51 protein-coding genes (1 of these 51 cut by a window edge) are annotated in these 56,177 nt (G+C 70.1%); 34 read left to right on the top strand and 17 right to left on the bottom strand.

Annotated elements, in window-relative coordinates; all coding sequences use genetic code 11:
- A protein-coding gene (locus ACYQ1K_RS09220; protein WP_459982546.1) for an Lrp/AsnC family transcriptional regulator crosses the window boundary here: on the bottom strand, positions 1 to 298 show its 5' portion. The gene continues 176 nt to the left of window position 1, outside the view; 298 of the gene's 474 nt are visible here — the first part of the coding sequence; the start codon lies at positions 296 to 298; the stop codon falls past the left edge of the window.
- A gap of 200 nt (positions 299 to 498) precedes the next feature.
- Between ACYQ1K_RS09220 and ACYQ1K_RS09215 the strand changes: the two genes are divergently transcribed.
- Genes ACYQ1K_RS09215 through ACYQ1K_RS09195 form a run of 5 tightly spaced genes read left to right on the top strand, consistent with a single transcriptional unit; the run spans position 499 to position 5,981 of the window.
- Positions 499 to 1,701, top strand: a complete 1,203-nt coding sequence (locus ACYQ1K_RS09215; protein ID WP_459982545.1) for a polyamine ABC transporter substrate-binding protein — start codon at positions 499 to 501, stop codon at positions 1,699 to 1,701.
- On the top strand, positions 1,685 to 2,839 hold the full coding sequence (locus tag ACYQ1K_RS09210; RefSeq protein ID WP_459982544.1) for an ABC transporter ATP-binding protein: 1,155 nt from the start codon (positions 1,685 to 1,687) through the stop codon (positions 2,837 to 2,839). Before ACYQ1K_RS09215 ends, ACYQ1K_RS09210 begins: the two co-directional genes overlap by 17 nt.
- Positions 2,839 to 3,744 carry an ABC transporter permease gene (locus ACYQ1K_RS09205; protein WP_459982543.1) on the top strand — a complete coding sequence of 302 codons (906 nt, stop codon included), beginning with the start codon at positions 2,839 to 2,841 and terminating at the stop codon, positions 3,742 to 3,744. The genes ACYQ1K_RS09210 and ACYQ1K_RS09205 overlap by 1 nt, the downstream gene beginning before the upstream one ends.
- Positions 3,741 to 4,565: an ABC transporter permease gene (locus ACYQ1K_RS09200; protein ID WP_459982542.1), complete on the top strand. Its 825-nt coding sequence runs from the start codon at positions 3,741 to 3,743 to the stop codon at positions 4,563 to 4,565. The genes ACYQ1K_RS09205 and ACYQ1K_RS09200 overlap by 4 nt, the downstream gene beginning before the upstream one ends.
- 12 nt (positions 4,566 to 4,577) lie before the next feature.
- Entirely contained in the window at positions 4,578 to 5,981 is a 1,404-nt protein-coding gene (locus ACYQ1K_RS09195; protein ID WP_459982541.1) for an NAD(P)/FAD-dependent oxidoreductase, read from the top strand.
- Between the two features lie 1,069 nt (positions 5,982 to 7,050).
- Here ACYQ1K_RS09195 and ACYQ1K_RS09190 read toward each other — a convergent pair.
- Complete coding sequence (locus ACYQ1K_RS09190; protein ID WP_459982540.1) at positions 7,051 to 8,451, bottom strand: aspartate aminotransferase family protein; 1,401 nt, start codon at positions 8,449 to 8,451, stop codon at positions 7,051 to 7,053.
- 135 nt (positions 8,452 to 8,586) lie between these two features.
- On the opposite strand from ACYQ1K_RS09190, the gene ACYQ1K_RS09185 reads away from it, so the two are divergent.
- Positions 8,587 to 10,032, top strand: a complete 1,446-nt coding sequence (locus ACYQ1K_RS09185) for a gamma-aminobutyraldehyde dehydrogenase (protein ID WP_459982539.1) — start codon at positions 8,587 to 8,589, stop codon at positions 10,030 to 10,032.
- Here the strand turns inward: ACYQ1K_RS09185 and ACYQ1K_RS09180 are convergent.
- Positions 10,001 to 10,621, bottom strand: a complete 621-nt coding sequence (locus tag ACYQ1K_RS09180) for a DUF6197 family protein (protein ID WP_459982538.1) — start codon at positions 10,619 to 10,621, stop codon at positions 10,001 to 10,003. The genes ACYQ1K_RS09185 and ACYQ1K_RS09180 overlap by 32 nt on opposite strands.
- A gap of 204 nt (positions 10,622 to 10,825) precedes the next feature.
- Between ACYQ1K_RS09180 and ACYQ1K_RS09175 the strand changes: the two genes are divergently transcribed.
- On the top strand, positions 10,826 to 11,464 hold the full coding sequence (locus tag ACYQ1K_RS09175; protein ID WP_459982537.1) for a hypothetical protein: 639 nt from the start codon (positions 10,826 to 10,828) through the stop codon (positions 11,462 to 11,464).
- Between the two features lie 109 nt (positions 11,465 to 11,573).
- Positions 11,574 to 12,005: an SRPBCC family protein gene (locus ACYQ1K_RS09170; RefSeq protein WP_459982536.1), complete on the top strand. Its 432-nt coding sequence runs from the start codon at positions 11,574 to 11,576 to the stop codon at positions 12,003 to 12,005.
- A gap of 20 nt (positions 12,006 to 12,025) precedes the next feature.
- On the opposite strand, the gene ACYQ1K_RS09165 is transcribed toward ACYQ1K_RS09170, so the two are convergent.
- Entirely contained in the window at positions 12,026 to 12,646 is a 621-nt protein-coding gene (locus ACYQ1K_RS09165) for a cache domain-containing protein (protein ID WP_459982535.1), read from the bottom strand.
- Positions 12,647 to 12,744: 98 nt separating this feature from the next.
- Positions 12,745 to 13,488 carry a FadR/GntR family transcriptional regulator gene (locus ACYQ1K_RS09160; RefSeq protein WP_459982534.1) on the bottom strand — a complete coding sequence of 248 codons (744 nt, stop codon included), beginning with the start codon at positions 13,486 to 13,488 and terminating at the stop codon, positions 12,745 to 12,747.
- Between the two features lie 73 nt (positions 13,489 to 13,561).
- On the opposite strand from ACYQ1K_RS09160, the gene ACYQ1K_RS09155 reads away from it, so the two are divergent.
- The 4 genes from ACYQ1K_RS09155 to ACYQ1K_RS09140 are packed head-to-tail and all read left to right on the top strand — an operon-like array spanning position 13,562 to position 17,537.
- Positions 13,562 to 14,608 carry an ABC transporter ATP-binding protein gene (locus ACYQ1K_RS09155; protein ID WP_459982533.1) on the top strand — a complete coding sequence of 349 codons (1,047 nt, stop codon included), beginning with the start codon at positions 13,562 to 13,564 and terminating at the stop codon, positions 14,606 to 14,608.
- Positions 14,608 to 15,819, top strand: coding sequence for an ABC transporter substrate-binding protein (locus tag ACYQ1K_RS09150; RefSeq protein ID WP_459982532.1), 1,212 nt, complete (start codon positions 14,608 to 14,610; stop codon positions 15,817 to 15,819). Before ACYQ1K_RS09155 ends, ACYQ1K_RS09150 begins: the two co-directional genes overlap by 1 nt.
- A gap of 43 nt (positions 15,820 to 15,862) precedes the next feature.
- Positions 15,863 to 16,693: an ABC transporter permease gene (locus ACYQ1K_RS09145; RefSeq protein ID WP_459982531.1), complete on the top strand. Its 831-nt coding sequence runs from the start codon at positions 15,863 to 15,865 to the stop codon at positions 16,691 to 16,693.
- Positions 16,694 to 16,742: 49 nt separating this feature from the next.
- A complete protein-coding gene (locus tag ACYQ1K_RS09140; RefSeq protein ID WP_459982530.1) occupies positions 16,743 to 17,537 on the top strand; it encodes an ABC transporter permease in 795 nt (264 codons plus the stop codon).
- Between the two features lie 8 nt (positions 17,538 to 17,545).
- On the opposite strand, the gene gabT is transcribed toward ACYQ1K_RS09140, so the two are convergent.
- On the bottom strand, positions 17,546 to 18,895 hold the full coding sequence (gene gabT, locus ACYQ1K_RS09135) for a 4-aminobutyrate--2-oxoglutarate transaminase (RefSeq protein WP_459982529.1): 1,350 nt from the start codon (positions 18,893 to 18,895) through the stop codon (positions 17,546 to 17,548).
- Positions 18,896 to 18,945: 50 nt separating this feature from the next.
- Here gabT and ACYQ1K_RS09130 point away from each other — a divergent pair, with 50 nt between their 5' ends.
- From ACYQ1K_RS09130 to ACYQ1K_RS09100, 7 genes are all read left to right on the top strand, one after another.
- Positions 18,946 to 20,070: a 1-deoxy-D-xylulose-5-phosphate reductoisomerase gene (locus tag ACYQ1K_RS09130; RefSeq protein ID WP_459982528.1), complete on the top strand. Its 1,125-nt coding sequence runs from the start codon at positions 18,946 to 18,948 to the stop codon at positions 20,068 to 20,070.
- Positions 20,071 to 20,080: 10 nt separating this feature from the next.
- On the top strand, positions 20,081 to 21,427 hold the full coding sequence (locus ACYQ1K_RS09125) for a M50 family metallopeptidase (protein ID WP_459982527.1): 1,347 nt from the start codon (positions 20,081 to 20,083) through the stop codon (positions 21,425 to 21,427).
- 49 nt (positions 21,428 to 21,476) lie between these two features.
- A complete protein-coding gene (gene ispG / locus ACYQ1K_RS09120; RefSeq protein WP_459982526.1) occupies positions 21,477 to 22,628 on the top strand; it encodes a flavodoxin-dependent (E)-4-hydroxy-3-methylbut-2-enyl-diphosphate synthase in 1,152 nt (383 codons plus the stop codon).
- Between the two features lie 19 nt (positions 22,629 to 22,647).
- Complete coding sequence (locus ACYQ1K_RS09115; protein WP_459982525.1) at positions 22,648 to 23,496, top strand: GNAT family N-acetyltransferase; 849 nt, start codon at positions 22,648 to 22,650, stop codon at positions 23,494 to 23,496.
- 149 nt (positions 23,497 to 23,645) lie between these two features.
- Entirely contained in the window at positions 23,646 to 25,412 is a 1,767-nt protein-coding gene (locus ACYQ1K_RS09110; protein ID WP_459982524.1) for a proline--tRNA ligase, read from the top strand.
- A 10-nt stretch (positions 25,413 to 25,422) separates the two neighbouring features.
- On the top strand, positions 25,423 to 26,931 hold the full coding sequence (gene scpC / locus ACYQ1K_RS09105; protein WP_459982523.1) for a succinyl-CoA:acetate CoA-transferase ScpC: 1,509 nt from the start codon (positions 25,423 to 25,425) through the stop codon (positions 26,929 to 26,931).
- Positions 26,928 to 27,641 (top strand): HAD family hydrolase, encoded by a 714-nt coding sequence (locus ACYQ1K_RS09100; protein WP_459982522.1) that lies wholly within the window; start codon positions 26,928 to 26,930, stop codon positions 27,639 to 27,641. The genes scpC and ACYQ1K_RS09100 overlap by 4 nt, the downstream gene beginning before the upstream one ends.
- A 159-nt stretch (positions 27,642 to 27,800) precedes the next feature.
- On the opposite strand, the gene ACYQ1K_RS09095 is transcribed toward ACYQ1K_RS09100, so the two are convergent.
- Together ACYQ1K_RS09095 and ACYQ1K_RS09090 are read right to left on the bottom strand one after the other, a co-directional pair.
- Entirely contained in the window at positions 27,801 to 28,241 is a 441-nt protein-coding gene (locus tag ACYQ1K_RS09095; RefSeq protein ID WP_459982521.1) for a ferritin-like domain-containing protein, read from the bottom strand.
- Positions 28,238 to 28,723: a hypothetical protein gene (locus ACYQ1K_RS09090; protein WP_459982520.1), complete on the bottom strand. Its 486-nt coding sequence runs from the start codon at positions 28,721 to 28,723 to the stop codon at positions 28,238 to 28,240. The genes ACYQ1K_RS09095 and ACYQ1K_RS09090 overlap by 4 nt, the downstream gene beginning before the upstream one ends.
- 107 nt (positions 28,724 to 28,830) lie before the next feature.
- Between ACYQ1K_RS09090 and rimP the strand changes: the two genes are divergently transcribed.
- The 7 genes from rimP to ACYQ1K_RS09055 all read left to right on the top strand — a co-directional run bounded on the left by rimP (position 28,831) and on the right by ACYQ1K_RS09055 (position 36,192).
- Positions 28,831 to 29,358, top strand: a complete 528-nt coding sequence (gene rimP / locus ACYQ1K_RS09085; protein ID WP_459982519.1) for a ribosome maturation factor RimP — start codon at positions 28,831 to 28,833, stop codon at positions 29,356 to 29,358.
- Positions 29,358 to 30,338, top strand: coding sequence for a transcription termination factor NusA (nusA, locus tag ACYQ1K_RS09080; protein ID WP_459982518.1), 981 nt, complete (start codon positions 29,358 to 29,360; stop codon positions 30,336 to 30,338). Before rimP ends, nusA begins: the two co-directional genes overlap by 1 nt.
- A gap of 58 nt (positions 30,339 to 30,396) precedes the next feature.
- Positions 30,397 to 30,726 carry a YlxR family protein gene (locus ACYQ1K_RS09075; protein WP_459982763.1) on the top strand — a complete coding sequence of 110 codons (330 nt, stop codon included), beginning with the start codon at positions 30,397 to 30,399 and terminating at the stop codon, positions 30,724 to 30,726.
- 112 nt (positions 30,727 to 30,838) lie between these two features.
- A complete protein-coding gene (infB, locus tag ACYQ1K_RS09070; RefSeq protein ID WP_459982517.1) occupies positions 30,839 to 33,709 on the top strand; it encodes a translation initiation factor IF-2 in 2,871 nt (956 codons plus the stop codon).
- Positions 33,710 to 33,856: 147 nt separating this feature from the next.
- Complete coding sequence (gene rbfA, locus ACYQ1K_RS09065; protein ID WP_459982516.1) at positions 33,857 to 34,318, top strand: 30S ribosome-binding factor RbfA; 462 nt, start codon at positions 33,857 to 33,859, stop codon at positions 34,316 to 34,318.
- 38 nt (positions 34,319 to 34,356) lie between these two features.
- Entirely contained in the window at positions 34,357 to 35,232 is an 876-nt protein-coding gene (truB, locus tag ACYQ1K_RS09060) for a tRNA pseudouridine(55) synthase TruB (RefSeq protein WP_459982761.1), read from the top strand.
- 21 nt (positions 35,233 to 35,253) lie between these two features.
- Positions 35,254 to 36,192, top strand: a complete 939-nt coding sequence (locus ACYQ1K_RS09055) for a bifunctional riboflavin kinase/FAD synthetase (RefSeq protein WP_459982515.1) — start codon at positions 35,254 to 35,256, stop codon at positions 36,190 to 36,192.
- Positions 36,193 to 36,288: 96 nt separating this feature from the next.
- Here ACYQ1K_RS09055 and ACYQ1K_RS09050 read toward each other — a convergent pair whose 3' ends face one another.
- The 3 genes from ACYQ1K_RS09050 to ACYQ1K_RS09040 form a co-directional block, all read right to left on the bottom strand.
- Positions 36,289 to 37,101: an ABC transporter permease gene (locus ACYQ1K_RS09050; RefSeq protein WP_459982514.1), complete on the bottom strand. Its 813-nt coding sequence runs from the start codon at positions 37,099 to 37,101 to the stop codon at positions 36,289 to 36,291.
- Complete coding sequence (locus ACYQ1K_RS09045; protein WP_459982513.1) at positions 37,098 to 38,015, bottom strand: ABC transporter ATP-binding protein; 918 nt, start codon at positions 38,013 to 38,015, stop codon at positions 37,098 to 37,100. The genes ACYQ1K_RS09050 and ACYQ1K_RS09045 overlap by 4 nt, the downstream gene beginning before the upstream one ends.
- An 87-nt stretch (positions 38,016 to 38,102) precedes the next feature.
- A complete protein-coding gene (locus ACYQ1K_RS09040) occupies positions 38,103 to 38,801 on the bottom strand; it encodes a L,D-transpeptidase family protein (RefSeq protein ID WP_459982512.1) in 699 nt (232 codons plus the stop codon).
- A 209-nt stretch (positions 38,802 to 39,010) separates the two neighbouring features.
- Between ACYQ1K_RS09040 and rpsO the strand changes: the two genes are divergently transcribed.
- The 3 genes from rpsO to ACYQ1K_RS09025 all read left to right on the top strand — a co-directional run bounded on the left by rpsO (position 39,011) and on the right by ACYQ1K_RS09025 (position 43,073).
- Positions 39,011 to 39,286, top strand: coding sequence for a 30S ribosomal protein S15 (gene rpsO / locus ACYQ1K_RS09035; RefSeq protein ID WP_279883097.1), 276 nt, complete (start codon positions 39,011 to 39,013; stop codon positions 39,284 to 39,286).
- A gap of 151 nt (positions 39,287 to 39,437) precedes the next feature.
- On the top strand, positions 39,438 to 41,684 hold the full coding sequence (locus ACYQ1K_RS09030) for a polyribonucleotide nucleotidyltransferase (protein ID WP_459982511.1): 2,247 nt from the start codon (positions 39,438 to 39,440) through the stop codon (positions 41,682 to 41,684).
- A gap of 9 nt (positions 41,685 to 41,693) precedes the next feature.
- Complete coding sequence (locus tag ACYQ1K_RS09025) at positions 41,694 to 43,073, top strand: M16 family metallopeptidase (RefSeq protein ID WP_459982510.1); 1,380 nt, start codon at positions 41,694 to 41,696, stop codon at positions 43,071 to 43,073.
- A 4-nt stretch (positions 43,074 to 43,077) separates the two neighbouring features.
- Here the strand turns inward: ACYQ1K_RS09025 and ACYQ1K_RS09020 are convergent, their stop codons facing one another.
- On the bottom strand, positions 43,078 to 43,593 hold the full coding sequence (locus ACYQ1K_RS09020) for a class I SAM-dependent methyltransferase (RefSeq protein ID WP_459982509.1): 516 nt from the start codon (positions 43,591 to 43,593) through the stop codon (positions 43,078 to 43,080).
- A gap of 102 nt (positions 43,594 to 43,695) precedes the next feature.
- Here ACYQ1K_RS09020 and dapB point away from each other — a divergent pair, with 102 nt between their 5' ends.
- A complete protein-coding gene (gene dapB / locus ACYQ1K_RS09015) occupies positions 43,696 to 44,439 on the top strand; it encodes a 4-hydroxy-tetrahydrodipicolinate reductase (RefSeq protein WP_459982759.1) in 744 nt (247 codons plus the stop codon).
- A 116-nt stretch (positions 44,440 to 44,555) separates the two neighbouring features.
- Positions 44,556 to 45,407: a hypothetical protein gene (locus ACYQ1K_RS09010; RefSeq protein ID WP_459982508.1), complete on the top strand. Its 852-nt coding sequence runs from the start codon at positions 44,556 to 44,558 to the stop codon at positions 45,405 to 45,407.
- A 37-nt stretch (positions 45,408 to 45,444) separates the two neighbouring features.
- On the opposite strand, the gene ACYQ1K_RS09005 is transcribed toward ACYQ1K_RS09010, so the two are convergent.
- Complete coding sequence (locus ACYQ1K_RS09005; protein ID WP_459982507.1) at positions 45,445 to 46,011, bottom strand: GNAT family N-acetyltransferase; 567 nt, start codon at positions 46,009 to 46,011, stop codon at positions 45,445 to 45,447.
- 42 nt (positions 46,012 to 46,053) lie between these two features.
- Between ACYQ1K_RS09005 and ACYQ1K_RS09000 the strand changes: the two genes are divergently transcribed.
- The gene (locus ACYQ1K_RS09000; RefSeq protein WP_459982506.1) at positions 46,054 to 47,055 is read left to right on the top strand and encodes an aldo/keto reductase family protein; all 1,002 of its coding nucleotides are present in this window, start codon (positions 46,054 to 46,056) and stop codon (positions 47,053 to 47,055) included.
- Between the two features lie 316 nt (positions 47,056 to 47,371).
- Entirely contained in the window at positions 47,372 to 49,213 is a 1,842-nt protein-coding gene (locus ACYQ1K_RS08995) for a 13E12 repeat family protein (RefSeq protein WP_459982505.1), read from the top strand.
- Between the two features lie 37 nt (positions 49,214 to 49,250).
- Here the strand turns inward: ACYQ1K_RS08995 and ACYQ1K_RS08990 are convergent, their stop codons facing one another.
- Complete coding sequence (locus ACYQ1K_RS08990) at positions 49,251 to 49,832, bottom strand: DUF3043 domain-containing protein (RefSeq protein ID WP_459982504.1); 582 nt, start codon at positions 49,830 to 49,832, stop codon at positions 49,251 to 49,253.
- Between the two features lie 150 nt (positions 49,833 to 49,982).
- Here ACYQ1K_RS08990 and ACYQ1K_RS08985 point away from each other — a divergent pair, with 150 nt between their 5' ends.
- Positions 49,983 to 50,786 (top strand): PspA/IM30 family protein, encoded by an 804-nt coding sequence (locus ACYQ1K_RS08985; RefSeq protein WP_459982503.1) that lies wholly within the window; start codon positions 49,983 to 49,985, stop codon positions 50,784 to 50,786.
- Positions 50,787 to 50,837: 51 nt separating this feature from the next.
- Here the strand turns inward: ACYQ1K_RS08985 and ACYQ1K_RS08980 are convergent, their stop codons facing one another.
- The 3 genes from ACYQ1K_RS08980 to ACYQ1K_RS08970 are packed head-to-tail and all read right to left on the bottom strand — an operon-like array spanning position 50,838 to position 56,036.
- The gene (locus ACYQ1K_RS08980; protein WP_459982502.1) at positions 50,838 to 53,660 is read right to left on the bottom strand and encodes a bifunctional YncE family protein/alkaline phosphatase family protein; all 2,823 of its coding nucleotides are present in this window, start codon (positions 53,658 to 53,660) and stop codon (positions 50,838 to 50,840) included.
- A 19-nt stretch (positions 53,661 to 53,679) separates the two neighbouring features.
- Positions 53,680 to 55,041 carry an ABC transporter permease gene (locus ACYQ1K_RS08975; protein WP_459982501.1) on the bottom strand — a complete coding sequence of 454 codons (1,362 nt, stop codon included), beginning with the start codon at positions 55,039 to 55,041 and terminating at the stop codon, positions 53,680 to 53,682.
- Positions 55,038 to 56,036, bottom strand: a complete 999-nt coding sequence (locus ACYQ1K_RS08970; protein ID WP_459982500.1) for an ABC transporter ATP-binding protein — start codon at positions 56,034 to 56,036, stop codon at positions 55,038 to 55,040. Before ACYQ1K_RS08970 ends, ACYQ1K_RS08975 begins: the two co-directional genes overlap by 4 nt.
- Positions 56,037 to 56,177: the final 141 nt, after the last annotated feature.

Raw genomic sequence — 56,177 nt, 5'->3', positions numbered from 1 at the left:
AGTCGACCTCGTCGAGCGCCGTGAGGGCGTCGGCGACGGGGTCGAGCGGCCCGGTGACCTTGAGGCCGACCATCGCCTGCCGGGCGAAGCCGAGCTCGAGGGGATCGGTGACCGCGACCACCTGCATCACGCCGGAGTCGACGAGGCGCTGCACGCGCTGGCGGACGGCCGCCTCTGACAGGCCGACGACCTTCCCGATGGCGGCGTAGGACCGGCGGCCGTCCTGCTGGAGCTGCTCGATGATCGCCTTGGAGACGTCGTCGAGCGTCACCGACGGCTTGGTGCGGGAGCGCGGCATGGGCGTCAGTGTCTCGGCTGGGTGGGCCGGCGTCAAAGAACCGACACGTGCTGCTGTGGATTTCGCCCGTAATAGGGGTGCTGGACGACGTAGTTCGTTGCAAACTTGTTTCGAGGCCACGGATTCCCTTGTCTCGCGGGGTGAGCTGTGTCACGATCTCGACACCCGGCGAAGCGTCCCGGGTGGAAGGAAGGTGCGCCGTGGCCGGATCTGGCCTGAGCCGCCGGGGACTGCTCCAGGGTGCCGGGTTCGCGGCGTTCGGGTTGGCGAGCCTGGCAGTGCTGCCGAAGTTCTCGACCCCCGACCGCCAGCAGGACCCGACGTCCTGCCGGGCGCGGGACTCCTCGGCGGTCGACAAGAGGCTCGTGATCTCGAACTGGCCGGAGTACATCGACGCGGACGCCGACGGCTACAAGTCGACGATGACCGTGTTCGGGGAGCAGACGGGCATCGACGTCAGCTACACGGCCGACGTCAACGACAACACCGAGTTCTTCGCCAAGGTCGTCAACCAGCTCGGCGCGTGCCAGCCGACCAAGCGCGACATGTTCATGCTCACCGACTGGATGGCGGCCCGCATGATCAACATGGGCTGGATCCAGAAGCTCGACAAGTCCAAGGTCCCCAACCTCGACAAGAACCTGATCTCCTCCCTCCGCGGTGTCGGCTGGGACCCGAAGCGGGAGTACTCCGCCCCCTGGCAGAGCGGCTTCACGGGCATCGCCTACAACAAGAAGCTGGTCAAGGAAGTCCGGACCATGGACGAGCTGCTCACGCGAGGCGACCTGAACGGCAAGGTCACGATGCTGACCGAGATGCGCGACACGATGGGCCTGATGCTGCTCTCCGACGGCAAGGATCCGGCCAAGTTCAGCGATGCCGACTGGAATGCCGCGATCGACAAGATCAGGGCCGCACGACGGCGCGGGCAGATCCGCGCGTTCACGGGCAACGAGTACGTCAACGACCTCTCGGCCGGGAACATCGCCGCGTGCGTCGCCTGGTCCGGCGACGTCGCGGCGGCGGGGGACGACAACCTCGTCTTCGTGCCGCCGGAGGAGGGCCTGATGATCTGGGCGGACAACATGCTCGTGCCCAACCTGGCCACCCACCAGGGGAACGCCGAGAAGTGGATCGACTACTACTACGAGCCGGAGGTCGCGGCGAAGCTCGCCGCCTACGTCTGGTACGTCACGCCGGTCCAGGGCGCTCAGCAGGCGATGGAGAAGGTCGGCCCCGACCTCGTGAAGGCCGGTCTCATCGACGACGTCAAGTCGATGGTCGAGAACCAGCTGATCTTCCCGACCGAGGACTACCTCAAGTCCACCCACAGCTTCATGGCCCTCGATGAGGTCAAGATCCGGCAGTACGAAGGAGATTTCGCCGATGTCACCAGTGGTTGATGCTGCCGCCAACGGCAACCGTGATCTGCGTCTGAGCGGGCTGCGCAAGGAGTATCCCAACGGCTTCGTGGCCGTGCACAACCTCGACCTGGTCATCCCGCAGGGCAGCTTCTTCGCCCTGCTCGGCCCCTCGGGCTGCGGCAAGACGACGACGCTTCGGATGGTCGCCGGCCTCGAGACGGTCACCCAGGGCTCGATCACGATCGGCGACCAGGCGATCACCCACGAGAAGCCCTACCGACGGCCGGTCAACACCGTCTTCCAGAACTACGCGCTCTTCCCGCACCTCACCATCGCGGAGAACGTCGCCTTCGGCCTCAAGCGCCGCGGCATCAAGGACGTCCGCGGGCCGGTGCACGAGATCCTCGAGCTCACGGAGCTGACCGCGCAGGCCGCGAAGAAGCCGACACAGCTCTCCGGTGGCCAGCAGCAGCGCGTCGCGCTGGCCCGAGCGCTCATCAACCGGCCGGAGGTGCTGCTGCTCGACGAGCCGCTCGGCGCCCTGGACCTGAAGCTGCGTCGGGCGATGCAGCTGGAGCTCAAGCGGATCCAGACCGAGGTCGGCCTCACCTTCGTGCACGTCACGCACGACCAGGAGGAGGCCATGACGATGGCCGACACCATCGCGGTCATGAACGGCGGCTACATCGAGCAGCTGGGCAGCCCGACCGAGCTCTACGAGAACCCCGGGACCACGTTCGTCGCCAACTTCCTCGGTCAGTCCAACCTCATCGGGGGCACCGTGGTCGGCGTGGACCACGACCACGTGAAGGTCGACATGGAGGGCACGGTCGTCTCCATCCCGATCGGCCGCGCCCACACGGCCAACACGGTCGGCACCAGGGGCTGGGTCGGCATCCGTCCGGAGAAGGTCCTCATCGCTCCCGAGGACGAGCCGATCGACGCGCCCGGCAACCACATGAAGGGCGGGGTGGTCCTCGACTCCAGCTTCATCGGCGTCTCGACGCAGTACGTCGTCAAGATGCCGTGGGGCTCGGAGCTGCTGGCCTTCGAGCAGAACACGGGCGCCCGCGGCGTCCTCGCCCCCGGCACCAAGGTCGACGTCTCCTGGCGCCCGGAGTTCGCGTTCCTCCTCGACGCCAGCCAGGACGTCGACGCGGGCATCGAGGAGGACTGATGGTCGCCGTCACCCCTGAGGCGGCGCCGAGTCCGGACACGGTCGCCGGGCCCGATCGGCCCCCCCGCAAGCTGACCGGCTACTGGCTGATCCTGCCGGCCGCCTTCTGGCTGGGCGTCTTCTTCATCGTCCCGTTCTACTCGCTGCTGGCGACCTCGCTCTTCGACCCCAGCGGGTCGGTGCTGACCGGCTACAAGGTCACCTATCACTGGGCCAACTTCCCCGCAGCGATCAAGGACTACTGGATCCCGCTGGTCCGCGCGCTGTGGTACGCCGCCTTGGCGACCTTCTTCTGCCTCGTGCTCGGCTACGTGCTCGCCTACGCCATCGCGTTCAAGGCGGGCCGGTGGAAGAACCTCATGCTCGTGCTCGTCGTGGCGCCGTTCTTCACGAGCTTCCTCATCCGCACGCTGTCGTGGAAGCTGATCCTGGGCGACAACGGCTGGGTCGTGAACACGCTGCAGACCTTCCACATCCTGGGGGCCAACGGCCGCCTCCTGGCCACGCCGGTCGCCGTGATCGCGGGCCTCACCTACAACTTCCTGCCGTTCATGGTGCTCCCGCTCTACGCGTCGCTGGAGAAGATCGACGGCCGGCTCATCGAGGCCGCGGGAGACCTCTACGCCTCGCCGATCCGCGCGTTCTTCAAGGTCACCTGGCCGCTCTCCTTGCCGGGCGTGGTGGGCGGCACGCTGCTGACGTTCATCCCGGCGGCCGGCGACTACATCAACGCCTCGCTGCTCGGCAGCCCGAACCAGCGCATGGTCGGCAACGTGATCCAGAACCTCTTCACCACGACCGGCGACTACGCAGCCGCGGGCGCACTCTCGGTGATCCTGATGCTGATCATCCTCGTGCTGGTGATCTTCTACATCCGCAAGGCCGGCACGGAGGAGCTGCTGTGAACGCCCTGTCCAGCCTCGGCCGGTGGGTCCGCCACCACCTGATCCTGATCCTGGGGATCGGTGTCCTGGTCTACATGTACATCCCGAACATGGTCGTCGCGCTCATGTCGTTCAACGACAGCAGCCACGCCCGCAACCTCTACGCGTTCCAGTCCTTCACGCTCAACAACTGGCTGCATCCCTGCGCGCCTGCGGGCATGTGCGACTCGGTCGCCAAGAGTCTTCAGATCGGCATTCTCGCGACCCTGATCTCGACGGTGATCGGCACCCTGGCAGCCTTCGCGCTCGTCCGGCACCGCTTCCACGGCCGTGGCTCGATGAACATGGTGCTGTTCCTGCCGATGGCGTCGCCTGAGATCGTGATGGGCTCCTCGCTGCTGGCGCTCTTCGTCGCGGTCGGGATGGGCGGCCACCTCGGCACGGGGACGATCCTCATCGCCCACATCATGTTCTGTCTGTCGTTCGTGGTCGTCACGGTGAAGTCCCGGCTCGCGGGACTGGACGGCAACCTCGAGCAGGCCGCGATGGACCTCTACGCGACGGAGTCCCAGACGTTCTGGAAGGTCACCTTCCCACTCGTCTTCCCCGGCATCCTCGGTGCGTCCCTGCTTGCGTTCAGCCTGTCCTTCGACGACTTCATCATCACCAACCTCAACGCGGGCCAGACGGTCACCTTCCCGATGTTCGTCTGGGGCGCGGCACAACGGGGCGTGCCGATGCAGGTCAACGTGGTCGGCACGGTCATGTTCCTGATCGCCATCGCCGTCGTGGTGACCGGTGAGGTGCTCTCGCGGCGCCGCAACCGGACCCTCGCGCACTGACGGGGCGCCCTGATGCATCCCGCGCTGGCCGACGCCGAGCCGACGGCGTACTGGCTCGACGACCCGTCGCGCCCCGTCGCCCTTGCCCCACTCCTCGCCTCGGCCTCGGCGGACCTGGTTGTCGTCGGCGGCGGTTACACCGGGCTCTGGACCGCCCTGCTCGCACGCGAGCGCTTCCCGGCGCGATCCGTCATGGTGCTCGAGGCCGGTCGTTGCGGCGACCAGGCCAGCGGGCGCAACGGCGGCTTCGCGTCGGCGAGCCTGACACACGGTTTCTGGAACGGACTGTCGCGCTGGCCCGACGAGCTCGACACGCTCGAGAAGCTCGGCGCCGAGAACCTCGCCGAGATCGGCACGACCATCGAGCGTCTCGGCATCGACTGCGACTGGCGTCTCGTCGGGGAGCTGTCGGTCGCGACGCGACCGCACCAGGCGGACGAGCTCGCCGAGCTGTCCTCGGAGATGACGGCGCGGGGCGTCGAGCACACCCTGCTCGACCAGACGGGCGTGCGTGCGTTGCTCGACTCGCCGACGTACGTCGCCGGCCTGCTCGAGCCCCATGGCACCGCGCTCGTCGAGCCGGCCAGGCTGGCCTGGGGCCTCCGACAGGCGTGCCTCGATGCTGGCGTCGTCATCCACGAGGGCACGAGGGTCACCTCGCTGGAGCGCGACGGCGCCGGGCTGCGCCTCGCCACGAACGGCGGCGGCGCGTTGGCCGGCGAGGTTCGCGCTCGGCAGGTCGCCCTCGCGACGAACGCGTTTCCCCCGCTGCTGCGGCGGCTCTCGCTGATGACAGTGCCGGTCTACGACTACGTCCTGATGACCGAACCGCTGTCGGCCGAGCAGATGGCCGCCATCGGATGGTCGGGGCGCCAAGGGGTCGGGGACTCGGCGAACCAGTTCCACTACTACCGGCTCACGCGCGACGACCGCATCCTGTGGGGCGGCTACGACGCCGTCTACCACTACGGCTCCCGCATCTCCCGTGACCTGGAGACCGCCGGCCCGACGCACGAGCGGCTGGCCGGCCACTTCTTCGACACGTTCCCGCAGCTGGAGGGACTCCGCTTCACCCACCGGTGGGCTGGCGTCATCGACACCTGCACCCGCTTCTCGGCGTTCTTCGGGACGGCGGTGGGTGGAGACGTCGCGTACGCCCTCGGCTACACCGGCCTCGGCGTCGCTGCCACCCGCTTCGGCGCGAACGTGATGCTCGACCTGCTCGGCGGCGAGGACACCGACCGGACGCGCCTGGAGATGGTCCGGTCCAAGCCGCTGCCCTTCCCGCCCGAGCCTCTGCGCTGGACCGGCATCCAGCTCACCACCCGCTCGCTCGCGAAGGCCGACGCCGACGGCGGCCGCCGCAACCTCTGGCTGCGCACCCTCGACCGGGCCGGCCTGGGCTTCGACAGCTGAGCCGCCGAGCGGTCGCAGATGCCCACCCGTGTGCCGCCGAGCGGGCGCAGATGCCCACCTCCAGCGCGCAACCACTGGCGCCGGTTCGTGTCACGCTCGATCTGCTCGTCGGTGGAGTGGAACTCCTCGCCGTCGTACTCCACGGCGAACAGCCACTCCTCGACACCCATGTCGAGGCGCGCGACCTCGACTCCGTCCTCGGTGATCGAGATCTGGAGCTGCGGCCGGGGCAGGCCGGCGTCGTACCAGCGAAGACGGGTCGCGGCCTCCCCGAAGGACTCACAGCCGAGCTGGCGAGTGGTGCGAAGACCTTGAGGCCGACGACGCCGCGCTCGCCCTTGAAGCGCGGGATCTCCGCAAGGAGCTCATCGTGGGTGAACGCCCCGGTTGCCAGAAGGTTGTCCATGCTCCACAGCCGCATGTCACGAGAGCCCTCCAGGCGGCCGAGGTCGAGCGCGGTCCGGAGCTCCGCCGTCACGCGGAGCCCGTTGACGACGCGTAGGTCGCGGTCGAGGACCGCGCGTTCGCTGCTGTTCGTCAGCTTGCCCCGCAGTGCGCGACCGCCACTCGGCCGGAAGCAGCTGATAGGCGGCACGGCCAGGTGCTCGTTGGGGCCGAGTGCTCGGGCGCCCGTGTAGATCCACGCCGCGGTCCGATCGGAGATGAAGGCGTCCTCCGGGAGAACGAGCGCCAGTGCCGTGCAGCGCAGCTCGATCGAGTCGGGCACCTCGCTCGCGACGTACACCCCCTCGACCATCCGACGGAGGACTCCGTCCGCCACGAGCCGCGCCAGCCGGTTGCTGGAGACACCGGCCTCCCTGGCCATCCGGCGGGTGAACGGCTCGGACGAGGGCAGGTCGAGTCCGAGATCGACGAAGGATGGCAGCGACAAGGTCACCGTGCGAGTTCAGTCGCATTGCCGGCTTCGCGCCCGCACGCGGCCTGGCCGATGTGGAGACTTTGCGAGCGGCGACGCCCTGTGGACACACAGCGGCCCGGGTGGACGGACGGTCATCTGCGTCCGTTCACCCGGGCCGGTGCGGTCATCTGCGCCCGCTCGGCGTGCGTGTCAGAGCAGGGTGTAGGCCTTGTCGAGGACGACGCGGAGGATGTGCTCGATCTCGTCGAACTCGGGCTGCCCGATGATGAGCGGCGGCGAGAGCTGGATGACCGGGTCGCCGCGGTCGTCGGCGCGGCAGTAGAGGCCCTCCTCGTAGAGCGCCTTGGAGACGTAGCCGTAGAGGATTCGCTCGCACTCGTCCTCGGTGAAGGACTCCTTGGTCGCGCGGTCCTTGACCAGCTCGATGCCGTAGAAGTAGCCGGACCCGCGGACGTCGCCGACGATCGGCAGGTCCTTGAGCTTCTCCAGCGTCGCCTTGAACGCCGCCTCGTTGCTCGAGACGTTCTCGAGGAGCTTCTCCTCCTCGAAGATCTCGAGGTTCTTCAGCGCGACCGCGGTCGAGACCGGGTGGCCGCCGAAGGTGTAGCCGTGGGCGAACATCTGGCCACCGGCGAGGAAGGGCTCCATGAGCCGATCCGAGGCGATCATCGCGCCGAGCGGCGCATAGCCGGAGGTCAGACCCTTCGCGGAGGTGACGATGTCGGGCTCGTAGTCGAACTTCTGGCCACCGAACCACGTGCCGAGCCGGCCGTAGGCGCAGATGACCTCGTCGGAGACGAGCAGGACGTCGTACTCGTCGCAGATCTCGCGCACGCGCTGCCAGTATCCGGGCGGCGGCGGGAAGCAGCCGCCGGCGTTCTGCACCGGCTCGAGGAAGACGGCGGCGACGGTGTCGGGGCCCTCGTTCTCGATCGCGACCGCGATCTGCTCGGCGGCCCAGCGGCCGAAGGCCTCGGGGTCGGAGCCGTCGAGGAGGCCCCCGGTGATCGAGTCGGCGCGGTAGACGTTGGTGTTCGGCACCCGGAAGGTCGAGGGCACCAGCGGTTCGAACTGCTGCTTGAGGCCCGGCAGACCGGTGATGGAGAGTGCGCCGTGGGTGGTGCCGTGATAGGCGATCGCGCGGCTGATCACCTTGTGCTTGAGCGGCTTGCCGACGAGCTTGAAGTAGTTCTTCGCGAGCTTCCAGGCGGTCTCGACGGCCTCGCCGCCCCCGGAGGTGAAGAAGACGCGGTTGAGGTTGCCGGGCGCGAGGTTGGCGAGCTTCTCGGCCAGCTCGATGGCCGCCGGGTGGGCGTAGGACCACAACGGGTGGAAGGCCAGCTGGGAGGCCTGCTTCGCCGCCGCCTCCGCCAGCTCGGTGCGGCCGTGGCCCACCTGGTTGACGAACAGGCCGGCGAGGCCGTCGAGGTACTTCTTGCCCTGGGCGTCGTAGATGTAGGCGCCCTCACCCTTCACGATGATGGGCACGTCCGCGTTCTCATACGACGAGTGGCGGGTGAAGTGCATCCAGAGGTGATCCTTGGCGGCCTGCTGCAGATGGGGCAGGTCAGCGGTGTAGTCCCGGTCCATGCCTCCATGGTTCCTGGCCGAACGGCAGGATGCAAGCGATTCCGTGGGTCAATTCCGCTCGGAGCGACGAAATCCGTTGCCGGATGGCACTCCGAGCCTACCGATTCAGTTGCAACGCCGCTACGCTCCTGCGCCATGGCTGATCTGACCTTCCGCAACGTCATCGACGGCGAGCTCGTGGACGCGCGCTCGGGAGAGACCTACGACGTCCTCGATCCCGCCTCCGGCGAGGTCTACGCGCATGCCCCTGTCTCGGGAGCGGAGGACGTCGATCAGGCGTACGCCGTCGCCGCGACCGCGTTCGAGACGTGGGGCGAGACCACGCCGCGACAGCGGTCTGAGGCGCTCCTGCGGATCGCGGACGCGCTGGAGCGGCGTGCCGAGGAGTTCGCCGCCGTCGAGGTGAAGGACACCGGCAAGCCCTACGCGCTGACGCTGTCCGAGGAGCTGCCGCCGACCATCGACCACCTGCGCTTCTTCGCCGGGGCGGCGCGGGTGCTGGAGGGCAGCAGCGCAGGGGAGTACCTGACCGACCACACCAGCTGGATCCGCCGTGAGCCGATCGGCGTGGTGGGACAGGTGACACCCTGGAACTACCCGCTCAACATGATGGCCTGGAAGATCGCCCCCGCCCTGGCGGCCGGCAACACCGTGGTGCTGAAGCCGAGCGACACCACCCCGGCGAGCAGCGTCCTCCTGGCCGAGCTGGCACAGGAGTTCCTGCCGCCGGGCGTCCTCAACGTCGTGACCGGCGACCGTGACACGGGCCGGGTGCTGATCGCCCATCCGACGCCGCAGATGGTGGCCATCACCGGCTCGGAGCGGGCTGGCATCGAGGTGGCCACGGCGGCTGCGGCCGACGTGAAGCGGGTCCACCTCGAGCTCGGCGGCAAGGCGCCGGTGCTCGTCTTCGACGACGCCGACATCGCGGCTGCGGTGGAGGGGATCGCAGCGGCGGGCTACTTCAACGCCGGCCAGGACTGCACCGCGGCCACACGGGTGCTCGTCCAGGACGGCGTCCACGACGAGTTCGTCGCCGCGCTCGCGGAGGCGGCTCGCGCGACCCGCACCGGCCTGCCGTACGACGACGGCGTCGCCTTCGGGGCGCTCAACAACCCCGCACAGCTCGCCCGCGTCGCCGGTCTGGTGGACCGGCTGCCCGACCACGCCTCTGTCGCTGCCGGCGGGGCCCCGGCCGATGTCGTGGGTGGCGAGAACGGCTGGTTCTACCAGCCGACCGTGCTCGCCGGGCTGCGCCAGGACGACGAGCAGGTGCAGGACGAGATCTTCGGCCCCGTCATCACCGTCCAGCGGTTCCGCGACGAGGCCGAGGCGCTGCGCGACGCCAACGGTGTGCGCTACGCGCTCGGCTCGAGCGTGTGGACGAAGGACCACGCGAGAGCACTCCGGGTGAGCAAGCGACTCGACTTCGGGGTCGTCTGGATCAACACCCACATCCCGTTCGTCTCCGAGATGCCGCACGGTGGCTTCAAGCACTCCGGCTACGGCAAGGACCTCTCACGCTACGGCTTCGACGACTACACGCGGATCAAGCACGTGATGAGCTACCTGGGGGAGTAGCCACCGCGACCCGCTGGCCGACGTCCTGCTGCCGGGCCCGGGAGCGCTCGACCTCGCCACCGAGCAGATCGCGGGCCCGGTCCAGCAGTCCGACGACGTCGTCACGCCGGCGATCGGTGTGGTCGTTCCAGTACACGAGGTCGATCATGTGCCCCGCACGCTCCAAGGCCGGAGGGCACCAGCGGATGTAGTCGTCGCGGGTGCGGAACAGCGCATGCCATGTGACGTCGAGCGTCCGCTGCACGAGCTGGCTGCGGGCCTGGGACGGCCCACCACCTGCGTGGACGATGGCGCCCACGAGGCACGCTCCCGTCACCTCGTGAGAGGCCAGGCGTCGGGCTGCTCGCGGCGTGCACGCGGTCACCGCCACGTGCTCGCCGGACGGTCCGACGTAGGTGAACCAGCCGTGCTGCATCCAGCCCTGCTCGACCAGCCGGCGAGCTTCGGCGAGCACCCCGTCCATCGCGAAGAGCTCGGCCAGGGTGGCGCTGACCCGGTCCTGGGCACGAAGCGCGCGTCGCAGGCGCCACCGCGCGCGCCATGTCTGCCCTGGGTCCTGCATGACCTGGAGTTCGTCCAGTGACGCCATGACGGCTCTCCTTCGCGCCGAGCCAGCGGATGCGCCGGGCGGAGATCCATCCGGCCGGAACGCCCAATCTACGCTCGGATGACGGGTCGGTCGAGGGCTCTCGGCGACGCGCGCGGAAGGAATGTCGGGGCATGAGGTTTTACTTTCGCTTCGCGTGGGCAGAACGACGGAACACCCCTTCTGCGCCCGACGAAAGGCCCCTCGATGTTTCGGATCGTCCCTCTCCTTGTCGGGCTCGTCACCGCTGCCGGTGCGACCGTCGGGATCGCGCCGGCGGCGCACGCGTCGACGTGGTACGTCGACACCGGGAAGCCGTGCAACTACCACCGGTACAAGACCCATGACACCGTCGCCATCGCGTCGCGGGGTCCGGTGCTGACCCACGTGCAGACGTTCGGGATGCCGCCGAGCGCCAGCCACACCGTGACGAAGACCGTCCAGCACGCCACAACGCTGTCGGCCACCGTCGGTTACAACGCCAAGATCTCGATCAGCAGCAGCGGCGCCGCCCGGATCCTCGGCAAGGCGTCGGCCCAGGTCGGGTTCTCGCTGAAGGCCAGCGGCTCGCACACCACACGGACCTCGACGAGGGTCACCGACACGATCAGCAACCGCACGCGGAAGAACGCGAACTTCGTCTTCTACGCGGGCTACACCCGGGTCAAGGGCAGCTTCCGTCACTACTTCTGCGAGCAGACACACCCCTACAGCTCCTGGACCGTCCGCTACTCGCCCGGCAAGTGGCACTCCTACGGCGTGTACGGCGACGGGGCGGTGCGCTGCGGCGCCGGCGGCACGCTGAACTCGTTGCAGAGGCTCGCGCTGCGGGTCGGCTGCCGCTAGGCCGGAGGCCGGGCGTCCGCCGGGCTCGAGCCATGGACGCGCGGCCGACCCGGGCGGCATCATCGGCCTCGTGAGCGCCTCGCCACGGCGCCCGGTCAGGAGCATGAGGATGCCGTCAGCACAGCGAAGCGTCGTCATCAACCGCCCGGTCGAGGAGGTCTTCGCCTTCTTCACCGACCCCTCGAACGAGCTCGCCTGGCGCAGCCATGTCAAGGAGATCGCCCCGCAGGGCCCGATCGCCGTCGGCAGCAGGGTCCACCAGGTCATCAGGGGCCCGGGGGGCCGCGGGATCCCAGCCGACATCGAGATCACGGGCTACGACCCGTCGTCGCGCTACGCCTTCGCCGTGGTCGAGGGTCCCGTTCGCCCGACGGGCGAGTTCCGCTTCACCGACGAGGGCGGCCAGACGCGGGTGACCTTCTCGCTCGCCGCGGAGCTGACCGGCCTGAAGAAGATGATGATGTCGCGCCCGGTGCAGCGCTCCATGGACAGCGAGATGGCGGCCCTCGACCGCGCGAAGGCGGTCATCGAAGGCTCGTGACCCCGCCCGTCGCCGCCCGGTCAGTGGAGGACGAGGGCGAGCGGCAGTCCAGCACAGGGCAGCGTCTCACCGCCATCGGTGACCCGGTCGCCGGGCCCGATGTGTGGGTCGGCGGAGACGACGGCTCGGCCGTGCTCGTTGACGAGTGTGGCCCCGGCAGCTCGCAGCCCGGCCAGCAGCATGTCCTCGAGGGTCTCGACGAGGGTGTCGGCGCCGACCACGCCGACCATCTGGCCGCGGACCATCACCGGCGCCGTCGCGGTGACGGTGTACTCGTCGGTGCAGACGAAGTCGACGTAGGGCCCGGTCAGGTGCGGCTGGCCGGTGAGCTGCGGGTTCGCGAACCACGGGCGGCGGGTGTAGTCGAACGTGTCCGTGGCGTTGAGGGTCGGCGTCGCCAGGAGGCGACGGTCGTCGCCCTGCCACCAGGCCAGGTACAGCGGCTTGTCCGACAGCGCGTCGCGCGCGGCGACGAACCCGGCGCCCACCAGGTGGTGCGGGCCGTCGAGGAAGGCGATGACACGCCCGGCGATCGCCGAGGTGGCCACGTCGGCGGGGACCGGCCCGTCGGCGAACACCTCGCTGAGCGTTGTCTGCCAGTCGGCCAGCTCGTCGTAGACCCGGTGGAAATGCCGCCCCACGTCGCGCAGGCACCGCGCAGCACTTGTGCGGGCTGCACTGCTGGCGCTCGCAGGCCCGGGAGCCGGGCTGGTCGGTCCGGCCAGTGTCACGTTCATCATCATCGCACCCCCGCGTGAAGCTCTGCCAGGATCTCGAGCGCGTCGCTCACCTGCGTCCGTGCAAGGACACGAGCGGTCTCGGCGTCCCCGTCGGCCAGCGCGTCGGCAAGGGAGGCCAGCCGGGCGGCGGTGGCCCTGCGGTGGCCGTCATCGGCGAGCGGGAGCCGCAGCAGGGCGCCGAAGTCGGCCTCCAGCCGGACCATCTCCCGGGTCAGCCGCGCAGACTGGGTCAGGGCGGCGACCGCGAGGTAGAACTCGGTCTCCGCCCGGCGCCATGCCCCGATGTCGCAGCTGGCGGAGGCCTCGGTGGGGACCAACCCGCGCACGAAGTCGACCTCGGCGGGGTCGACGCGAGCGGCCGCCAGCTCGGCGCAGCCCGTGACCACGACCGTGTAGAAGCTGCCCCGGTCGCGCAGCTCGAGCCGGGACATGCCGGCCAGCCGGCTGTCGAGGGGCGCGTCGCCGGCCGGTGCGGTCACGAAGCTGCCGCCCTTGCGGCCGCGAACGGTGGTCACGAGCCCGTGTCGCCGCAAGGCGACCAACGCCTCGCGGGCCGTGACGAGCGCGACGCCGAAGAGCTGGGCGAGCTCAGCCTCGGTGGGGAGTCGCTCACCGTCAGCCAGCACGCCCGACCTGATGGCCTCGGCCAGGCGGCGCTCCACCAGGAGTGCGCGGCCCTCGTCACCGATCGGCGAGAAGATCGCCGCTCGCGCTGGGCTGGAGTCCCTCCCGGGGTCGACCATCCTCCACCTCGCTCTGGCGCGATTAAGATCTGGAACCATATGATTCAGCCCCGAGACTAGCGGAGCGGAACGGATGAGTGACACAGCGATCAACACGGCGATCACGACCGCGATCAGGCTCCGCGGGCTGAGCAAGCACTACGGCGAGGTGAGGGCCGTCGACGACCTCGACCTCCAGGTCGCGGAGGGTGAGTTCTTCTCGATGCTCGGGCCATCCGGCTCGGGCAAGACCACGGTCCTGCGGCTCATCGCCGGCTTCGAGCAGCCGACGAGCGGTCGCATCGAGCTCGCCGGCGCCGACGTGACCGGGCTGCCGGCGTACTCTCGCGACGTCAACACCGTCTTCCAGGACTACGCGCTCTTCCCCCACCTCAGCGTGCGGCAGAACGTCGAGTACGGACTTCGCGTGAAGAAGGTGCCCACGAGGGAGCGTCGTGAGCGGGCGGAGCAGGCGCTCGCGACCGTCCGCCTCGACGCGTACGCCGACCGGCGACCGCATCAGCTCTCCGGTGGCCAGCGGCAACGTGTCGCGCTGGCGCGGGCGCTGGTGAACCGTCCGCAGGTCCTGCTGCTCGACGAGCCGCTCGGCGCGCTCGACCTCAAGCTGCGCCGCGAGATGCAGCTCGAGCTCAAGGAGATCCAGCGGGAGGTCGGCATCACGTTTGTCTTCGTCACCCACGACCAGGAGGAGGCGCTGACGATGAGTGACCGGATCGCCGTGTTCCGCGACGGTCGGATCGAGCAGGTCGCCTCGCCGGTGGAGCTCTACGAGCAGCCGGCCAGCCCGTTCGTCGCGGGCTTCGTCGGCACCTCCAACCTGCTCGACGCCGTCATCGTCGGCCGGCCTGGCACGTGGGCGATCCGCCCCGAGCGGCTGATGCTGGGCACCCCTGTGCCCGGTGCGCACTCCGCCGACGGCGAGATCACCGAGGTGGTCTACCTCGGCTCTGCGACCCACACGATCGTGCAGCTGGACGCCGGCCCCACCGTGACCGTCTCCCGCCCGAACGCCGGCACCGCACGCCTCGACGAGCGCGGCGCACGGACCACCGTCAGCTGGCATGCCGACGACCTTGTTTCCCTCGGGTCCGCTCCGACCCGTCCCACCGAGGAGGAATGATGAAGAGAACAGTGGCACTCAGGGTGCTCGCCGCGGCTGCGGCCGGCACCTTCGCCCTGTCGGCCTGTGGTTCGTCCGACTCGTCCGGCGGATCCACCGCCGGGTTCAAGGCCCCGGACGTCCCGATGGTGAAGTCGCTCGGGACGAAGGAGGGAGCCGTCAACATCCTGGCGTGGCCGGGATATGCCGAAGACGGCAGCAACGACCCGGCGTACGACTGGGTGACGCCGTTCGAGAAGGACACCGGCTGCAAGGCGACGGTGAAGTACTTCGGCAGCTCGGACGAGGCGCTGAACCTGATGAAGAGCGGCGACTACGACGTCGTGTCGGCGTCGGGCGACGCCACGCTGCGCCTCATCGCCGGCGGGTACGTCCAGCCGGTCAACACGGATCTGCTCAAGAACTTCGCCGACATCCGGTCGTTCCTCAAGAACACGCCCTACAACTCGGTCGACGGGCAGATGTACGGCATGCCGCAAGGCTGGGGCGCCAACCTGCTCACCTACAACCCGCAGGTCGTCAAGCCGGCCCCGACGAGCTGGGCCGACATGTTCAGCGCCTCGTCCCCTTACAAGGGCAAGATCTCGGCCTACGACTCGCCGATCTACATCGCCGACGCCGCCCTGGTCCTGATGCAGACCCAACCCGATCTCAAGATCACCAACCCCTACGCACTCGATCAGAAGCAGTTCGACGCTGCCGTGAGCCTGCTGAAGAAGCAGCGTCAGGTCGTGGGCGAGTACTGGTCCGACTACGCCGCGCAGCAGCAGTCGTTCGAGAAGGGCGACGACGTGCTCGGCACCTCCTGGCAGGTCATCGTCAACGGGGTCGAGGCCGCCAAGAAGCCGATCCAGGGCGTGGTCCCGAGCGGTGGATCGACCGGATGGTCGGACACGTGGATGATCAACTCGAAGACCAAGCACGTGAACTGCGCCTACGCGTGGCTCGACTACATCGGTGGCCCGCAGGGCAACGCCGCGTCGGCGTACTACTTCGGCGAGGCGCCGGCGAACGCGAAGGCGTGCGACACCATCGCGACCGTCGACAAGGACCCGACGTTCTGCGACACCTTCCACGCGGCCGACGAGGCCTACGCCAAGCAGATCTACTACTGGACCACGCCGATCTCGCAGTGCCTGGACGGTCGCACCGACGTCAAGTGCGTGCCGTACTCCGAGTGGTCCAAGGCCTGGACCGAGATCAAGGGCTGAGGAGGACGAGTCCGAACTGATGAGAGCCTCTCGGAGGAGCAGAGTGCAGTCAGGGCCCCGAGCCGGATGGTCGACGGGGCTCCTGCTCGCGCCGCCCATGCTCTGGCTGGGCGTCGCCTATCTCGGGGCCCTGGCCGCGCTGCTTGTGACGGCGTTCTTCTCAGTCGGGGAGTTCACCTCCGAGGTCGTCAAAGTCTTCACCCTCGACAACTTCACGACCCTGCTTCACGACCCGATCTATCGGACCGTCGCGTTCCGCACGATCAGCATCGCCGTCGTCGTCACCCTGGTCGACGCGGTGCTTGCACTGCCGATCGCCTTCTTCATGGCCAAGATCGCCAGTCCGCGCTGGCAGCGGGTGCTGGTCATCGCCGTGCTGACCCCGCTGTGGGCGTCCTACCTCGTCAAGGCCTACGCCTGGCGGGCGATGCTGTCGGCCAGCGGGCCGCTCGCGTCCATGGGCCTGCACATCGGCTACGGGCTGCCCGGTCTGGTCATCACCCTCGCCTACCTGTGGCTGCCCTACATGATCCTGCCCGTGTACGCCGGCATGCAGCGGATGCCTGGCTCCCTGCTCGAGGCCTCGGCCGACCTCGGCGCATCGGCGGGCACGACGTTCCGCCGGGTCGTGATCCCCTCGATCTTCCCCTCGCTGGTGGCCGGGTCGATCTTCACCTTCTCGCTGACCATGGGGGACTACATCGCCGTCAGGATCGTCGGGGGACCGACCCAGATGATCGGGAACGTGATCTACCAGAGCGTCGGCACCGCGAACGACCTCCCGTTCGCCGCGGCCTACGCCTTCGTCCCGATCATCGTCATGCTCGTCTACCTGTGGGCCGTGCGGCGCACCGGTGCCCTGGAGAACCTGTGAACTCCCCACCGATTCGCTCGCTGCGCTCCCGACTCGACGGGGGCCCCGCATGAGCACCCGACTCAAGGCGTTCTATGCGGTCGCGACCGCGATCGTGCTTCTGTTGATCTACCTGCCGCTGGCCCTGGTGGTGCTCAACTCCTTCAACACCTCGAAGAGCTTCGCGTGGCCGCCGCCCGGCTACACCACCGAGTGGTGGAGCCACGCGTGGCACTCGTCGGGGGCTCGTCATGCGCTGCTGGTGAGTGTGCAGGTCGGGCTGCTCGCCACGGCTGTCTCGCTCGTCCTCGGCACGATGGCGGCCCTGGCCCTCACCCGCAGTCGCTTCTTCGGCCGCAACGTCGTCTCGCTCTTCATCATCCTGCCGATCGCGCTGCCCGGCATCGTCACCGGCATCGCGCTCAACAACATGTTCCGCACGGTGTTCGGGATCGAGCTCGGGCTGTTCACCGTCGTCGTCGCCCACGCGACCTTCTGCATCGTCACCGTCTTCAACAACGTGCAGGCGCGCCTCAGGCGGCTGCAGGGCTCGCTGCAGGAGGCCTCCGCCGACCTCGGTGCACGGCCGCTCACCACGTTCCGACTGGTGACGTTCCCCCTGCTGCGCTCGGCGCTGCTCGCCGGTGGCCTCCTCGCCTTCGCGCTCTCCTTCGACGAGATCGTCGTGACCACGTTCACCGTCAGCGCGACGCAGCAGACCCTGCCGATCTGGATCTTCGCGAACCTCTTCCGGCCCAACCAGGCGCCAGTCGTCAACGTGGTCGCGGCGGCCCTGATCGTGGCGTCGGTCGTGCCGATCTGGTTCGCCCAGCGTCTGTCGGAGGGCGACCCGCAGACGCACTGAGGCGCCGCTCAGGCGGTGGCCACGAACGCCTCCGCGACGACGTCGAACGCCTCGCTCAGCAGCTCGTCGCTGATCGACAGCGGCGGCAGGAAGCGGAAGACGTTGCCCCAGGTGCCGCAGGTCAGCACCACGACCCCCTGGGAGTGGCAGTATGCCGCGACGCGCCCGGTCCGCTCGGCGTCCGGCTCGAGCGTCCCCGGTCGCGTGAGCTCGATCGCCATCATGGCGCCGCGGCCGCGGACCTCCGCGATGACCGGGTGCGCGTCCTTCAGGGCGTCGAGCCGTGTCTGCATGAGGGCGCCGATCGCGCGGGCGCGGCCCGCCAGGTCATGGGTCTCCATCTCCTCCATCGCGCCCAGCGCGGCGGCGCACGCGACCGGGTTGCCGCCGTACGTGCCACCCAGGCCGCTGACGTGGACCGCGTCCATGACCTCGGCGCGGCCCGTGACCCCGGCGAGCGGGAGCCCGCCGGCGATGCCCTTGGCGGTGGTGATGAGGTCAGGGACGACGCCTTCGTGCTCGGAGGCGAACCAGTCGCCGGTGCGGCAGAAGCCGGCCTGGATCTCGTCGGAGACGAACAGCACGCCGTTGCTCCGGCACCACTCGGCGAGCGCAGGAAGGAACCCGGGGGCCGGCACCACGAAGCCGCCCTCGCCCTGGATCGGCTCGATCACGACGCAGGCGAGGTTGGCGGCTCCGACCTGCTTCTCGATGAGATCGATCGCGCGGGCGGCAGCCTCCGCGCCGGAGAGCCCGTCGCGCAGCGGGTAGGACATGGGGGCGCGGTAGACCTCGCCGGCGAACGGACCGAAGCCGTTCTTGTAGGGCATGTTCTTCGCCGTCATCGCCATCGTCAGGTTGGTCCGGCCGTGGTAGGCGTGGTCGAAGACGACCACCGCGTCCTTGCCCGTCGCCACACGGGCGATCTTCACGGCGTTCTCGACGGCCTCCGCTCCGGAGTTGAACAGCGCGCTCTTCTTCGCGTGGTCGCCGGGGGTGAGCTCGGCGAGCCTGCGCGCCACCTCCACATAGCCGTCGTACGGCGTCACCATGAAGCAGGTGTGGGTGAACGCCGAGAGCTGGGCGCTCGCCCGCTCGACGACCCTCTCCGCCGCATTGCCGACGGTCGCGACCGCGATGCCGGATCCCAGGTCGATGAGGCTGTTGCCGTCGACGTCGACGAGCACGCCACCTCCGGCGGCCACGATGAAGACGGGCAGGGTGACGCCGACGCCGTCGGCGACGTACTGCTTCTTCAGCGCGACCCGCTCGAGCGACCGCGGGCCCGGGATCGCGGTGACGAGGTTGCGCTTCTGTGGAAGGCCGGGCCCTCCGATGCCGCTGCCGTTCTCGCTCATGCCGACAGCGTAGGCCCGATCAGCGCAGTCCGGTCTGGGAGAATGAGGGAGTGCGTGCCCCTCGTGATGTCGTGATCCTCGGCTCGACCGGCTCCATCGGCACCCAGGCCCTCGAGCTCGTGCGAGCCAACCCCGATCGCTTCCGTGTCGTGGCGATGACGGCCGGTGGCGGCAACCCCGACCTGTTCGAGCGTCAGGTGGCGGAGTTCGCGCCGGCGTACTCCGGGCTCGGCGAGGACGCGAGCGTCGAGGCGGCCGGGATGAGCGCCGACGTCGTCCTCAACGGCATCACGGGCGCCGTGGGGCTGCGGCCGACGCTCGCGGCCCTCGACGCGGGGAACACGTTGGCGCTGGCCAACAAGGAGTCGCTCATCATGGGCGGCCCGCTCGTGCTCGAGCGTGCACGGCGTCATGACGGGCGGAGCCAGATCGTGCCCGTCGACTCCGAGCACTCCGCGATCGCCCAGTGCCTGCGCGGCGGGACCCCGGAGGAGGTACGCCGACTGGTGCTGACCGCGTCCGGCGGACCGTTCCGAGGCCGATCCCGGGCGGAGCTGGAGCACGTCAGCGTCGAGGAGGCGCTCCATCACCCCACCTGGGACATGGGGCCGGTCATCACGATCAACTCGGCCACCTTGGTCAACAAGGGGCTGGAGGTGATCGAGGCGCACCTGCTCTTCGGCATCGCCTTCGACCGCATCGAGGTGGTCGTGCATCCGACGAGCGTCGTCCACTCCATGGTCGAGTTCGTCGACGGCTCGACGCTGGTGCAGGCCAGCCCGCCGACCATGCTGATCCCGATCGCGCTCGGGCTCGCCTGGCCCGACCGCGTGCCCGACGCCGCCCCGGCGGTGGACTGGACGACGACGAACACCTGGGAGTTCCTGCCCTTGGACGACGAGGCGTTCCCGGCGGTCGGCCTGGCACGGGTGGCGGGGGAGCGCGGCGGCGTCGCGCCCGCCGTCTACAACGCGGCCAACGAGGTCTGCGTCGACGCCTTCCGCCGCGGGGAGCTGCCGTTCACCGGCATCGTCGACACCGTCTCTCAGGTTCTTCTGAGCCAAGACGACGTAGGCTCGAAGAAGCCGCTCAGCGTCGACGACATCCTCGCCGCCGACGCTTGGGCGCGCACGACCGCCGCCAGCCTCATCAGCCCGACCCGCAGCCCAGCATGAACGGAACCGCATGACCCCCGTCTACTACGCCCTCGGCGTCGTGCTCTTCCTCGTCGCGATCCTCGCCTCGATCGGGCTGCACGAACTCGGTCACCTCATCCCGGCGAAGGCCTTCGGCGGCAAGGTCACGCAGTACTTCATCGGCTTCGGCCCCACCGTCTGGTCCACCCAGCGGGGCGAGACCGAGGTCGGCATCAAGGCCGTGCCGCTCGGCGGCTACGTCAAGATCATCGGCATGCTGCCGCCCGGCGCGGAGGACCTGGGGGAGCGCCAGCCCGACGGCTCCCTCAAGGTCCGCCGCTCCAACACCGGCATGTTCACCCAGCTCATCTCCGATGCCCGGGCCGCCGAGTGGGAGCTCGTCCGGCCCGGCGACGAGGACCGCCTCTTCTACAAGATGACCTGGTGGAAGAAGGTCATCGTGATGGCCGGCGGCCCGACGGTGAACCTGTTGATCGCCTTCGCGCTCTTCAGCGTCATCTTCGGCGCCTACGGCATGCACGAGACCAAGCCCGTCGCCGGCCGGCCGGTGCTGGCCAAGGTGTCCCAGTGCGTGATCCCGTACGTCGACCAGCGCACCGACTGCCGTCCGAGCGACCCGGAGTCGCCAGCCGCCAAGGCAGGCCTGCGCCCCGGTGACACCATCACGACGTTCAACGGCACGACCGTGACCTCCTGGGACCAGATGAAGAGGCTCGTGCGGGCCAACGACAACGGCACGGCGACGATCGGCTACCTGCGCAACGGCGTCGCGCACACGGCGACGACCAACACGACGGTCCAGGCTCAGCCGACCTCCGAGACCGACCAGACACTCACCCAGGTCGGGTTCCTCGGCGTCACGCCGCACACCCACATCGTCGCGACCAGGGGCGGCCCGCTGTTCACGCTCGAGCAGATGGGCGGCATGACGCGTGACAGCGTCGTGGCCCTGGCGCACCTTCCGGTCAAGGTATGGGGGGTTGCGAAGGCGATCGCCGGCGTCACCCCCCGCGACCCCAACGGGCCCGTCAGCATCGTCGGCGGCGGACGCATCGCCGGCGAGGCCGTCGCGGACCACGGCTTCCCGGTGCTCGACAAGATGATGTTCCTGCTCGGTCTCGTCGCCGGCTTCAACCTCTTCATCGGGCTGTTCAACTTCGTGCCGCTCCTCCCCTTGGACGGGGGCCACATCGCCAGTGCGCTGTGGGAGGCGGTCCGTCGTGGGGTCGCCCGGCTGCGCCACCGCCCCGACCCCGGGTACGTCGACGCCGCCAAGCTCCTGCCGGTCGCCTACGTCGTCGCCAGCGCCCTGCTCGTGATGGGCGGCGTCCTGATCGTCGGCGACCTCGTGGTGCCGGTCCACCTCCAGTCCTGAAGCCGCGCCGAAGCGCGGCCCACGCCACCGAGAACGGATAATCACTGACATGACCTCGATCTCCCTGGGCATGCCCGCGGCCCCGCCGCCGGTGCTCGCGCCCCGTCGTCGGACCCGCCAGATCCAGGTGGGCAAGGTCGGCGTCGGAAGCGACCACCCGATCTCGGTGCAGTCGATGACGACGACGCTGACCTCCGACGTCAACTCGACGCTGCAGCAGATCGCCGAGCTGACGGCGGCCGGCTGCGACATCGTCCGGGTCGCCTGCCCGAGCCAGGACGACGCCGACGCGCTCCCGGAGATCGCCCAGCACTCCCAGATCCCGGTGATCGCCGACATCCACTTCCAGCCGAAGTACGTCTTCGCCGCGATCGAGGCCGGCTGCGCTGCGGTCCGCGTCAACCCCGGCAACATCCGCGCCTTCGACGACCAGGTGAAGGAGATCGCGGCCGCAGCGAAGGACCACGGCACCTCGATTCGCATCGGCGTCAACGCCGGGTCGCTCGACAAGCGGCTGCTGGAGAAGCACGGCAAGGCGACTCCTGAGGCGCTCGTCGAGTCCGCCGTCTGGGAGGCCGGCCTCTTCGAGGAGCACGACTTCCATGACTTCAAGATCTCGGTCAAGCACAACGACCCCGTCGTGATGGTGCGGGCCTACGAGCTGCTCGCCGAGAGCGGTGACTGGCCGCTCCATCTCGGCGTGACCGAGGCCGGGCCGGCGTTCCAGGGCACGATCAAGTCCGCCACCGCCTTCGGAGCGCTGCTCTCGAAGGGCATCGGCGACACGATCCGGGTGTCGCTGAGCGCTCCTCCGGTGGAGGAGGTCAAGGTCGGGCTGCAGATCCTCGAGTCGCTCAACCTGCGGCCCCGTCGCCTCGAGATCGTCTCGTGTCCGTCGTGCGGCCGGGCGCAGGTCGACGTCTACAAGCTCGCCGACGAGGTGACCGCCGGGTTGGAGGGCATGGAGGTGCCGCTGCGCGTGGCCGTCATGGGCTGTGTCGTCAACGGCCCCGGCGAGGCGCGGGAGGCCGACCTCGGCGTCGCATCCGGCAACGGCAAGGGTCAGATCTTCGTCAAGGGCGAGGTCATCAAGACCGTGCCCGAGTCCCAGATCGTCGAGACCCTCATCGAGGAGGCCATGAAGATCGCCGAGGGCATGGAGGCCGTCGACGGCGCAACGCCGTCGGTCAGCATCGGCTGACGACTACTAGGGTGGCCTCGTGCTCACGACGCGTCAGGGGATCCGGCCGCTAGCCCCGCCGGACCTCGACGCGTTCCTCGCGCTGGTCACCCGCGACCCCGTCGTCAACGTCTTCGCCGACTATCGCGCGCGCACCACCAGTCTCGAGTCCCGCTGGCTCGGCGGTGAGATCTGGGGAAGGTACGCCGACGGCGAACTCGTCGCCGCCTGTCACGTGGGGGCGAACCTCGTCCCGATCGGCGCGACCGAGGACGACGCCCGTGCCTTCGGCGAGCGGGCGCTCGCGCGCGGCCGCACCGTCTCGACGATCGTCGGACCCCACGACGCCGTCCGCGCCTTCTGGGACACGGTGGCGGGTGCCTGGGGCCGGCCACGCGACGTCCGGTGGCGACAGCCGCATCTCCAGCTCGACGGGCCGCCCCAGGTCGACCCCGACCCGCTCGTGCGGCGCACATCACGGGCTGACCTGGCCGAGGTCTACCCCGCTTGCGTCGCGATGTACACCGAGGAGGTCGGCGTCTCGCCCGAGCAGGGCGGTGGTGCCGAGCTCTACCGGGCTCGCGTGCTGCAGCTGATGTCGCGCGGCTGGTCCTTCGCCCGCTTCGACGAGTCCGGACGCCTGCTGTTCAAGGCCGAGGTCGCCTGCGCGTCGCCCTATGCCGCTCAGGTCCAGGGCGTCTACGTCGTGCCGGACCTGCGCGGCCACGGCCTCGCGACCGCCGGCATGGCGGCGGTCGCCGAGATCGTCCGCCGCGAGATCGCTCCGGTCGTCTCGCTCTACGTCAACGACTGGAACGCCCCGGCCCGCCGGGCCTACGAGCGCGTCGGCTTCGTGGAGTCGGCGCGCTTCTCCACCGTGATGTTCTGAGCCGATCGGCGTACACGGGTACACCGAAGTCGGCCGCCGCGGGTGCGACGCCGCGTGAGCAGCGCGCGGAGCGAGCACTTCGGTGTACCCGTGTACGTGGCGAGCCACCGACTACGACGCCCGCCCGTGCGAGCCGTAACCTTCTGCCCATGCTGATCCGGATGTCGACGTTGTTCGTGCGGACGCTGCGAGAGGACCCCGCGGACGCCGAGGTGCCGAGCCACCGGCTCCTCGTCCGGGCCGGCTACATCCGTCGCGCGGCCCCCGGCATCTACACCTGGCTGCCGCTCGGTCTGCGGGTGCTGCGCAAGATCGAGGGCATCATTCGCGAGGAGATGGACGGCATCGGCGCCCAGGAGGTCACCTTCCCGGCCCTGTTGCCCAAGGAGCCCTACGACGCGACCGGTCGCTGGACCGAGTACGGCGACGGCATCTTCCGCCTCAAGGACCGCAAGGACGCCGACTACCTGCTCGGGCCCACGCACGAGGAGATGTTCACCCTCCTGGTGAAGGATCTGTACAGCTCCTACAAGGACCTCCCGCTCAGCCTCTACCAGATCCAGACGAAGTACCGCGACGAGGCGCGGCCGCGAGCCGGGCTCCTGCGCGGGCGCGAGTTCACGATGAAGGACTCCTACTCCTTCGACGTCGACGACGCCGGGCTGGAGGAGGCCTACCAGCGCCACCGCGACGCCTACGTCCGCATCTTCGACCGCTTCGGCTTCGACTACGTCGTGGTGAAGGCGACGTCGGGGGCGATGGGAGGGTCCGCCTCGGAGGAGTTCCTCGCCAAGGCCGAGGTCGGCGAGGACACCTACGTCCGCTGCACGAAGTGCGACTACGCCGCCAACGTCGAGGCCGTGCAGGTGCGCCCGCCCGCGCCGCTGCCGTACGACGACGCGCCGGCCGCCCACGTCGAGGACACCCCCGCGACGCCGACGATCGCCACGCTCGTCGACCTCCTCAACGAGCGCTTCGGGCGAGAGGACCGGCCCTGGCACGCCGGCGACACCCTCAAGAACGTCATGGTGCTGCTCAAGCACCCCGACGGCACGCGTGAGCCCCTCGCCATCGGCCTTCCGGGCGACCGCGACGTCGACCAGAAGCGCCTGGAGGGCCAGCTCGAGCCGATCGAGGTCGAGCCCATGGACGAGGCCGAGCTCGCCAGGCATCCCGCGCTGGTGAAGGGCTACATCGGTCCCGGCGTCCTGGGCGAGGAGGCGGCGTCGGGCATCCGCTACCTGGTGGACCCGCGGGTCGTCGAGGGCACCCGCTGGGTGACGGGCGCCAACGAGCCCGGACGCCACGTGATCGACCTCGTCGCCGGTCGGGACTTCACCGCCGACGGCACGATCGAGGCCGCCGAGGTCCGTGACGGCGACCGGTGTCCGCAGTGCGACGATGGCGTGCTCGAGTCGGCACGCGGCATCGAGATGGGCCACGTGTTCCAGCTCGGCCGCAAGTACGCCGACGCGCTCGGCCTCAAGGTGCTCGACGAGAACGGCAAGCTCGTCACCGTCACGATGGGCTCCTACGGCATCGGCGTGACCCGGGCGGTCGCAGCGATCGCCGAGGACACTCTCGACGACATCGGCCTGTGCTGGCCGCGTCACGTGGCGCCGTACGACGTCCACCTGGTCGCCGCAGGCAAGGACGAGGTGGTCGTCGCCGCCGCCGAGCGCCTCGCGCACGAGCTGTCCGAGGCGGGCGTCGACGTGCTCCTCGACGACCGGGACAAGGTGAGCCCCGGCGTGAAGTTCAAGGACGCGGAGCTGATCGGCGTCCCGACGATCGTGACCGTCGGACGCGGGCTCGCCGACGGTGTCATCGAGGTCAAGGACCGTCGCAGCGGCGAGCGGGAGAACGTCCCCGCCGACCGTGTGCGCGACCACCTCGTCCGCCTCGTCCGCCACTGACCTTGCCGTCATGAGCCGCATCGCCTGCCCGACGCTCGCCCGCCGGGTGACCTCCGCTGCTGAGGCGGCCGAGCACATCCGCCCGGGCGACGCGGTGGGCATCAGCGGCTTCACGGGAGCGGGGTATCCGAAGGCGGTGCCGGTCGCGCTCGCCGAGAGGGTGACGGCCGCGCACCGCAGAGGCGAGGAGTTCCGCGTCCAGCTCTGGTCCGGAGCCTCCACCGCCCCCGAGGTCGACGGGGTCCTGGCCTCGGCTCACGGCCTCTCCAAGCGGCTGCCCTACAACTCCGACCCCACCCTGCGCAGGCTCATCAACGAGGGCGAGGTCGAGTACGTCGATGCGCATCTGAGCCATTCCGCCCAGCACATGTGGTTCGGGTTCTACGGTCCGCTCGACGTCGCCGTCGTCGAGGTGGTGGCGATCCTGCCCGACGGACGTCTCGTGCCGAGCAGCAGCGTCGGCAACAACAAGACGTGGCTGGACCGGGCCGACCGGGTCATCCTCGAGGTCAACGGCTGGCAGCCGCGCGAGCTCGAGGGGTTCCACGACATCTACTACGGCACCCGGCTGCCGCCGCATCGTGCGCCGCTCCAGCTGACCTCGACGATGCAGCGCATCGGAGAGCCCTATCTGCGGGTCGACCCGGCGAAGGTCATCGCCGTCGTCGAGACCGATGCCCCCGACCGCAACTCGGTCCTCAAGCCGCTCGACGACGACTCCCGGGCGATGGCCGACCTGCTCGTCGACTTCCTGCGCCACGAGGTTCGCCACGACCGCATGCCGGCGTCGCTGCTTCCGCTGCAGTCGGGCGTCGGCAACGTGGCCAACGCCGTGATGGCGGGGCTTCTCGATGCCGAGTTCGAGGGCATGACCTCCTACACCGAGGTCATCCAGGACGGACTCCTCGACCTGCTCGACGCCGGCAAGCTGACGGGCGTCTCGGCGACGAGCTTCGGTCTCTCACCCGAGGGCGTGCGTCGCTTCATGGGCGACATCGACGCCTACCACGGCCGCATCCTCCTGCGCAGCGAGGAGATCTCCAACCACCCCGAGGTGGTCCGTCGGCTCGGCGTGATCGCGATCAACGGCATGATCGAGGCCGACATCTACGGCAACGTCAACAGCACCCACGTCATGGGCAGCGCGATCATGAACGGCATCGGCGGCAGCGGCGACTTCGCGCGCAACGCCTTCCTCAACTTCTTCGTCTCGCCCTCGACCGCGAAGGCCGGCGCCATCTCCTCGGTCGTGCCGTTCGTGAGCCACGTCGACCACACCGAGCACGACGTGCACGTGCTCGTGACGGAGCAGGGTCTGGCCGACCTGCGCGGCCTCTCGCCGAGCGCCCGGGCCGAGCGCATCATCGATCACTGTGCCCACCCGGACTTCCGAGAGCCGCTGCGCGACTACATCGCCCGGGCCCGCGCCGACCGTCCACACGCGCGCCACACCCCGCACCTGCTCGACGAGGCGCTGAGCTGGCACCGCCGCTACCTCGAGACGGGGTCCATGCGATGAGCGGGCCCGGCATCGAGGCCGTCATCTTCGACTGGGGCGGCACGCTCACGCGCTGGCACGACGTCGACTTCCACGCCGAGTCGCTCGCCCTCGCCCAGGCGGTCAGAGGCGCCTGCACGGACGACCACGTCCTCCATGCGCCTCGGCTGCACGAGGCCGGTCAGGTGGTGTGGGGCTGGTCGCGAGACGAGCAGCGGAGCGCCACCATCGCCGACCTCTTCGACGTGGCGGGTCTCGACCACGACCCCGAGCTGCTGAGCGCCTACTACGAGTTCTGGCTGCCGCACACCGAGACCGACCCGGAGGTGCGGCCGCTCTTCGAGGCGCTGCGGGCGGCCGGCCTCAAGGTCGGCGTCCTGTCGAACACGATCTGGCCGCGGTCGTGGCACGTCGGCTTCTTCGAGCGCGACGGCGTCGCCGACCTCATCGACGGCGACGTCTACACCTCCGAGATCGCCTGGACCAAGCCGTCTGCGAAGGCGTTCGGAGCGGCGATGGAGGCCGTGGGCGCCTCCCACCCGGCTCGCTGCGTGTATGTCGGCGACCGGCTCTACGACGACATCTGGGGCGCGCGGGCCGCTGGGATGCGTGCGATCCACGTCCCGCACAGCAACATCCCCGTCGAGCAGCGCGGCCACGCCGACGGCGTTCCCGACGGCGTCGCGCGCTCGTTGGGCGAGGTGGCCGACCTCGTCGCCGCGTGGGCCTGAGCGGCCCCGGTTCTGCATCTTCTTGCAATGCGAAGATGTGAGGGCGCGTGTCGGTGGCACCCACCCACGCTCAGTTGCATGATTGTGCACACGAGGGCGTCCCATCCGCCGGTCCCCACCGCAACAGGCGGAGTCCCTCAAGGCCTTGTGTCCGGGCCTTCATGAGTGGTCCGTGAGCTCACGGATTCCGGGGAACATCTCGGGAGTTCCTCGGAACGTGAGCCCACGGACCGCTCCGTCTCTCAGGGCGTTGACCGCGAACGAGCGGATGTCCCCGTCGGTGCGCGAGACCACCCAGGCGTAGGCCTCCTCGCACGAGCGCTCGAGCGCCAGCGCGGCCCTCCGGACGCCGCGCTCCGTCTCGATCCGCTGCGGCGTGGCGTACGCCGGCTTCGGTCCGACCGGCGTCACGCCGCCATCGGCGATGAGCGTCTGGAGCCGGTCGCGCCGGGCTCGGTGGGCGTCGTAGGCGGCTCGCAGCGCGGACGACAGCGCCGGCGCGTCGGCACGAGACGTGCGCCCGCCGAGGATCCCGTAGACGTAGACGGCGGCGTACTCCGCCTCCAGCGCCGTCTGCAGCGCGTCTGTCGCGGTGCTCATCGGACCGCCGCCTTCGTCGACAGCACCGCCACATGCTGCGCCAGCGAGGCCGAGATCGAGGCGAGCAGACGCGCCAGGCCGCCGTCCTGCGCGTGCAGCGCAGCCTCGGCGACGGCCTGCTCCAGGCGGACCTCCGCGGCCCGTACTGCGGCCTCGCTCGGAACCGGCGCCGGGCTTGAGGCCGGGCTTGAGGCCGGGCTGGACGACGTCGGCGCTCCGAGCGCCTCCAGATGCGCCTCGTGCGCGGCCACCAGCGCCGCGTCCCGCGGCGAGGGAGCGACCGCGTCCCGCGTCGCGCGCATCTGCGAGGCCACGCGGGCGACCAGCAGCTCGTCGGGGTCCGGCGTGGGTGTGGGCGCGGCCGCGGGCTCCTGGCGAGGGCGCAGGTCGCAGCCGGTCAGCGGCACCACCGCCGCGGCGACGGCCCCGACGAGCAGCCCCTGAACGCGCCGTCGGGAGAGGAGCGGGGGCAGCGATCGCACAGCGCCGACCCTATCGATCCACCCGCGACGGCCGTGCTGCTGGCAGGCGGGGGAGCCGATAGGCTGTCCGCCACAACTGCACCCCACAACAGGACACGGAGGTGGCCATGGCCGGCCCGGTGCACGACTCCGTCCGCGAGCGGCTCGAGACCGAGCTGACGCAGCCGCTCGCTTCCCTGGGCCTCGACGTCGAGGCCGTCGAGATCACGCCCGCCGGCAAGCGTCGCATCCTGCGGGTGGCGGTCGACAAGGACGGCGGCGTCACGCTGGACGACGTCGCCGACGCGACCCGTCGCATCGACGGGGTCCTCGAGGCGTCCGACGTGATGGGCGAGCAGCCGTACACCCTGGAGGTCACCTCCCGCGGCGTCGACCGCCCGCTGACCCTGCCGCGGCACTGGCGTCGCAACTCCTCCCGGCTGGTCAAGGTGATCCCGACCGACGGCGGCGCCTTCACGGGTCGGGTCCTGAGCAGCGACGAGGAGGGCGCCACGCTGGACGTGTCGGGCCGGCAGCGCCGGATCGCGTTCGCCGAGGTCAAGCGCGCCCTGGTGCAGATCGAGTTCAACCGGCCGGGAAGCACCGTCAGCGAAGGCGACGCCGAGCTTCCCGGTGAGACAGAAGGAGACGCCTGATGGACATCGACCTGAGCATCCTGCGGATGCTGGAGCGGGAGAAGGAGATCTCCTTCGACGTGCTCGTGGAGGCGATCGAGCAGGCGCTGCTGACGGCGTACCACAAGACGCCCGGCGCCCAGCAGAACGCGCGCGTCGTGCTCGACCGCAAGTCGGGCCACGTCAGCGTGCTGGCCGCGGAGCTCGACGGCGACGGCCACGTCATCACCGAGTACGACGACACCCCGGACGGCTTCGGCCGCATCGCGGCGACGACCGCCAAGCAGATCATGCTGCAGCGCCTGCGCGACGCCGAGGACGACATCAAGTTCGGTGAGTTCTCGGGCCGCGAGGGCGACATCATCTCCGGCGTCATCCAGCAGGGGCGCAACCCCGACGACGTGATGGTCGACCTGGGCAAGATCGAGGCGCTGCTGCCGGTGAGCGAGCGGGTGCCGGGGGAGAAGTACGACCACGGCACGAGGATCAAGTGCCTGGTGACGAGCGTGCGCAAGGGCATGCGCGGCCCGCAGATCACGCTGTCGCGCAGCCACCCCAACCTGGTCAAGAAGCTCTTCGCGCTCGAGGTCCCCGAGATCCACGACGGCACGGTCGAGATCGCGGCCATCGCCCGCGAGGCCGGGCACCGGACCAAGATCGCCGTGAAGTCCAACGCGTCCGGCGTCAACGCGAAGGGCGCCTGCATCGGCCCCATGGGCCAGCGGGTGCGCAACGTGATGGCCGAGCTGCACGGCGAGAAGATCGACATCGTCGACTGGTCCGACGACCCGGCGACGCTCGTCGCCAACGCCCTCTCGCCCTCACGCGTGAACTCGGTGGAGATCGTGGACGCCGACGCCAAGTCTGCGCGGGTCGTCGTGCCGGACTACCAGCTCTCGCTCGCCATCGGCAAGGAGGGGCAGAACGCCCGCCTCGCGGCGCGCCTGACCGGGTGGCGCATCGACATCCGGTCCGACGAGGAGGCTCCCGCCCAGAGCTGAGCCTGAGTGCGCCCCCGTTTCGGAATCCTCTGGTCCGAACCGGTAGAGTGGCTCCTTGGTGGAACGCCAAGACGAAACCCCTGCCCAAGGTCCGGTTCGGACCTGCATCGGTTGTCGGAAGCGGGCCGCCAAGCGCGAGTTGTTGCGGGTGACCGCCGGCTCGGGCTCCGACGGCCACGCGGCCGTGGTGCCCGATCCGACAGCCACCAGGCCCGGCCGTGGAGCGCACCTGCACCCCACTGCCGAGTGCTACGACCTCGCGGTGCGACGGAAGGCCTTCACACGAGCCCTGCGGCTCGAGGGAGGGCTCTCCACCGCGCCGCTGGGGGACTACCTCGGCTCGCTGACCGTGATCGACCCACCCAGGAATCGGAGCACCAGCTCATGAGCACTCGATGAGTACTTCGCGATGAGCCCCCTCCGCTGTTCGCACAGCACCAACCACTAACGGTCTTAAGAGTTCAAGCCCGAGCCCGGGTCTTAAGGCCAGAAGGAGAATTGTGGCCAAGACCCGAGTATCAGAGCTCGCCAAGCAGTACGGCATCACCAGCAAGGAAGCGCTGGAGAAGCTGGGTGCGATCGGCGAGTTCGCGAAGACCGCGTCGTCGAGCATCGAGCTCCCCGCGGTGAAGAAGTTCGAGGCGACGTACGGCGCCGATCTGCTCGCCAAGAAGGCACCCGCGGCCCCGGCCGCCAAGGCAGCTCCTGCCCCGGCCGCACCCGCGCAGCAGGCCGCACCGGCCGCCCCCACGGCGCCGGCTCCCCGAGCACCCGAGGCTCCGGCGGCCCCGGCCGCCCCGGCTCCCGCCGCTCAGGCACCCGCCTCCCCGGCTGCTCCGGCCGCCCCCAAGCCCGGCCCCGCCAGGAAGGCGACGCCGGCCCCCGCCGAGAGGCCCGCTGCCCCCGCCGCACCTGCGGCACCTGCGGCGCAGGCTCCCTCCGCTCCTGCTCCCGCTGCCCCGAAGGGGCCCACGCCGGGCCCGCGCCCGGCGCCCCGCCCCGGTGCGCCGCGCCCGGGCAACAACCCCTTCGCGTCCAGCCAGGGCATGGGCCGTCGTCCGGCTCCGCCGGCCGCTCGCGACGGTGGTGCCGGCCAGGCCGGTCCCGGTGACCAGCAGCGTCCGCCGCGTCCGCCGGCCGGTCGCGACGGCGGTGCGCCGGGTCGTCCCGGCATGCCGCGTCCCAACCCGGCGATGATGCCGAAGTCGCCGGCCGCGTTCGGGGCTCGCCCCGGCGGCGGTCCCGGCCGTCCGGGCGCTCCCGGTCGTCCCGGTCCTGGTGGCGGCGGTCGTCCGGGCGCTCCGGGCCGTGGCGGCGCGGGCGCCGGTGCCGGCGCTCCCGGTCGTGGCGGGTTCGGCGGTGGTCCCGGTGGCGGTGGCGCCCCCGGCGGTGGCGGCGCCGGCCGTCCCGGTGGCGGTGGTGGCCGTCCCGGTCAGCGCGGCTCCACGCAGGGTGCGTTCGGTCGTCCCGGCGGCCCCTCGCGCCGCGGTCGCAAGTCGAAGCGGGCGCGTCGTCAGGAGTTCGAGGCCATGGAGGCCCCGACGATCGGCGGCGTGCGCGTCCGGAAGGGCAACGGCGAGACCGTCCGTCTGCCCCGTGGCGCGTCCCTGACCGACTTCGCCGAGAAGATCAACGTCGATGCCGCTCAGCTCGTCCAGATGCTGTTCAGCCTCGGCGAGATGGTCACCGCGACGCAGTCGGTGGGCGACGAGACGCTCGAGCTGCTCGGCGAGGAGCTCAACTACGTCGTCCAGGTCGTCTCCCCGGAGGACGAGGACCGCGAGCTGCTCGAGTCCTTCGACATCGAGTTCGGCGAGGACGAGGGCGACGAGGCCGACTTGGTGGTCCGTCCGCCGGTCGTGACCGTCATGGGTCACGTCGACCATGGAAAGACCAGGCTCCTCGACGCGCTGCGCAACGCCAACGTCGTCGCGGGCGAGGCCGGTGGCATCACCCAGCACATCGGTGCCTACCAGGTCTCCACGGAGGTCGACGGCGAGAAGCGTGCGATCACGTTCATCGACACCCCGGGTCACGAGGCGTTCACCGCCATGCGTGCCCGCGGCTCGCAGTCGTCCGACATCGCGGTCCTCGTGGTCGCAGCCGACGACGGCGTCATGCCGCAGACGGTGGAGGCGCTCAACCACGCCAAGGCCGCCGGTGTGCCGATCGTGGTCGCGGTCAACAAGATCGACAAGCCCGAGGCGGACCCGACGAAGGTCCGCGGCCAGCTGACCGAGTACGGCCTGATTCCCGAGGAGTACGGCGGCGAGGCGATGTTCGTCGATGTCTCGGCCAAGTCGGGCCTCAACCTCGACAAGCTGCTCGAGGCGATCGTCCTCACGGCTGACGCCAGCCTCGACCTGCGGGCCAACCCACACCAGGACGCCCAGGGTCTGGTCATCGAGGCGCACCTCGACCGCGGTCGCGGTCCGGTCGCCACGGTGCTGGTGCAGCGCGGCACGCTGCGCGTCGGCGACTCGATCGTCGCCGGCCCGGCCCACGGCCGCGTCCGGGCGATGCTCGACGAGTTCGGTCACGAGATCGAGGAGGCCACCCCGGCGCGCCCGGCGATGGTCCTCGGTCTGTCCGCCGTCCCCGGCGCCGGCCAGAACTTCCTGGTGGTCGAGGACGACCGGATGGCCCGTCAGATCGCCGAGAAGCGGGAGGCACGCGAGCGTGCCGCCATGCAGGCGAAGCGGCGTGTGCGTCGGACGCTCGAGGACTTCATGGCCTCCATGGAGAAGGGCGAGAGCCAGGAGCTCAACCTCATCCTCAAGGGCGACGTGTCCGGTTCTGTCGAGGCTCTCGAGGACGCGCTGGCGAAGATCGACGTCGGCGACGAGGTCGGGATCCGCGTCATCGACCGCGGTGTCGGTGCGATCACCGAGACCAACGTCGACCTGGCGGCCGCCTCCGACGCGATCATCATCGGCTTCAACGTCCGCCCGCAGGGCAAGGCGACGGAGCTGGCCGACCGCGAGGGCGTGGAGATCCGGTACTACACCGTCATCTACCAGGCCATCGAGGAGATCGAGGCCGCGCTCAAGGGCATGCTCAAGCCGGAGTACGAGGAGCGGGCCCTGGGCCAGGCGGAGATCCGCGCGATCTTCCGCAGCTCCAAGATCGGCAACATCGCCGGTTGTATGGTCACCAGCGGCGTGATCCGCCGCAACGCCAAGGTCCGTCTCATCCGCGACGGGTCCGTGGTGGCCGACAACCTCGACCTCGCCTCGCTCAAGCGGGAGAAGGACGACGCCGCTGAGGTCCGCGAGGGCTTCGAGTGCGGTCTGGTGCTGCGCAACTTCCAGGACATCAAGGAAGGCGACATCGTCGAGGCCTTCGAGATGGTGGAGATCCCGCGCGGGTAGACGGCGCTCGCTCCGCTCACGCGGCTCGGCGCCCCGGCAGATGTCGTCTTCCCTCCTCCCTCGCTCGCTACGCTCGCTCCGTCGTCAGTCCAGACGACATCGGGCGTCGAGCGGGGGAGGAGTCGGCCCTTCTGAGAAAGTGTGAACATGAGCAGTCCCCGGGTGCGCAAGATCGCCGACCGGATCCAGGTGATCGTCGCCCAGATGCTGGAGCGGCGGATCAAGGACCCGCGTCTGGGCTTCGTCACCGTCACCGACGTCCGGGTCTCGGGCGACAGCCAGCAGGCGAGCATCTTCTACACCGCCATGAGCGACGACCCGACGGAGCTGGCCTCGACCGCTGCGGCGCTGGAGTCGGCGAAGGGACTGATCCGATCCGAGGTCGCCAAGCAGCTCGCGATGCGGCATGCGCCCTCGCTGGAGTTCATCCACGACGCACTGCCTGAGACCGCCCGCCACCTCGACGAGGTGCTGGCCAGGGCCAAGGAGCAGGACGAGGCGGTGGCCGCGGCGCGCGGGACGTCGTATGCCGGCGACGAGGACCCCTACAAGAAGCCGCGTGAGGCCGACGAGGAGTGGGACGAGGACCTCGAGGACGACGAGGCGTGACCGAGTCGGGCCTCGTCATCGTCGACAAGGCCGCGGGGATGACGTCGCACGACGTCGTGGCTCGGGTGAGGCGGCTGGCCGGCACCCGCAAGGTCGGGCACGCCGGCACGCTCGACCCGATGGCGACCGGTGTCCTGGTCGTCGGGATCGAGCGGGCGACGCGTCTGCTCGGTCACCTGATGCTGACGCAGAAGGCGTACGACGCCACCGTCCGCCTCGGGGAGTCGACCACCACCGACGACGCCGAAGGGGAGACTCTCGCGACCCTGTCGACCGACGGGCTCACCGAGGACGCGATCCGTGCCGCCTTCGCGACTCAGGTCGGCGACATCGAGCAGGTCCCGACGGCCGTCAGCGCGATCAAGGTCGACGGGAAGCGTGCCTACGCCCTGGCGCGTGCCGGCGAGAGCGTCGAGCTCGCCGCCCGACCCGTCACCGTCCACGAGCTGAGTGTGGGCGACATCAGGACGCGCCGCGGTCTCGATGCGCCCTCGCCTGTCGGCGCGGGCCACTCGCCCAGCGAGACCATCGACGTCGACATCTCCGTGCGCTGCTCGAGCGGCACCTACATCCGTGCGATCGCCCGTGACGTCGGCGCCGCGCTCGGTGTGGGCGGACACCTGACGGCCCTGCGCCGCACCGCGGTCGGACCCTACCGCCTCGACGTGGCGCACACCCTCGACGAGCTCGGCGAGACCTTCACGGCCCTGCCGATCGCCGAGGCGGCCCGCGCCGCGTTCACGTCCTTCGACCTCGACGACGAGCAGGCGGGTCACGTCCGTGTGGGACGCAAGCTGCCGGTCGCGCTGGACGGGCTGACGGCCGTGTTCGCCCCCGATGGTGCCTTCCTGGCGCTCTACGAGCCGACCGGCGAGGTGTCCGTCGCGCGACCCGTCGCGGTGTTCACCGGGTGACGGTGGCTAGAGTCTGACCTCGTGCAACTGTGGCGATCGCTCGACGAGGTGCCGTCCGACCTGGGTCGGACGGCCGTCGTCATCGGGAACTTCGACGGCGTGCACCTCGGTCATCAGCACGTGCTGGCGACGGCTCGCGCGAAGGCGGACGAACAGGGCCTGACCCTGGTCGCCGTCACGTTCGACCCCCACCCGATGGCGGTCCTGCGCCCGGAGCACGCCCCCCCGACCCTCAGCACGATCGAGGCCCGCGCCGAGCTCCTCACCCGCCAGGGCGCCGACGCGGTGCTGGCCCTGCCCTTCGACCGGGACATGGCGGCATGGTCGCCGGACGATTTCGCGCAGCGGGTCCTCGTCGACGCGCTCCACGCCCAGGTGGCGGTCGTCGGGGCGAACTTCCGCTACGGCTACCGGGCGGCCGGCGACGTGGCCTGCCTGGCCGACTTCGGAGCCGGACACGGCATGGCGGTCGAGGGGATCGCCCTCGACGGCGGTCCGCAGGTCTGGTCGTCGACGTACGTCCGCACCTGCCTCGCTGCCGGTGATGTCGGCGGGGCCGCGGAGGCGCTCGGGCGGCCGTATGCCGTCCGCGGCATCGTGGTCAAGGGCGAGCAGCGCGGCCGCGAGCTCGGCTTCCCGACCGCGAACGTGCCGACCGAGGCGTTGACGGCGGCGCCGGCCGACGGCGTCTACGCCGGGTGGCTGACCCGCCTCGACACCGGGGACCGCTATCCCGCGGCGATCAGCGTGGGCGTGAACCCGACCTTCGACGGGGTGATCACCCGGCGGGTCGAGAGCTACGTGCTCGACCGCACCGATCTGGAGCTCTACGGCGTCGAAGTGGTCGTCGAGTTCGTCGACCGGCTGCGGGGCATGGAGGCGTTCAGCTCGGTCGACGACCTCATCGACCAGATGGGCGCCGACGTCGACCGCGCTCGGGAGCTGCTGGCCACCCCCTGACATTCGCCGAACCCCGGGTTGTTGTCCTTCGAACCCCGGGTTGTGGTGACCACAACCCGGGGTTCGAAGGACAACAACCCGAGACTCGGCGCGCTGCTACTTGACCTCGGCCCGCATGACCGCCCGCAGGCCGATCGCGAGGGGTACGACGAGCCAGAGGAGCGTGGTGACCGCGAGCTGCGCCCACATCTGGCTGGTGAGGTGGCCGTCGTAGAGCCGGTTCGAGGCCCAGGTGAGGTCGAACCACGCGCCGTGCTGGTGCCACCAGTCGTTGGCGCCGGCGAGCGCCCCCGAGATGCCCGGCAGCACGAGCGAGTAGACGAAGTAGCCCACGATGGCCGCCGGCGAGCTGCGGAAGAGCACGCCGAGCATGAAGCCCATCAGCATGCCGATCGCGTCGGCGAGCACGATCTGGGAGAACTGCGCGGCGGAGATGTTCCACGTCTGGTCGACACCGGCCAGGGCGCTCCCGACCACGTTCCCGATCGCACCGACGCCGAGGGCGAGCACCATCGAGGCGACGCCGACCGCGACCGTGAGCAGCGCCTTCGCGCCGATGACCCGTGCCCGGCTCGGCACGAGCGTGAAAGTCGTGAGCGCGCTGCGCTGGCTCCACTCGCTCGAGACCGAGAGGACCGCGATCATCGGCAGGATCACCGTCATCGGGATGCCGATCGCCGAGGCGAAGGCGTCGTAGTCGATCTGGTCGTCGGGCGCGAAGATGATGACGGCACCGGACGCGATGACGGCCAGGATGCCGATGCTGGCCATCAGCCAGAGGCCTGACCTGGTGTCGAACATCTTGCGCAGCTCGACAGCGAGCACGCGGGTGAAGCCGATCGGGGCGGGCACGGCGCGCTCGCGGGTCGGCGTACGGACATCGGTGGTGCTGAGAGCGGCGGTGGTCATGCCGCTTCTCCTTCCTGGAGGGTGATCTGGTCGCGCTGACTCTCGGCGGTGAGGGCCAGGAACATCTCCTCGAGGCCGGCGCCGTCGGCGGCGCGCAGCTCGATGAGGGGTACGCCGGCCGCGAACGCGGTCTGTCCGACGACGGCGAGCTCCGCCTCGACCAGGAGTGCGCCCCGGTCGCCCGGCGTGTGGCCGATGCCGGCCCGGGTGAGCGCGTGGGCGAGCGTGGCGGTGTCGGCCGCGCGGACCAGCGTCCCGCCCGCGGCGAGCAGCTCGTCCTTCGTGCCCTGGGCGACGATGCGGCCGTTGCCGATGACGACGAGGTCGTCGGCGATGACCTCGATCTCGTGGAGCAGGTGCGAGGAGAGCAGCACGGTGCCGCCGTCGTCGGCGAAGCCGCGCAGCAGGTCGCGCATCCACCGGATGCCGGCGGGGTCGAGGCCGTTCGCGGGCTCGTCGAGGATGAGGACCTCGGGGTCGCCGATGAGGGCGACGCCGATGCCGAGCCGCTGGCGCATGCCGAGCGAGTAGTGGCGCACTCGGCGGCCGGCCTCGCTCTCGGTGAGGCTGACCCGGGCGAGCGTGGCGTCGACGCTGGCCTTGGGCAGCCCCATCGTGCGCTGGGCGATGGTCAGGATCTCCCGCCCGGTGCGGCCGGCGTGCTGGGCGGAGGCGTCCAGCAGGACGCCAACCTCGCGGCCGGGGTTGGGCAGGTCGGCGAAGCGGCGACCGAGGAGGGTGACCGATCCGGAGGTGGCCGGCGTGAGGCCGACCATGACCCGCATGGTGGTGGACTTGCCCGCCCCGTTCGGGCCGAGGAAGCCCGTGACGCGACCGGGCCGGGCGGTGAACGAGACGTCGTCCACGGCCGTGAAGCCGGCGTACTTCTTCGTGAGGGACTCGACGTTGATCATGGCGAGAAGCCTCGCCGGACCGTGCCCTCGCCCGCGTCGGGCAGGGCCCCGGAAGAGACCCTGAGGCGCCCCTGAGGGTGCTCAGGGTCAGAGCCGCTGCACCACTCGGGGATCGGCCCCGGGTCGCAGCCAGCGGACGAGCCAGCGCATCGCGGTCGGGTTGCCGATCTGCGTGCAGCCGGCCGTCGGCGCCCAGCGGTGACCGGGCTTGGAGGTGTGATAGAAGATCCCGCTGCCCTTGCCGGGCACCGGCTTCGCGCCGACCCCGGGGGAGAGGCGCACGTGGTTGTAGTCCACGACCCACCCCCAGCGCATCGACGGCCGGTCGCCGCTGCGCACGCCCGGCACCTCGAGCCAGGTGTTGTAGTTCGCCCCCGCGCGTGAGGTGACGACCGACGTCGCCTTGCGGCGCCGCCACGGCATGGGCCCCGGCGCGTGGGAGCCGGTCGAGAAGGTGATCTTGATGCGATAGACCCCCACGGGGGAGCGGTGGTCGCCCTCCCGCTGCTTGCCCCAGCCCCGGGAGCCGATCGTCGACCGGAACTGCCGCACCAGGTGCCAGCCCGACGTGTCCCTCTGCCAGGCCTGGGTGACGGTGCAGGAGACCTTCCGGCACCAGCGCCGGCTCGAGATGGTCCGCACGACCTGGGTGGTGGTCGTGGGCACGGCGGCGGCGAAGGACGGTCGGTCGGGCTGCAGCGCCAGGGAGGCGCGGGATGCGGCCGGGGCGACGAGGACGAGTGGGAGGAGCAACAGACCGGCGAGAAGCACTCCGAGACGGGTCATGCCCCGGATCGTGTCATCCTGGAGCTCGCTCCGGCACCCCCTTCTGTGGGCGCTGTGGAGGCGCGATTGGGTCTCGGGCAGGCCGCCGGGATAGAGTCCTGCGGTTGCCTTCGGGCAGCGAGGAAGAAAGCCGTGAAACGGCCGCGGACCAAGAGTGCCCCGGTGAACAGGCCCGGGCGCGCCGCGCAGCGAGACGAGAGGAGCCCTCCATGGCGGTTGGAACCGACGCGGAGACCAAGAAGAAGATCATCGCCGAGTACGCCACGACCGAGGGCGACACCGGCTCGCCGGAGGTGCAGATCGCGCTGCTGTCGCACCGCATCGGCCACCTCACCGAGCACCTCAAGCAGCACAAGCACGACCACCACAGCCGTCGTGGCCTGCTGCTGCTCGTCGGCCAGCGTCGTCGTCTGCTCAACTACCTGCAGAAGACCGACATCAACCGGTATCGCTCCATTATCGAGCGCCTCGGCCTGCGCCGATAGTCGACGTCTTGATCTCCGGATAGGCGGTCGCCCCTGGCAGGGGTGGCCGCCTGTTCCGCATTTTGACCAGTTGCCGGATAGTCTGTCTGGCGAAATCCAAGGTCCCATCCTGTGGAGCGAGGCGCTCCACCGCTATGACAAGAGAAGAAAATTGACTGAACCCGTCATCTCTGCCGTCGAGACCGTCATCGACAACGGCAAGTTCGGCAAGCGCACCGTCAAGTTCGAGACGGGCCTCCTGGCCCGCCAGGCCGCCGGCTCGGTGACCGCCTACCTCGACGACGAGACGATGCTGCTCTCGGCCACCACCGTCTCCAAGCAGCCGAAGGACCACTTCGACTTCTTCCCGCTCACGATCGACGTCGAGGAGCGGATGTACGCCGTGGGTCAGATCCCCGGCTCGTTCTTCCGGTCGGAGGGTCGGCCGGGCGAGGACGCGATCCTCACCTGCCGTCTCATCGACCGCCCCCTGCGCCCGACCTTCAAGAAGGGCCTGCGCAACGAGGTCCAGGTCGTCATCACCGTCCTGGCGCTCGACCCCGACCAGCCCTACGACGTCCTCGCGATCAACGCCGCGTCGATGTCCACCCAGCTCTCCGGCCTGCCGTTCTCCGGCCCCGTCGGCGGCGTGCGCGTCGCGCTCATCGAGGGCCAGTGGGTGGCGTTCCCCACCCACAGCCAGCTCGAGGACGCCGTCTTCGACATGGTCGTGGCGGGTCGGGTGACCGACACCGGTGACGTCGCCATCATGATGGTCGAGGCCGAGGCCACCGAGCAGACCTGGGACCTGGTCACCAACCGGGGCAAGCAGGCCCCGACCGAGGAGGTCGTGGCCGGGGGTCTGGACGCGGCCAAGCCGTTCATCAAGCAGCTCTGCGAGGCGCAGAGCGAGCTCGCCAAGCAGGCGGCGAAGCCGGTCGCGGACTTCCCGATCTTCCTCGACTACGAGGACGACGTGTTCGAGGCTGTCGAGTCCGCCGTCGCGACCGAGACCGCCGAGGCGCTGACCATCGCCGGCAAGCAGGAGCGCGAGGAGCGCCTCGACGAGATCAAGGCGTCGCTGCTCGACAAGGTGGCCGGCCAGTTCGAGGGCCGCGAGGGCGAGATCGGTGCCGCGTTCCGCTCGTTGAACAAGAAGCTGGTCCGTGAGCGCGTGCTGCGCGACAAGGTCCGCATCGACGGGCGTGGCCTGGCCGACATCCGGCCGCTCCACGCCGAGGTCGACGTGATCCCGCGCGTCCACGGGTCCGCCCTCTTCGAGCGTGGAGAGACCCAGATCCTGGGTGTGACGACGCTGAACATGCTCAAGATGGAGCAGCAGCTCGACACGCTCTCCCCGGAGAAGTCGCGCCGCTACATGCACAAGTACGTCTTCCCGCCGTTCTCCACGGGTGAGACGGGCCGTGTGGGCTCGCCGAAGCGTCGTGAGGTCGGCCACGGTGCGCTGGCCCGCCGGGCGCTGCTGCCCGTCCTGCCGGGCCGCGAGGAGTTCCCCTACGCGATCCGTCAGCTCTCCGAGGCGATGGGCTCCAACGGCTCGACCTCGATGGGCTCGGTCTGCGCGTCCACGATGTCGCTGCTCCAGGCCGGCGTGCCGCTGAAGGCACCGGTCGCGGGCATCGCGATGGGCCTCATCTCGGGCGAGATCGACGGCGAGACGAAGTACGTCGCCCTCACCGACATCCTCGGTGCCGAGGACGCCTACGGCGACATGGACTTCAAGGTCGCCGGCACCTCGCAGTTCGTCACCGCGCTGCAGCTCGACACGAAGCTCGACGGCATCCCCGCCTCGGTGCTCGCCCAGGCCCTCAACCAGGCCAAGGACGCCCGTCTCGCGATCCTCGAGGTGATGGCCGAGGCCATCTCCGGCCCGGACGAGATGGCGGCGACGGCGCCGCGCGTCATCTCGGTCAAGGTGCCGGTCGACAAGATCGGTGAGGTCATCGGCCCGAAGGGCAAGGTGATCAACCAGATCCAGGAGGACACCGGCGCCACGATCTCGATCGAGGACGACGGCACCGTCTACATCGGTGCGACCGACGGCGCGTCGGCCGACGCCGCCCGTGCCGCGGTCAACGCGATCGCGAACCCGACGATGCCGGAGGTCGGCGAGCGCTACCTCGGCACCGTCGTGAAGACCACCAACTTCGGTGCCTTCGTGTCCTTGCTGCCCGGCAAGGACGGCCTGCTGCACATCACCAAGCTGCGGGCCCTCAACGACGGCAAGCGCGTGGAGTCGGTCGAGGACGTCGTCGAGGTCGGTCAGAAGATCCAGGTCGAGATCGTCGAGATCGACGACCGTGGCAAGCTCTCGCTGGCCCCGGTGGTCGAGGAGGCCGAGAAGTCCGCGGACGAGCAGGAGCAGGCGGCCGACGAGGCCGTCGAGACCGAGGAGTGACGCACCCGCGTGACCTCTCGCAAGACTGAGGCGACGACCGGCCGGCAGCACTCTGCCGGCCGGTCGTCTTCCCGGAAATCGGCGCCGACGTCCGCCTCCGGCGCCATCCAGCGCGTCGGCACCACGGTCACCCTCGAGGAGAGCCCCGGCTCCGTCGTACGCCGCACCGTGCTGCCCGGCGGGCTCCGGGTGCTGACCGAGCAGATGGCCGGCGTGCGCTCCGCGGCGGTCGGGGTCTGGGTCGGTGTCGGCTCGCGTGACGAGACCGGCCGTCTCCACGGTGCGTCGCACTTCCTCGAGCACCTGCTCTTCAAGGGCACCTCGGAGCGTTCGGCGCTCGACATCTCGCTGGCGCTCGACGCCGTGGGTGGGGAGTTCAACGCCTTCACGGCGAAGGAGTACACCTGCTTCCACGCCCGCGTGCTCGACGCGGACCTGCCGCTCGCGATCGACGTGCTCGGCGACATGATCACCTCGTCAGCCCTGACCTCCGACGACGTCGAGGCCGAGCGCGACGTGATCCTCGACGAGATCGCGATGCACGACGACGACCCCGACGACGTGGTGCACAACCTGTTCGCCGCCCAGGCGTTCGGGGAGGACTCACCACTCGGCCGCGGGATCGCCGGCACGACCGAGTCGATCGAGGGCCTCAGCCGCGACCAGATCCGGCGGTTCTACAAGAAGCACTACCGGCCCGCCAACATGGTCGTGTCGGCCGCGGGCAACCTCGATCATGCGACCGTCGTCCGGCTCGTGCGCAAGGCGTTCGGGCGCGGTGGCTTCCTCTCGGGCAGCGAGACGCCGGTCCCGCCGCGCACCGGCCGCCCGGTGCGGCTCACGTCCGGCTGTGTCACCGTCTCCAAGCCCTTCGAGCAGGTCAACCTGGTGCTCGGCATGGGCGGCCTCGCGCGCGACGACGAGCGACGCTTCGCGCTGTCCGTGCTCACCACCGCGCTCGGCGGCGGCACGTCGTCGCGGCTCTTCCAGGAGGTCAGGGAGCGACGCGGCCTGGCCTACTCCGTCTACTCCTTCACCAGCGCCCACGCCGAGGCGGGGCTGGTCGGGGTCGCGGTAGGCTGCCTGCCCTCCAAGGTCGACGACGTGCTGAAGGTCGTGCGCTCGGAGTTCGCGACGCTAGCGCGCGACGGCATCACCGCCGAGGAGCTCGTCGTCGGCAAGGGGCAGCTGCGTGGCGGTCTCGTGCTCGGTCTCGAGGACTCCGCCTCGCGCATGTCGCGGCTCGGCAAAGCCGAGCTGGTGCACACCGACCTGCTCTCCCTCGACGAGGTGCTCTCCCGCATCGACCTCGTCACCCTGGAGGAGTGCCAGGCCGTCGCGGCCGAGGTCTTCTCCGGCGCCGAGATCCTCGCCGTCGTCGGCCCCTGAGACGCTACTTGCGCCCGATGATGCCGATGACCGCAGGCTGCTTCTGGTCGACGACGGAGACCCGGAATCCGGCGCCGACGAGCGCCTTCGAGGTGTTCTCGACCATCAGCGGGACGTCCTCGCGGCGGGTCGACTCGTAGAAGATGTTGACCGTCCCGCCGGGGAGGAGGCGTTCGTAGAGCAGCGCGACCTCGTCGGCCGCCTCGCGCACCCAGAACAGGTTCACGTTGAACGCGAAGACCTTGTTGAGCCGCTTCACGGGCACGCGCAGGGTGGCCAGGTCGATCTGACGGACGGTCAGGCGACCGGCTTCGACGAACTTCGCGCAGCGCCGCTTCGTGCGGTCCACCCCGGACTCGGACCGGTCGATCGCGAAGAGCTTGCCGGTCTCCAGCCTGCTGCAGATGAGCTCGGCTCCCGCGCCGGGGCCGCAGCCCACCTCGAGGATGTGGTCGTTGGGATGGACGTCGATGAAGTCCACCGCCCAACGGATCCGCGCCGGAATCGTCTGCACTGGCATGGTCTCAGACTGCCAGATCCCACCAGCCCTCGGTGCCAGCGGCTCCCCTTCCGGACAACGCAGCGTGCCCACCGAGTAGGTTTCACTGTCGTGAACGATGCCCTGACCAAGGTCGGCGTGCTGGGCGCGCGCGGCAAGCTCGGCTCCGCGATCGTGGCCGGCCTCGAGGCCTCGGACGAGGTGGAGCTGGTTGCCCGCATCGGCAGCGCCGACCCGCTGGAGAGTCTCATCGAGAGCGGCGCCGAGGTCGTCGTCGACGTCACGACGCCCGACGCCGTCATGGGCAACCTGGAGTTCTGCGTGAGCCACGGCATCCATGCCGTGGTGGGCACGACGGGCTTCGACGACGCGCGCATCGACACCCTGCGCGGATGGCTGGCCGGCGCGCCCGGCGTGGGGGTCCTCATCGCACCGAACTTCTCGGTCGGCGCGATCCTCATGATGCGGTTCGCCGCTCAGGCCGCGCCGTTCTTCGAGTCCGTCGAGGTCGTCGAGCTGCATCACCCGACGAAGGCCGACGCGCCGTCAGGGACGGCCCGGCGTACGGCGGAGCTGATCGCTGCGGCCCGCCGCGAAGCCGGCGTCGGGCCCGTGCCCGACGCGACGAGCATGCAGCTGGACGGGGCCCGCGGGGCCGTGGTCGACGGCATTCACGTGCACGGGCTCCGGATCCGTGGGCTCGTCGCGCATCAGGAGGTCATCCTCGGCGGCGTGGGGGAGACACTCACGATCCGGCACGACTCGTTGGACCGCGCGGGCTTCGTCCCCGGCGTGCTGGCCGGCGTACGCGGCGTCGCCGATCACCCCGGGCTCACGATCGGCCTGGAGCACTACCTGGACCTGTGACGGGCTCGGGCTGTTTCAGGCTCCGGTTGTGACGGGCTCGCCGTGTGACGGGCCCGAAACCCTGTCGTAACCCCGTCGGGGCGCCGCGGTAACAGCCTCCCCCTAGCGTCGGCGCCGTGGCAGCCGAGGAGCACATCGCAACAGGAGTCGCGCCGCTCGATCTGGCGGTGGCGTTCCCCGTCGGAACCGACGTCGTCGCCCTGGCGCGGGCGTGGTTCGCCGACGCTGAGCAGCTGCGCGCGCCCGCTGCGGCTGCCGCACCGCGGCTGGTCGGTGCCCGTTTCGGCGCTCGTGGGCCGTCCGCCGCCACCACGATGGTGCCCGGGCAGACGCGGATCACCGGCGGAGCGTGCCTGCGGGGGCCGCTGCCGCGGTCAGCCGTGGCTGTCCCTCTTCCCGCTGGTCTCGACGACGTCTACGCGCTCGAGGGCGCGGAGGCCGGCGCCCCGCTCGTCAGCTGGCTGGTCGCGGCGGCGCGGAGGGCCGGGGGAGCGGTCGTCGACGGGGCAGGACGGGTCCTCACGCCTGCGCAGGACGAGCTCGTCGACCTCACCGTCTACTCCGCGACGGCTGACCCCGCCCCCGTGGTGCTCGGCTGCGTGCGCTCGGTCGCACCTCTCATGCGGGAGGTGGACCCGGTCGGGCAGGAGACGTTCCGGCTGGCCTTCGAGACGCCGTACGACGGCACCGTCGCCGTCTCCCTCGCCCACCGTGCCGAGCTGCCGGTGGTGCTCGGCTCGCGCGAGGGTGCGACCGACGGACCGAACGCCTACGCCGTGACCTGGACCGCGCCCGACGGTGCCGCCGACGATCCGACGTCCGTCGTGGGCCGCATCGCGCGCGAGAGGGTCGTTCCCCTCATCAGCCGGCTCGCCCTGGCGATCCAGACGAGCGCCGGCGGCACGGTCGTCGACGCGGGCGGGTTCGTGGTCCCCCTGGACGAGCTGAGGCGCCGCGCGTCGCGCTGAGCGCCGCGGGGCCCGACCCTAGGCGTCCGGCTGGACCTCAGGCTGGACCTCCGGCTGGCACCGACGTGAGGTCGGTGTGCAGGCGGATCTCCTTCAGCGGAGCCCCGGAGGGGGACTCGAGCGTGCGATGCGCCCCGTCGGCCGCCCACCCGGCGCCCGTCAGGAAGGCTCGTAGCGTGTCGTCGGTCGAGGACACCCAACAGACCGCCCGGCTGAACCGGTCCGCCGCGAGCGTCTCGGCCGCCGCCTGCAGGAGCCGCGAGCCGTGTCCCTGCCCGAGCTGCCCCGGATCCACCGTCAGCTCGGCGACCTCCCCATCGCGCAGCGGGTCGCAGTCCGGATCGGTGGCCGGACCCGTGATCACGAGGCCGACCACCTCGGCGTGCGCCAGCGCCACGAGCACGCGTTGGCGGGCGTCCGGAGCCTGGACGAGCGAGGCACGCCAGGCGGCGGCCGCAGACTCCACCGCCTCCGGCCCGGAGGGAAGCTCGGACGCGGCCAGCACGTCGGCGTACCGGTGCTGCCAGGCCCGCAGCTGAAGCGCCGCGATGGCGGAGGCGTCGTCGGCCCAGGCGACGCGGACGCTGACGTCGGAGGTGCTCACCTGACGATCCTGCCGCATCGATCTGTCAGTAGTGTCGGCGCCATGGAGATCCGCAACCTCGGCAAGAGTGGTCTGAAGATCTCGGCGATCGCCTACGGCAACTGGGTCACCCACGGTTCCCAGGTCGAGGAGGACGCCGCGCTAGCTTGTGTGCGGCGTGCGCTGGAGTCGGGCATCACGACCTTCGACACCGCCGACGTGTATGCCGACACCCGCGCCGAGGAGGTCCTCGGCAGGGCGCTGGCCCCCGAGCGGCGCGAGGGTCTCGAGATCTTCACGAAGGTCTACTGGCCGACCGGCCAGAAGCGGCACAACGACAGCGGCCTCTCCCGCAAGCACATCATGGAGTCGATCGACGGCTCGCTGCGCCGGCTCGGCACGGAGTACGTCGACCTCTACCAGGCCCACCGCTTCGACCACGAGACGCCGCTCGAGGAGACGATGGAGGCCTTCGCCGACGTCGTTCGCAGCGGCAAGGCGCTCTACATCGGGGTGTCCGAGTGGACCGCGGAGCAGATCAGTGCCGGTCACGCCCTCGCGCGGGAGCTTCGGATCCCGTTCGTGTCGAACCAGCCGCAGTACAACATGCTCTGGCGCGTCATCGAGGCCGAGGTCGTCCCCGCTTCGGAGGAGCTCGGCATCGGTCAGATCGTGTTCTCGCCGATCGCCCAGGGCGTGCTCACCGGCAAGTACAAGCCCGGTGAGCCTGTCCCGGCCGGCTCACGCGCCACGGACGACAAGGGTGGCGCGCGCTTCGTCAGCCGTTGGCTCGACGACGACATCCTGGAGAGGGTGCAGCGGCTGCAGCCGTTGGCCGACCAGGCCGGGCTCTCGCTCGCTCAGCTCGCCGTCGCGTGGGTCCTGCAGAACCCGAACGTCTCCGCCGCGATCGTCGGCGCCAGTCGGCCCGAGCAGGTCAGCGAGAACGTCAAGGCGGCCGGGGTCACCCTCGAGGCCGACCTGCTGAAGGCGATCGACGACGTGCTCGGCGACGCCGTCGTGCGGGACCCGAGCATGACCGTCTCGCCGGCCAAGCGACCGTAGGAGCGCGTACGGCGAGCGGACGCAGATGTCCGCCTCGCTGAGAAAGCCCCGAACGGCTGGTGAGAGGGCCCGGGTGCGGGAGGGCGCGTTCATCCGGGTGACCGCCTTCGCAGAGCCGGCTTGTCGCCCCTTGCGCATAGTCTCCCGGGTGTTTCCTCCTCCGCCGCTTTGCGGGGAGCTTCGCTGGGCCTCCGCTGTCGGCTCTGCGCCGTGGAACCTGGCCAGTTCTCGTCCCCAGTGAAGGTTCAGACGTCGCCTTCCACAGGCGTTTCGATCGGCCCAACGGATTGTCGGTGGCCTCTGATTGGCTTGTGCCATGTCGATCTCGGAACCGCTCGCTCCGCCGCCCGACGGCGGACCAGATCACGCGTCGGAGCGTGATCTGGAGGCGGGTCTCGATCGCAACGCCAACCGCCTCCCCGATCACGAGCCTCGTCCCCAGGGCGACGCCAAGCGCGGCTCGGAGTGCGACGACGAGCGAGCCGACGATCGAGATGGGGATGGCGTCCGCGACTGGGACGCGGACGGGGGACGCGACAACGGCGATGTCGCCGAGGCCGAGGCCGCCGAGGGCGCTTCACCCCTGCCGAACGACATGGATTGGCCGGTCCCGTCGGATGAGAACGCGCCCCCACCCAGCAATGAGGACCCGCCGCCGCCTGAGGAGTGCCCACCCCCGCCGCCGGACGAGGAGGGTGGGTCATGGGACTCCAGTGGCGAGCTGTTGGAGGCCTTCACCGCCGCCCAGCGGCGTGAGGCCCGCGAACAGGTCCGCAAGCTCCAGGTCGCGGTCGACTACTGCGCCTTCAACTCCCACGACTCCCGCCATCCCGCCGCCCGCCTGCCCGGCACCGAAGGCACCATGGCCCTGGCCGGGGACGGCGCCCCAGAGGTCGCCGAGTTCGCGGTGGTCGAGTTCGGTGCCGTGGCCGGGATGTCGACCGATGCCGCCCGCCTCTATCTGGGCCGCTGCCTCGAGGTCGCCCACCGACTGCCCTTCACCTGGCACGCCGTCCGAACCGGCCGGCTCCCGGTCTGGCGGGCGTTGCGGATCGCCGAGCACACCATGACCCTGCCGCCACACGTCGCGGCCCATGTCGATGCCGCCGTGGCTCGCATCGCCGGACGGGTCGGACCGGTCGTGCTCAAACGCATGGTCGAGGAAGCCCTCGCCGCCCTCGATCCCGACGCCACCAAGAAGGCCGAGGCCCAGGCCGCCGAGAAACGCCACGCCACCATCACCCACGAGAAGGCCGGCGACCAGCACGGTGCCGCCACCGTCACCATCGGACGTCTCGACGCTGTCCTCGACCCCGCCGACGCCCTGGATCTGGACGCCACACTCGCCGACTACGCCGCCGACCTGGCCACCGCCGGCGACACCCGCACCCTCGACGTGCGCCGCTCCACCGCCCTGGGCATGTTGGCCCGCGGCGAGACCGTCGACCTGCCCGAGGGGGCCGAGCCCCGCCGCCGCCAGGTCGTCCTCCACATCCACCTCGCCCAAGCCGCCCTCACCGGCACCGGCCACAGCAACGGCTGCGTCGGCCCCGGCAACGGGCGCGATGCCGACGCGGACGAGCTGATCGGGATGTTGCACAGCCACACCGGCTACCCGCTCGGAATGGTCACCGTCGACCAGGTCCGGGACTGGTGCGGCAGCACCAGCACGGGGCAGATCATCGTCAAACCGGTCCTCGACCTCGCCGAGACCCTCCGCTCGACCGGCTATGAGCCCTCCGACCGCGTCCGCGACCACGTTTTCGCGACAAATCCGACGTGCGTCTTCCCGTTCTGCGACCGGCCGTCGTTGAAGCTCGACATCGACCACATCGAGCCTTACGACGAGAAGAAACGAACGCGCGACAAGCTCGATGAACGGGGCAGGCCAGGCAAGGCCGCCGAGCCCGACAAGCCTGGGACCCCCGACGACACCGAGGCACAGACCACGACCGACAACCTCGCGCCTCTGTGCAGACGTCACCATCGGGTCAAGACCTTCGGCAACTGGAGCTACCTGCGGCTCGGCCCCGGCGAATACCTCTGGACCAGCAGATACCGCTACCAGTGGATCACCGACGCCGACGGCACTCGCAGAGTCGAGTCACAACCACCCAAGGATGACCGACCCGACCCGGGGCGACCGAGCGCGCCCTGACGACCTCAGCGGCGATCGACCCCAGGGGCGAGCGACCTCAGCGGTAAGTGTCGGGAAGCTGCTGCCCGATGCGCACCTGCGGCTTCGGCATGCGCAGGAACCGCAGCTGCAGCGTGCGCACGACCGCGTAGTAGGTCAGCCCCTTGGTCGTCACGTCGGGGAAGCGCCGCTTGAGCTGCCGGTGCAGACCCATGCGGAGCCAGACCAGGTTGCCGACGACGGCGAGCAGCATCAGGGTCATGAAGGCGTTGGCGAACCAGGCCAGGCTGCTGTTGCCTGACCAGCCGAGCACCATCGTCACGACGAGGAGCGGCAGGATGAGCTCGGCGATCGTGAACTTGCTGTCGACGTAGTCACGCGTGAAGCGGCGTACAGGCCCCTTGTCGCGAACCGGCAGGAAGCGCTCGTCTCCCGTCTTCATCGCCTCGCGCGTGCGCTGGCTGGACTCGTAGCGAGCGTTGCGCGAAGCCGCCGACTGCTCCTTGCGCGTCCGCGGGGTCCGGACGCGCGCCATCCGTGCGGCCTCCGCCTCCTTGCGGCTGGGCGTCGGGCGCCCCTTGCCACCATCCTTGATGGTGGTCTCGTCGACGACGGCGGTCTGGGACTTGCGACGGAACACTGCGGGGCCTTCTCCAGGAGGACATCTCGTACGTCGTCCAGGGTAGTGGTTGTGCCGGGACCCGCCACATCGTTCGGTCGCGCCCGGTTGTGCTCCCGCCGTAGGGTGAGGTCACATCATCGATACTCCGTGAGAGGCAACCGAACCGCCATGAGCCTGTGGAGCCGTTTCTCCCTGATCTTCAAGTCGAAGGCCAGCCGCGTCCTCGACCGCGCCGAGGACCCACGCGAGACGCTGGACTACAGCTACCAGAAGCAGCTCGACCTTCTCGCCAAGGTGCGCCGCGGCGTCGCGGATGTCGCCACCAGCCGCAAGCGGGTCGAGCTGCAGCTCAACCAGCTCAACCAGCAGTCCACGAAGCTCCAGGAGCAGGCTGAGAAGGCCATCGGACTGGGCCGCGAAGACCTCGCCCGAGAGGCCCTGACCCGCAAGTCGGGGCTGACCAGCCAGATCGCCGACCTCAAGACCCAGCACGACGCGCTCCAGGCGGAAGAGGAGAAGCTCACCCTCGCCCAGCAGCGTCTGCAAGCACGGGTCGAGGCCTTCCGGACGCGCAAGGAGACCATCAAGGCGACCTACACGGCGGCCGAGGCGCAGACGAAGATCAACGAGGCGCTCACCGGCATCGGCGACGAGCTGGGCGACGTCGGTGCGGCGATCCAGCGCGCCGAGGACAAGACCGCGCAGATGCAGGCGCGTGCCGGAGCGGTCGACGAGCTGATCGCCTCCGGCGCGCTCGACGACGTCACCTCGCTCAACAAGGGCGACGACATCTCCCGTGAGCTCGAGGCGATGAGCTCCCAGTCGGACGTCGAGGCCGAGCTGGCGCGCCTCAAGAGCAAGACCTCGGGCCAGGAGCTCCCCGCCACCGACGTCCCTGAAGCCCTCGAGTCGGGCCCCATCCTCGACGCCACCCCCGAGGACGCGACCGCCCAGAAGCCCGACCAGCAGTAGCAGCCGCCCGCCCGCATGGGCGGGCGGGCAGCTGCGTCGTTGACGGACCTGTCAGTCCTGGTCAGGCGACGGGATCGCGCCGCCGGGCACCTGCGACGGGGCGTAGACCTGGGAGTCGCCGGGGTAGGGCACCTTCCAGTCGTGCGAGGCATACCAGGTGTAACGGTTCATCAGCTCTGGCGCAGCAGCGTCGGCGTGGGCGCCATTGCCGGTGAGCTTCTGCTGCTTCTTCCAGGCGTTCCACTGCCCCGCGACGTTGGTCTCGGCGTCGGGCACGGCAGTCTGCTTCTGGACCTCGGCGTTCAGCTTTGCAGCCGCGGGACCGGTGAGCCCGAGCGTGTCGGGGCCGCAGGCGGGGGCCGTGGCGACGCCTTCGGTGAGCGGGATCCGGTTCGGCACGGCGTCGAACGGCGTGTAGTCGGGGGTGGAGGTGAACGCGCCGAACATGGGCGTGGCCGCCGCGACCCGCTGGTTCAGGGGCTCGGCGCCGAGGATCTGCTCGATCGTGCGGACCATGGTGATCTGCGAGTAGAAGTGGCTGTCGACCGCTCCGTGCTTGGCCCAGGGGCTGATGACCTGGATTGGCGCGCGGTGGCCGTCGACGTGGTCGGCGCCGTTCTGGCTGTCGTCCTCGACCACGAAGATGACCGAGTCCTTCCAGTACTTCGAGTGCGAGATCTCATCGACGATCTGACCGACGGCGAGGTCGCCGTCCGCGACCTGGGCCCGCGGGTCCGCCGTGCCGCCGGTGTGGTCGCTCGAGAGCCACATCATGTTGAAGTTCGCGGGACCGTTCGCACGGAAGTCCTGCTTCCAGATCTGCGCACGGTAGATGTCCGGGATGGCTGTGTCGAACGGCGGCGAGGTGGGGTTGGTGATGTCGTTGAGCGATGGGATGACCGACCCGTAGTTGCCCTTGAGGCCGGGAGCGGTCAGCTGGGCGGGGTCGCCGCCTGACTGGACGCTGGTGGCGGCGCAGTAGTACTGCTGCCACGTGCTGCCGGCCGGCTTGCCCTCGGTGTAGAGGAACTCGCCGAAGTTGCGGGCGGTCTTGCCGGCGTCCTGGATCGCCGTCCACAGGAAACCGGAGCGCTGGTGACCGAGCACGTCCTCCTCGGTGTCGTAGGAGCGGGTGTACTCGCCGGCGCTGGACTCGGTGTACTCCGGGTTGTCGCCCTGCATGATCCAGTTGTGACCCTCGGCGGAGTTGGTGCCGATGTCGTAGGCGTTGTCGTAGAGCCCGAACTGCCGCGCCAGCGCATGCTGGTTGGGCGTCACCTGCTCGCCGAACTGGGCCAGCGTCGCGTCACCGTTGCCCTGGGGCATGTCGCCGTAGACCTGGTCGTAGGTGCGGTTCTCCTTGACCAGCATGAAGACGTGCTTGATGGTCGACGGGTCGCCGATGCGCGTGGGCACGGCCACGGCGGGGACGTGCTCGGCACGGTTGCCGTTGGCGTGCTTGACGTCGGTGTCGGCGTCGCCCCAACCGTTCGAGGCGAAGACCTGCGGTGTGTAGGTGTCGCGGATCGCCCCGTCGCTCGGAGGCGTGAACCGCGTGAGCGACGCCGTCGTGCCGTGCGTCCCGTGTCCGGTGGCCTTGGTCGTGCCGGTGCCCGCGTTGAAGGTCAGCAGCGGGCCGCGGGCGTCGATGCCGCGGGTGTTGGTGACGACGACCTGTCCGTCCGCCTCGGCGACGGCGGTCGGGTAGTAGTCGGTGGGGACCAGGCCGACGAAGTCGACCGGGGACTGCGGGTCGCCGTGGTAGCGGTAGACGGCCACGGCGTTCGCCCGCCCGAGGCTGACCAGCAGGTGGCCGTCCTGGGTGAGGGTGATGCCGTTGGGCTGGTAGCCGACCTTCGCGGCCGACCACGGCTGGGTGTTGATGGTCTGCACGACCTTGTCGGTGGCGGTGTTGACGACCGAGACGGTGTCGTCGTTGGTGTTGGCGACGAACAGCGCACGGCCGGCGACGTGGAGCGCCGTGGGGTGGAGCCCGACCTCGATGGAGCCGACGGCCGCGGACGGCGCAGCGGTGTCGATGACGCTGAGCGTGCCGGTGGTCGACGTCCCGCGGTATCCGTCGGAGGGGACCGCCGTGCCGTAGGAGTCCATCGTCGAGTCGCCGGCGGCTGCCGGGCGGCCGCCCTCATTGCTGACGTAGAGCTTGTCGCCGACCAGCGCGAGCTGGCGCGGCGCGATGCCCACGGTCCACGACGGGCCGATGGCACCGGTGGTGGCGTCGATGGCGACGACGCGGTTCTGGCCGTTGACGGCGACGTACAGGGTCTTGCCGTCGGCGGCGTAAGACGACGCGCCGGTGAGGGCCTGCTGGCCGCTGACGGCCGGGATGGCGACCTTCACGCCTGTGCCGAGTGTGCCGTCGGCGTTGACCGGGAAGCGGGTCAGGCCGGTGGCGTTGGGCATCCACAGGACGGTGCCATCGGGGGAGTACGTCGGACCCTCCTGGCCGACGGTGTTGTCGGCGAGCCGTGCGTTCACGCCGGACGCGGTCCCACCGCGCCAGATGAGCTTGTCGGTGCTCAGGTCGAAGATCTGCAGCGAGACCGAGCGGTCGGTGCTGGTGGCGGCGAGGTAGCGGCCGTCGGGGCTGACGGTGGAGGCCATGAACTTGCCGTACTCGGTGACGAGTCGGTCGCCGATCGGCTTGATGGTCTGGTCGGCCGAGACCTGCAGCCCGTTGGCGTACTCGGTGCCGACCCGGTTGTCGTCGAAGATCGCGGTGGTGCCGTAGGCGACACCGGTGCCGGCGACCGCGAGAGCCGCAGTGCTGGCGACGGCAAGGCGGAGCTTGTGCTTGCTGAGGAGCCCGAGGCGGACATCCGATACGCGTCTGCGCTGGCGCGTCACGTGCATGATGGACGTGGTTCCCTTCTCAATGCGGGTCGAGCAGGTCGACGGAGCCGTCGAGCTGCCAGAGGGGGTTGGGTGCGTCGCCGTGGGGCGTTCGCACGCTGAAGTAGCCGTTCACCTCCTTCGGTCCGTCTCCGTCGGCGACGTAGCGCCCATCGGCGGTCACGTCGAGCTGGTAGATCGCCGAGCCCACCGCGGCCGAGCCGGGGAGGTGCCACGACACGACGCAGCGCCAGTCGTGGCCGGCGCCGTGGTCGTCGACGAGAGGGCCGCCCCTGTCGCAGTCGGCGCTGGCGGCCAGCTGCCGCTCGGTGACGGCGGGTCGGTGGAGCTGCTCGGTCTGCAGCCGGTAGAGATGCCCGAACGACGTCGCCAACGACGCGTCGAGCTTGTCCTTCTCGATGCCGGAGCCGTGTGCGGGCGTCGCGATCGCTACGACACAGGCGGTCAGCGCGACCAGGCCGGTCAGGGGGAGCACCGCGGCGGCGAGGGTGCGGCGGCCGGCGCCGTCATACGCCAGGTCGGTGAAGTCGCGCCGCAGGAACAGGACGGAGGCGAGTCCCGTCGCGAACACGGCCCACACGAGGCTCACGCCGACGCTGATGAGCAGCGGGCCCGTCTGCACCGGTTCGGTGAAGAGGCCGCGCCAGGCCAGGAAGGCGTTGCTCGGCAGGGCCAGTCGGACGGCGATCGGGACGGGCAGCAGGAGGGCGAGGTCCATCGCCAGTGCGAGCACCGCCGGCACCAGCAGCCCCATCGGCGAGCGGCCGAGCACCACGGAGCCGAGGAACCCGACGGAGGCGAAGGCGCATGTCGGCGCGAGGATGCAGAGCCAGGCGAGTACGACGACCCGGGCGGCGTCGCCCGTGCTGAGCAGGTGCCCGTCCAGGCCGACGAGCGGGTGGCTGCCGGCGGCCGCCATGCCGCCGACGATGCTCGAGGCCGCCAGCCCGCCGATCATGGCGACCACGACCGACACGCTGGCGAGCACCTTGGCGATGAAGATCCGCCGCGGTGAGCGGACGGCGACGAGGAGGTGCCGCCAGGTGCCGAGCCGGTCCTCGGAGGCGAAGACATCCCCGGCGACGAGCGACGTGAGCAGGGGGAGTCCCCAGCTGCAGGCGAAGGCGAGCACGACCAGAGACCCCGCCCAGCCGGTGGCGAGCATCCAGCGCCCGAAGACCGTGTCGGTCGGCAGCGACGACTGGTGGCTCACGACCGCCACGAAGCCGCCGGGAGCGACCCAGCAGGCGAGCAGGACCAGTCGGATCCGCCACTGGGACAGGAGCTTGGCGAGCTCGAAGCGGTAGCCCGGGAGAAGTGACGCCGGTCGAGCGGGCTCCGGCCCCGCGGACGTGGGAACCATCGGCAGGGTGGCGGTCACGAGGCCTCCTCGGCGGCAACATCAGAGGCATCATCGGGGGCATCATCGGGGGCAGCATCGGAGACAGCATCGATGCCGGTCAGCGCCAGGAACGCGGCCTCGAGGGGCGCCACCACGGGCGTGAGCTCGCGGACGGCGACACCGGCGTCCACCAGGCGGACGACGAGGTCGTCGAGGGAGGCGACGGCGCCGCGGACGACCAGCGAGTCCTGGTGCCGCCGGACGATGTCTGCCACGACTCGCAGTCCGGGCGTGGCGGCCGCGACGTCGCGCGCGGCCGCCGGGTCGGAGGTGAGCACGCGATAGTCGAGGTCTCCGCTCTCCATCGCGAGCTTGGCGATCGGTCCGGCGAAGGCGACGCGGCCGCCCGCGAGGATCGTGACCTCCGAGCACAGGGCGGCGAGGTCGTCCATCCGGTGACTGGAGAGGATGACGGCGACACCGTCGTCGGCGAGCCTGCGGATGACGCGGTGGACGTGATGCTTCCCCGCCGGGTCCAGCCCGTTCGCCGGCTCGTCGAGGATCAGCACACGCGGTCGGTCGATCAGCGCGGCCGCGAGCCCCAGCCGCTGCCGCATGCCGAGTGAGAAGCCGCGCACCCGGTCGTCGGCGACGTCGGCGAGCCCGACCTGGTCGAGCGCGGCCGCGACCGCAGGCCCGCCGTCCCTCCGAGAGCCCCGCAGGCGCATGAGCGCGCCGAGGTTCTGCCGCGCGGTCAGCGAGGGGTAGAGGCCGGGGCCGTCGACGAAGCCGGCGACACCAGGGAGCACGGAGAGCATCCGGCCGACCGGCGTGCCGAGGACCTCGAGTGTGCCGGCGTCAGGGACCGCGAGGCCCAGCAGGAGGCCGAGAAGGGTGGTCTTGCCGGCTCCGTTGGGGCCGACGAGGCCGTGGACGTGGCCCGCCCAGATGTCCAGGTCGACGCCGTCGAGGGCGACCACCTCGCCATAGGTCTTGGTGATCCCGCGAGCCCGAACTGCGGGGTTCTGCTCCATCCCGAGTGCCTTTCCTTTGCGAACAACAGGAAAGCTATGGAGCGCGTGTGACCGGCACGAAGGCCGAAAGCAAAACGATCGGTGAACCCATGACGCACGGTCGGGGAGATCGCCGGGTGCATCGGTTGCGGGATCGGGGAG

The organism is Nocardioides sp. AN3 (assembly GCF_054653495.1).
Note: the sequence above shows the minus strand (reverse complement) of the source record. Positions and strands in the feature narration are given on the sequence as shown.

What these genes read in the sequence shown, in the direction of transcription:
- ACYQ1K_RS09210 (WP_459982544.1), top strand. Translation starts at nt 1,685, where the DNA reads ATGTCACCAGTGGTTGATGCTGCCGCCAACGGCAACCGTGATCTGCGT.
- ACYQ1K_RS09205 (WP_459982543.1), top strand. Translation starts at nt 2,839, where the DNA reads ATGGTCGCCGTCACCCCTGAGGCGGCGCCGAGTCCGGACACGGTCGCC.
- ACYQ1K_RS09195 (WP_459982541.1), top strand. Translation starts at nt 4,578, where the DNA reads ATGCATCCCGCGCTGGCCGACGCCGAGCCGACGGCGTACTGGCTCGAC.
- ACYQ1K_RS09190 (WP_459982540.1), bottom strand. Translation starts at nt 8,451, where the DNA reads ATGGACCGGGACTACACCGCTGACCTGCCCCATCTGCAGCAGGCCGCC.
- ACYQ1K_RS09185 (WP_459982539.1), top strand. Translation starts at nt 8,587, where the DNA reads ATGGCTGATCTGACCTTCCGCAACGTCATCGACGGCGAGCTCGTGGAC.
- ACYQ1K_RS09180 (WP_459982538.1), bottom strand. Translation starts at nt 10,621, where the DNA reads ATGGCGTCACTGGACGAACTCCAGGTCATGCAGGACCCAGGGCAGACA.
- ACYQ1K_RS09175 (WP_459982537.1), top strand. Translation starts at nt 10,826, where the DNA reads ATGTTTCGGATCGTCCCTCTCCTTGTCGGGCTCGTCACCGCTGCCGGT.
- ACYQ1K_RS09170 (WP_459982536.1), top strand. Translation starts at nt 11,574, where the DNA reads ATGCCGTCAGCACAGCGAAGCGTCGTCATCAACCGCCCGGTCGAGGAG.
- ACYQ1K_RS09160 (WP_459982534.1), bottom strand. Translation starts at nt 13,488, where the DNA reads ATGGTCGACCCCGGGAGGGACTCCAGCCCAGCGCGAGCGGCGATCTTC.
- ACYQ1K_RS09155 (WP_459982533.1), top strand. Translation starts at nt 13,562, where the DNA reads ATGAGTGACACAGCGATCAACACGGCGATCACGACCGCGATCAGGCTC.
- ACYQ1K_RS09150 (WP_459982532.1), top strand. Translation starts at nt 14,608, where the DNA reads ATGAAGAGAACAGTGGCACTCAGGGTGCTCGCCGCGGCTGCGGCCGGC.
- ACYQ1K_RS09140 (WP_459982530.1), top strand. Translation starts at nt 16,743, where the DNA reads ATGAGCACCCGACTCAAGGCGTTCTATGCGGTCGCGACCGCGATCGTG.
- gabT (WP_459982529.1), bottom strand. Translation starts at nt 18,895, where the DNA reads ATGAGCGAGAACGGCAGCGGCATCGGAGGGCCCGGCCTTCCACAGAAG.
- ACYQ1K_RS09125 (WP_459982527.1), top strand. Translation starts at nt 20,081, where the DNA reads ATGACCCCCGTCTACTACGCCCTCGGCGTCGTGCTCTTCCTCGTCGCG.
- ispG (WP_459982526.1), top strand. Translation starts at nt 21,477, where the DNA reads ATGACCTCGATCTCCCTGGGCATGCCCGCGGCCCCGCCGCCGGTGCTC.
- ACYQ1K_RS09110 (WP_459982524.1), top strand. Translation starts at nt 23,646, where the DNA reads ATGCTGATCCGGATGTCGACGTTGTTCGTGCGGACGCTGCGAGAGGAC.
- scpC (WP_459982523.1), top strand. Translation starts at nt 25,423, where the DNA reads ATGAGCCGCATCGCCTGCCCGACGCTCGCCCGCCGGGTGACCTCCGCT.
- ACYQ1K_RS09100 (WP_459982522.1), top strand. Translation starts at nt 26,928, where the DNA reads ATGAGCGGGCCCGGCATCGAGGCCGTCATCTTCGACTGGGGCGGCACG.
- ACYQ1K_RS09095 (WP_459982521.1), bottom strand. Translation starts at nt 28,241, where the DNA reads ATGAGCACCGCGACAGACGCGCTGCAGACGGCGCTGGAGGCGGAGTAC.
- rimP (WP_459982519.1), top strand. Translation starts at nt 28,831, where the DNA reads ATGGCCGGCCCGGTGCACGACTCCGTCCGCGAGCGGCTCGAGACCGAG.
- nusA (WP_459982518.1), top strand. Translation starts at nt 29,358, where the DNA reads ATGGACATCGACCTGAGCATCCTGCGGATGCTGGAGCGGGAGAAGGAG.
- rbfA (WP_459982516.1), top strand. Translation starts at nt 33,857, where the DNA reads ATGAGCAGTCCCCGGGTGCGCAAGATCGCCGACCGGATCCAGGTGATC.
- truB (WP_459982761.1), top strand. Translation starts at nt 34,357, where the DNA reads ATGACGTCGCACGACGTCGTGGCTCGGGTGAGGCGGCTGGCCGGCACC.
- ACYQ1K_RS09050 (WP_459982514.1), bottom strand. Translation starts at nt 37,101, where the DNA reads ATGACCACCGCCGCTCTCAGCACCACCGATGTCCGTACGCCGACCCGC.
- ACYQ1K_RS09045 (WP_459982513.1), bottom strand. Translation starts at nt 38,015, where the DNA reads ATGATCAACGTCGAGTCCCTCACGAAGAAGTACGCCGGCTTCACGGCC.
- ACYQ1K_RS09040 (WP_459982512.1), bottom strand. Translation starts at nt 38,801, where the DNA reads ATGACCCGTCTCGGAGTGCTTCTCGCCGGTCTGTTGCTCCTCCCACTC.
- rpsO (WP_279883097.1), top strand. Translation starts at nt 39,011, where the DNA reads ATGGCGGTTGGAACCGACGCGGAGACCAAGAAGAAGATCATCGCCGAG.
- ACYQ1K_RS09020 (WP_459982509.1), bottom strand. Translation starts at nt 43,593, where the DNA reads ATGCCAGTGCAGACGATTCCGGCGCGGATCCGTTGGGCGGTGGACTTC.
- ACYQ1K_RS09000 (WP_459982506.1), top strand. Translation starts at nt 46,054, where the DNA reads ATGGAGATCCGCAACCTCGGCAAGAGTGGTCTGAAGATCTCGGCGATC.
- ACYQ1K_RS08995 (WP_459982505.1), top strand. Translation starts at nt 47,372, where the DNA reads ATGTCGATCTCGGAACCGCTCGCTCCGCCGCCCGACGGCGGACCAGAT.
- ACYQ1K_RS08985 (WP_459982503.1), top strand. Translation starts at nt 49,983, where the DNA reads ATGAGCCTGTGGAGCCGTTTCTCCCTGATCTTCAAGTCGAAGGCCAGC.
- ACYQ1K_RS08980 (WP_459982502.1), bottom strand. Translation starts at nt 53,660, where the DNA reads ATGCACGTGACGCGCCAGCGCAGACGCGTATCGGATGTCCGCCTCGGG.
- ACYQ1K_RS08970 (WP_459982500.1), bottom strand. Translation starts at nt 56,036, where the DNA reads ATGGAGCAGAACCCCGCAGTTCGGGCTCGCGGGATCACCAAGACCTAT.